The sequence below is a fragment of the Klebsiella sp. genome, assembly GCF_027492335.1.
Lineage (GTDB): Bacteria > Pseudomonadota > Gammaproteobacteria > Enterobacterales > Enterobacteriaceae > Klebsiella > Klebsiella huaxiensis.
This window is the reverse complement of record NZ_JAPUEW010000041.1, coordinates 164,302-221,972: the sequence shown is the minus strand read 5'-3', so window position 1 is coordinate 221,972 and position 57,671 is coordinate 164,302. Positions and strand designations below refer to the sequence as shown.

Here is a 57,671-nt window from a genome sequence, read left to right as displayed (position 1 = left end):
TTTGCAACTTCAGTTGCACCGTCTCCCCCGGCTGAAGATCCCATGGTGGCGTCGCAAGATACACTGACAAGGTTTTGCGCTGACGATATTCAACCACCGGTAGATTATCGCGTTCCGGGCTATCGTAACGGCTGCCGCGCAGCGAACGGCTTACCGCCACTTCATCGGCCGCCAGTTGCTGTTTTAACGGCACGCCAAAGCGATAATTGAGCTTCAATCCCACATCGTTTTGGCTGACGCCGCTCTCGCCTTGTTTATGTTTTGCCGTCACCGTCACCAGCGGAACGGGGGTGTAATTCAGCCCCACCGACACCGCCACCGGATTGTGATAACCGGTACCCGAGTGGAACAAGTCGACGTTATCGCCAAAATACTGCTCCACGCTGACGCTGGTATTAATATGCTGATAAAACGGCAGCCGCGCCTGGGCGGTCACATCGTAGCCGCTGGCCATTCGTTGCTGCTGGGTCACGCTACTTCTTTGCTGCCAGCCGCTGAGCGGTTGATAGTAGTTCGCCGACAGGCGCATCGATTCCCCCCAGGCCTCAGCTCCAACGCTGCCGCGCGCCAGGCGATCATCCAGAACTTTGTCATAGAACGAGTTATAGCCCAGCAGCCAGGAGCCCATCCGCCAGCGCTGGCCGAGGCCAATATTGCCCACCAGCCCGTTATCCCGCTGCGTGACAGAGTACTGGTTCCAGGTGAGATAGTCGCCGTTATCCTGTAACGGGACAAACCAGCTTCCTTTACTACCGGTAAAATTGCCTTCTTTGTCGACCAGCAGATCGACATTGGCGTTGCCCCACGGCGAAAGCCAGTTTTCTAACTGATGGCTTACCTCATTCCCCAACTTACCGATGGCAAATACCCGCGCCTGCTCGCTGGTTGTCAGCCCGTTATCGCTCATACTGGCTTCACCAAACTTTTTCGCCATTTCGGCAAAATGTTTTGCATCATCATCAACCTGCGGCGCCAGACCAAGATCGGGTAATGCTGCTGGTTCCCTCAAGAGGGCCCGATTATCCTGCAACGCGCGGGCGGGGATCCCTGCCAATAGCAGGAGAAGCGGTAAATACGGGGTTACACGGAACGGCAAAGAACTCAAAATCGGTTACGTCTACTCACGAAGGATGGCAGTAAAACGTAAGTTTATCGTTTTTTGCCATCCCTCGCAGCCTTCAGAATAATTCCAGGAATATACTGAATCTCAGGCTTGCGTTAGGTTTTCCGCCAGCAGCGCCTTAAGCTCCGGGATACAAGAACCGCAGTTGGTGCCGCATTTCAATTTGGCTCCCAGCGCGGCAGGCGTATGGCAGCCGTTGATGATTGCCTCGCTTATTGCCCTTTCGCCTACGCTAAAGCAACTACAGATAGTGCGCCCGCGCGGTATCGTTTCGCCGCCTTTTCTGCCGCTCAATAATACATGACGCTGGGCGGCATTCACCGGCGGGGCGCGGAACGCGGCGCTAATCCATTCGGCGTCAATGACCGGTTCTTGCGCATCGCTCCACCAGCCAAGCATCAGTTCTCCGTCCTGCCATGCCAGCAGGTTCCAGACCCCGCCGCCGCCGGCTGTCTGCATCTGCCATCCCTGCAACTGGCACCAGTCGGTCAGCCATCGGCGAGGACTGATATCCCCGGCGAGAGAAAGATGGCTTATACCCTGCGCGGCCCGCCGCCGCCAGTGCAACGAAGCAGGTATTGGAACCGACTGGCGGGAAAAGAGTTCGCCTTTCCAGGCTGGAAGCCAGGCGGCAATTGCTACTGCCACCTGCTTACTCTCTGGCTGCCCGGAGTGGGGGTCGGTGACCGCCATCAGCAGGTTATTCACCCGTCCCTGGCGAGCAAATTGATTATTCCAGTGCATTGGCACGAACAGCGAGCCGGGGCGCTGCCCATCGCTGATAATCACTTTTGCTACCATCACCCCATTCGGTGAGCGGATTCGCGCTAATTCACCTTCCAGCAGGTGATAGCGCTGCGCATCTTCTGCTGCCACCTCCACCACCGGTTCGGCGATATGCTGCATCAGCCTGGGCACCGCGCCGGTGCGGGTCATGGTGTGCCACTGATCGCGGATCCGTCCGCTGTTGAGGATCAGCGGATAAAACGCATCGGTCGTCGCCCGGGTCGGTTGCGGGGCGACGGGCACCATACGCAACTTGCCATCCCGGTGCCAGCCCTTGTGCAAACTCCATGTTGCTGGGCTGCGACTCACCGGCCAGCGCACAGGTTCCAGCGCATCCCAGGCTTCACGGCTGAGGTTCGCCAGCCCGCCGATATCAAACGCTCGCTGGCCTTTATTTTCAAAACCCGACAGCGCGGCGTGCTCGTTGAATACGTCATGAGAATGCTGCCAGGCAAAGGCGGAGCCAAAGCCCAGCTCTTGCGCCACGCGAGCAACGATCCACCAGTCGGCTTTCGCCTCTCCAGGCGACGGCAGAAACGCGCGCTGGCGAGAGATCCGCCGCTCAGAGTTGGTCACGGTGCCGTTCTTCTCTCCCCACGCCAGCGCCGGAAAACGAATATGGGCGAAGCGTCCGGTATCGGTATCGGCAACCACATCCGAGACAATCACCAGCGGGCACCTCGCCAGGGCGTCACTCACCGCATGACTGTCCGGCAGCGACACTACCGGATTGGTGCCCATAATCCACACCGCTTTTACCTCGCCGCGACCAATAGCGGCGAACAGATCCACTGCCGTCAGCCCTGGCGTTTGCGCCAGCCGCTCGGTACCCCAGAATCGCGCCAGGCGCTGTAAATCGTCGGCTTCAAAGTTCATATGCGCAGCCAGCATGGTCGCCAGCCCACCCACCTCACGCCCGCCCATGGCGTTGGGTTGACCGGTCAGCGAAAACGGACCGCAGCCCGGACGTCCATATTTTCCGCTCGCCAGGTGAACGTTAATGATGGCGTTGCATTTATCGCTACCGCTGGCAGATTGGTTAATGCCCATGGTATAGAGCGTGATAGCGCGCGGGGCGGCGATAAATTCGCCATAGAAAACGGCGACCTGCTGCTGCGGCAAACCGCAGAACTGCGCCACTTTTTCGATGCTCCACTCCTGCGCGAGCGTCAGCGCCTGCTGCGCGTCGCTGAAATCGTCCGTGATGCCGCCGCTGGCGGCAATGGCGTTTAGCAGACCGACAAACAGCCCGCCGTCGCTACCGGGGGCCAGCGCCAGATGCACATCGGCTATATCGCAGGTGGCGGTGCGTCGCGGGTCAATCACCACCACCCGCATCTGTGGATTATCGCGCTTCGCCTGCACCAGCCGCTGGTAGAGCACTGGATGCGCCCAGGCGGCGTTCGATCCGACTAACACTACCAGATCGCTGTTTTCCACATCCTCATAACTGCACGGCACCACGTCCGCCCCCAGCGCACGTTTATAACCAGTGACCGCCGAAGACATACACAGCCGTGAGTTAGTATCGATATTCGCCGCGCCAATAAACCCCTTCATCAGCTTATTCGCGGCGTAGTAATCCTCGGTCAGCAGCTGTCCGGAGGCATAGAACGCTACCGCCTGCGGCCCATGCTGGTCGATGATTTCCCGCAGACGCGAACCGGTCGCCGCCAGCGCCTGCGGCCACGACGCGCGTTCGCCATCGACTTCAGGGAATAGCATTCTTCCCTCCAGGCCGACGGTTTCACCCAGCGCCGCGCCCTTAACGCACAGGCGACCAAAGTTCGCCGGATGCCGCTCATCGCCGCGCACGGTCACCTGACCCTGCGCATTCAGGCTGGCAATAACGCCACAGCCCACGCCACAATAGGGACACGTCGTCCGGGTTTCGGTCATCAGGAGGCCTCCGCGCGAATGAGCAGTTGCTGGTTGCCGACCCACACCTTGCCATTCTCAATTTTCACCGGCCAGGCGCGTACCGACCGTTCACTACCGTCACACTGACGACCGTCACGCAGGCGGATCCGCTGCTTGTACAACGGCGAAATCACAATCGGTTCGCCGCCCGCATCGCCAAGCAGTCCGCGCGACAGCACGTTGGCCTCGCTGCCGGGCTCAAGGTTATCGAGGGCATAGACCTGGTCATCAAAGCGGAACAGCGCTATCTGCCGCTCTCCGAGCCGCGCGCCAATGCCCGCCTGCGGCGGAATGGCATCAAGATCGCAAATAGCCTGCCACGGGCGAGACGGCAGCGTCGGTTCAGCCAGCGCAGCGGTCGGGGCCAGTTGCGGTTGACCGCGCAAGGTTTGCCGCTGTACCGCCTCGTCCGGCTCATCGCTATTGACGTAAGAGCGGAACAGCGCCAGCCGCTGCGGATCGTTAAGGGTGGTTTGCCATTCGCACTGGTAGCTGTCCACCACCCGCGCCATCTCCTGCTCCAGCTCTTCACCAATCCCGAGACTGTCTTCAAGGATAACTTCACGCAGATAGTCGACTCCGCCCTCAAGGTTATCCATCCAGGTACTGGTGCGCTGCAGTCGATCGGCGGTGCGAATATAGAACATCAGCAGTCGGTCAATACTGCGGATAAGCGTTGCTTCATCAAGGTCGCTGGCGAACAGGTCGGCATGACGCGGCTTCATGCCGCCGTTGCCGCAAACGTACAGATTCCAACCCTTTTCGGTCGCGATAACGCCGATATCCTTCCCCTGAGCTTCCGCACATTCGCGGGTACAACCGGAGACCGCCATTTTAATTTTGTGCGGTGCGCGCAGCCCTTTGTAGCGGTGTTCGAGGGTGACCGCCAGGCCGGTGGAATCCTGCACGCCGTAACGGCACCAGGTCGACCCGACGCAGGATTTCACCGTGCGCAGGGATTTGCCGTAGGCGTGGCCGGTTTCAAAGCCCGCCTCCGCCAGTTCGCGCCAGATCGCCGGAAGCTGCTCCAGGCGCGCGCCGAACAGGTCGATACGCTGGCCGCCGGTCACTTTGCTATACAGCTGATAGCGTTTGGCAATCTGTCCGATCGCAATCAGCCCATCCGGTGTCACTTCCCCAGCCGCCATGCGCGGCACCACCGAATAGGTACCGTCTTTCTGGATATTGGCGAAATAGCGATCGTTAGTGTCCTGAAGCGGCAGATGCGCTGGTTTCAACAGATATTCGTTCCAGCAGGAAGCCAGCACCGACGCCACCAGCGGTTTACAGATTTCGCAACCGTGACCCTGGCCGTAGCGACTAATCAGCTGTTCGAAGGTGCGAATATGGTTGACGCGCACCAGGTGGAAGATCTCCTGACGCGACCACGGAAAGTGCTCACAGACATCTTTTTTGACTTCAACACCCTGCTCGCCAAGCTGGTACTCCATCACCTGTTTCACCAGCGCGCTACAGCCACCGCAGCCGGTTGCCGCTTTGGTGCAGCTCTTGATCGCCGCCATATCGCCCGCACCGCCGCTCACCGCAAGGCAGATATCGACCTTACTGACGTTGTGACAGGAGCAAATCTGGGCGCTGTCCGGCAATGCCGCTACGCCGAGCGCTTTCGGCGCGCTGCCCTCCAGCGCCGGAAGAATCAAACTTTCCGGGCGCGCGGGCAATGCCATGCCATTGAGCATCATCTGCAGCAGCGTGGAATAATCGCCAGCATCACCGACCAGTACACCGCCGAGCAGGGTTTTACCATCCTGACTGACCACGATTTTTTTGTAGATTTGCTCCGGCCCGTGGGTCCACTGGTAGCTCTGGCAGCCCGGCGTGCGTCCCTGAGCGTCGCCGAAAGAGGCCACATCGACGCCCAGCAACTTCAGCTTGGTACTCATATCGGCCCCGGTGAAGCTGGCCTCTTCGCCCGCCAGGGTTGCGGCGGCGGCGCGTGCCATCTGATAACCGGGAGCCACCAGACCATAAATTTTGTTCTCCCACAGCGCGCACTCGCCTATTGCCAACACATCCGGATCCGAGGTGCAGCACTGGTTGTCGATACAAATCCCGCCGCGTTCGCCAATTTCCAGCTCGCTGCTGCGGGCCAGCGCGTCCTGCGGGCGGATACCCGCCGAAAACACCACCATATCGGTTTTCAGAGAGCCACCATCGGCGAAGTTCAGCATCAACCCCTGCTCATGCTCGACAATTTCCGTCGTCGCCTTGCTGGTGTGCACCCCTACGCCCAGTTCGCTGATTTTCTCCCGCAGCATCGCCGCGCCGCCGTTGTCCAGCTGTACCGCCATCAGGTTTGGCGCAAACTCCACAACGTGCGTTTCCAGTCCCAGTTGCTTGAGCGCATTAGCCGCTTCCAGTCCGAGCAGGCCGCCGCCGATCACCACTCCACGGCTGGCGTTAGCGGCGCGGGCGGCAATCTGGTCCAGATCGTCAAGCGTACGGTAGACAAAGCAGCCTTCGAGATCATTGCCAGGGACCGGCGGAACAAACGGATAAGAGCCCGTTGCCAGCACCAGCTTATCCCAATGAGTTTCGTGGCCCTGGGCATCGCGCACCACTCGCGCTTCACGGTCAATGCTGGCGACCGATTCCCGCAAACGCAGCTCAATGCCGTTCTTAGCGAAGAAGTCCCCTTCCACCAACGACAGTGATTCGGCGCTGCGTCCGGCGAAATATTCCGACAGATGTACCCGATCGTAGGCGGCATAGCGCTCTTCGCAGAACACCACAATCCGGTATTGCTGATGAAGGTTACGGCTGACACATTGCTCAAGAAAATGGTGGCCGACCATACCGTGTCCGACCAGCACTAAAACAGGTTTTGTCATGGTAGTTTGTCCCGCAGCGCGCGGCTGCATCGTTGAAGAAGGATCAAAGAGCCAGTCTGCCGGTGCGGGCGCATGCGCCCCCAGCAGGGCGGTGAGCGGCGCGGCGCTGGCGCAATCGCCCAGCAACACGACGCCGCGCAGCTTGCCATCGCGCAGCAGCAGGCGACGGTAGTGGCGGTCCAGCGGATCCCAGCTGGTACAAATTTCATCCTGTTCATCAGCGCGCAGTTCACCGGCGCTGAATAACTCGATACCGGTCACCTTCAGGCGCGTGCCGCTATCCTGCCAGTGAAAATCTTCTCCGGCATGACCGCACAGACGGTCGGCAAGCACCTCGGCCTGGCGCAGGCACGGCGCCACCAGCCCCCAGGTCTGACCATCGATTTCGCAACATTCACCAATGGCGCTGACGCCCGGCTGTGCAGTAGCCATTTGGCGGTCAACAATAATTCCGCGGCCACACGCCAGCCCGCTGCGCTCGGCCAGCAGGTTGTTAGGCTGCACGCCGGTCGCCAGTACCACCCGCGAGGCGGCAAAGGCGCGGCCATCCTCCAGCAGCACTTCCCGTTCATTAATGGCGGCGATGCGGCTCTCCATCACGCAGCGGATCCCACGCTCGGCAAGCTGTATTTGCAGCTGTTCACCAGCAAAGGCATCGGTCTGCTGCTCCATCAGCCAGCGCCCGCGATGTAACAAAGTGACGTTGTCACCGTAGCGTCGTAGCGCCGCAGCGGCTTCAACGCCAAGCACGCCGCCGCCGATGACCACCGCCGGACCGTTGATTGCCAGAATGCCCTCAACGTCCGCAATAGTGCGAAACGCAAAAACATGCGGCAGCTCAATACCCGACAACGGCGGCATAAACGGCAGCGATCCGGTGGCGAAGACCAGCTCATCCCAGCAGAGTTTTCCGTCGGTGGTTTGTAGAGTGCGGGCCTGAATATCCACCGCGATGACCGACTCTCCGGCGCGTAATGTGACGTCATGCTGCTGATACCACGCTTCTGGCAGCAGTTGCATCTCGGATGCCGTTTTCTCTCCGCCAAGCACCGGCGACAGCTGAATGCGGTTATAGGCCTGGCACGGTTCATCACCAATAATCGTGATGCTAAACCGCTGCGCATCGCGCTCCACCAGCACCTGCGCCAGGCGAGTCGCCGCCATGCCGTTGCCGATAATCACCAGTTGCCGCTTCATCGCCGCCTCCCTATGCCGCTTTCGGCTGTTTTTCATAGAGGAAATGCAGGATCTGCTGGCGCAGATGGTGATAGCGGCCGTCGTCCGCCAACTGCACGCGGTTACGCGGGCGCGGCAGATTGACATCGAGGATCTCCCCGACCGTCGCCGCCGGGCCGTTGGTCATCATCAGTACCCTGTCGGAAAGCAGCACCGCTTCGTCAACATCGTGGGTAATCATCACGATAGTGGTATTCAGCGACTGCTGGATCTGCATTACCGCGTCCTGTAAATGCGCCCGGGTCAGGGCATCGAGTGCGCCAAAGGGTTCATCCAGCAGCAGCACTTTCGGCTTCATTGCCAGCGCCCGGGCGATACCGACGCGCTGCTTCATCCCGCCGGAAATTTCCCCCGGACGCTTATGCAAAGCGTGCCCCATCTGCACGCGCTCAAGGTTGTGCTCAATCCACTCTTTGCGTTCGGCTTTGCTCATGCTGCGACGAAAGACCTGATCCACCGCCAGCGCCACGTTGTCAAAGCAGGTCAGCCACGGCAGCAGGGAGTGGTTCTGGAACACCACCGCGCGCTCCGGCCCCGGCCCGGCGATTTCACGGTTGTCGCACAGCAGGCCGCCTTCCGTCGGCAGGGTTATCCCCGCAATCAGGTTCAGCAAGGTTGATTTGCCGCAGCCGGAATGGCCAATCAGGCTAATGGTTTCCCCTTCATAGATATCGAAAGAGACGTTCTGCAATGCGAGAAATTCGCCGCTGGCGGTGTTGAAGCGCTGGCTGACGCCCTGGACCTGAATTAATGGTTTCATTTGCGACTCCTTATTTTTCCTGCCAGCTAAAACGACGGGCGAGCAGCATCAGCCCCTGTTCCAGCAGTAGCCCAACCACGCCGATAATGACGATGGCGATAATGATGTTTTCCACGTTGAGGTTGTTCCATTCGTTCCAGATCCAGAAACCAATCCCTAAGCCGCCGGTGAGCATTTCAGCGGCGACAATCACCAGCCAGGCGATGCCGATAGAGAGACGCACCCCGGTCAGCACGGCGGGCAATACCGCCGGAAAGAGGATCTTGCGCATCACCGTCCATTCGGAAAGCTGCAGCACGCGTGCCACATTGAGGTAATCCTGCGGAATGCGCCGTACGCCCTCGGCGGTGTTAATCACCATCGGCCAGATAGAGCAGATAAAAATGGTCCAGCTGGAAGCGGGTTCCGCTTTCTGGAACAGCAACAGGCCTATGGGCAACCAGGCCAGCGGACTAACCGGGCGCAACAGGGCAATCAGCGGGTTAAACATCCGGGCGAAGAATACTGAGCGGCCAATCAGGAAGCCCAACGGAATACCCGCCAGCGCGGCGAGGCCAAACCCTATAGCCACGCGCTGCAACGATGCCAGCACGTTCCAGCCGATCCCCATATCATTCGGTCCGTCCTGATAAAACGGGTCAGCAAAGATCGTCAGCGCAGAATCCAGGGTACTGAGCGGGGTCGGGAAACCTTTGCTGTTCATCGCCGCCAGCTGCCAGCCCAGCAGTAATAACCCCAGCCCGAGCAGCGGCGGCAGCAGGCGCTGGGTCGTATCACGCAGCCAGCGCCTGACGGGAGGCGTGGTTTTGCGCACCTGCACCGGCGGCAAAGTAATCACTTCGCCGGGCGTTTTCTCTGCGTTGTCCTGCGGTTGCGTTTTATATGCGTGTTTCATCTCATGCCCCCTTACGTTGAATCGCGAAACTGCGGGCGTAGCCTTCCGGGTCAACCCCATTCCAGACCTTGCCGTCCAGCAATGTGCTACTGCGCAGCAGTTGCGTTGGCGTGCTGATACCGCCCACCGCCTGCGCGGCCTCTTTCCAGACGTCAATACGGTTAATACGCTGGGCCACCGCCTGATAATCCGGCGCCGATTTCAGTAATCCCCAGCGGCGGAATTGGGTCAAAAACCACATCCCGTCCGAGAGCCACGGGAAGCTCACTTCGCCCTGCGCGTAGAAACGCATCGGGTGCGCATCCTGCCAGTGGCGACCGATACCGTTGTCGTACTCACCGAGCATGCGTCCGGTGAGGTACTGCTCTTTGGTGTTCAGCCAGGCGCGCCTGGCGAGGATCCGCGCCGTTTCACGGGTGTTATCCGCCGAGGCTTCAATCCAGCGCTGAGCCTCCATCACCGCCGCCACCAGCGCGCGCGCGGTGTTGGGATTGCGCTCAACCCATTCGCTGCGGGTACCGAGAATTTTTTCCGGATGTTCCGGCCAGATATCCTGAGAGGTGGCGGCGGTAAAGCCGATGCGATCGTTAATGGCGCGCGCGTTCCACGGCTCGCCGACGCAGAAACCGCTCATATTGCCGATGCGCATGTTCATCACCATTTGCGGTGGCGGCACGACAACCGTGCGGATATCTTCGAATGGGTTAATTCCGCCGCTTGCCAGCCAGTAGTAGAGCCACATCGCGTGGGTACCGGTAGGGAAGGTGTGGGCGAAGGTGTAGCTGCCCGGCGCGCTCTGGCCGATCATTTTTTTCAGCCCGCTAAGGTCGGTGACGCCCTTCTCTTGTAGCTCGCTGGAAAGGGTAATGGCCTGACCATTGCGGTTAAGGGTCATCAGATTGGCCATCGCCTGCGGTTTACTGGCGATGCCCAGTTCGAGGCCGTAGAGCATGCCGTACAGAATGTGCGCAGCATCCAGCTCTCCGGCGACCAGCTTGTCACGCACCGCCGCCCAACTGGCCTCTTTGCTCGGCACGAGGGTAATGCCGTGCTTTTTATCAAACCCCTTCAGGGAGGCAATGGCTAAGGGCGCGCAGTCGGTCAGTGGAATAAAACCCACCCGCACGGTGGTCTGTTCCGGCTTATCCGAACCTGCCGCCCACGCCGCCTGCATCATGCCGGGCAGCAGCATTGCGCCGCCCAGCGCGGCCCCTGCCTGTAATAAACGCCGCCGTGAAATCGAAAACTTATCGCCCATAACCGCTCCAGAAACACGCAAAAAAAAAGCGCCCGGCAGTGCTTACGCACTGCAGGACGCCTTTATCCATGGACACACGCACCGCCATTGGCCCGTTGCCCAAAACTTTTATTCACTCATTTTATCTAATGCAAAGCCGATGCCAGAATTGCACATGCCCATTTTCCGTACTTTTCACGGCCAATGCTGGCGATTTCACGGTAAAAATGCACCGTCGTCTGGCAGCAAATGCCCACTGATTGTGCATCTACTCCTTTGGAGTTACCTGCCATAACGACTTCACCGTCAGCAGCGCGCGGGCTATCTCTACCATACGCTGATTCTTATCCATCGCCATTTTGCGTAGCGCCTGCCAGGCCTGCTCTTCCTGCATTCCCTGGTGAGCCATCAGCACGCTTTTGGCTTTTTCAATCAGTTTGCGCTCTTCCAGCGCATCCTTTAACGATGCCAGTTGTCCGGAGAGCTGTTGCAGCTCATGGGCCTGCTGGCGAACCAGCGGCAACAGCTGTTTATCCAGCTTATGGGTGACGCTGTCGCTGACATCCGCCTCCTGCCAGTCAGTTGGTGGGGCTTGTTCTTCTTCCAGCAGAGCATCGGTCGCGTTAAGCAAGTCAACAATCAGCAACTCTTCCACTCCGCGCAGCTGCTCCAGGCGCTGAGTCTGGGCGCAAAACCAGCGCAATGCCGTTTCGCCATCATCCGCAGGAGGTTGGCGAGTGCAGGCAATACGCCGCAGCTGTTCGATTTCCAGGCTGGCCTGACACTGTTCAGCAAACAGGGTCGTTTGCGGGGGATGAGCCAAGGCCTGGAAGCTGTCAAAGCAAGGCTGCTGACCGTCAATACGGTCCACCAGCTGCTGGCGCAGCTCACCGCTAAACTGCCCGCGAGCAAAGCCCAACGCCCCCAGCGCACGCTCCTGCCCGGCCAGCTCTTTCCCTTGCATAAAGCTGTAGAGCGCCACCATGCGCCCGGCGATTTGCGGATCGTCGATGCTGTCATTGAGCTGCGGGACAATATTCAACAGATGGCGGATGATAAGGCTAAATTGCCCCGTCGCCTCCTCGGCGGCAATTTTCTGACCGCGCACGCGCTCGCGTAGGACCGTTAGCTGCGTCAAGTACCAGACCGCGCTGGCGATACGCCAGCACAGCGCGCTGCTGGCTGAGCTGCGGGCTGGGTCAAGCGCCGCATAGAATAGCGTTAATTGCTCATCCACCAGCGCCGCACCCGCCCGGCACTCCGCGGCGTAAAGTCGGCCTCCCGAGCACAACCAGATGTTTGACGCACCTCGCTCACACTGAAGCATATGCACCAGAGCACTTATTTGACTTGCCAGTTCCCCCTGCTGCGCCAGCTGATGCAACTGCTGTCTCTGCAATCGACGCGCTCGTGCAAACCAGTCGCCCGCCTCGGGCGCATTGCCAGCCATATTATTCATACCCCTCTCCCGGGTTAACGCTTTATACTTCAACCAAGCAATAACCGTGCCTTATAGAAGGAGTCCTTATGCAACGTGTTGTGATTATCGCTAACGGTGCCGCCTACGGCAGTGAATCTCTTTTCAATAGCCTGCGTCTGGCTATCGCTCTGCGCGAGCAGCAATCTGACCTCGAACTCAAGCTGTTTTTAATGTCCGATGCGGTCACTGCCGGTCTGCGCGGCCAGAAACCGACAGAAGGCTACAACATTCAGCAGATGCTGGAGATCCTCACCGCGCAAAACGTGCCGGTGAAGCTGTGTAAGACCTGCGCCGATGGCCGAGGAATCAGCACGTTACCGCTGATTGACGGCGTGGAGATTGGTACGCTTGTTGAACTGGCGCAGTGGACGCTGGCGGCGGATAAAGTCCTGACCTTCTGAATAATCTCTTTTAAACGGGATTAAATATCAGGCTGGCGGCGTTTATTGATGGAAAAACAATGCCAGCTGAATGCTTTCAGGAACAACGTCATTTTTGTTTAATCTTTACTCCTTTTGTTGATCAAAATCAGCATCTGCATCCCTCCCCTTTGGTGTTATGCATAGACCAAAGTGTGAACCATATCACGCGTGGAAATGGGCAGGCAGGACGCTGTAGACAGAAACGGGGTTGAGATTAAATGGCAATGGTAAAAGCAAGTTTAACGTTGTTTGGTGGTGATACGTTGGTGGTGCGTTGTTCCGAACGCTGCCACATTCACCTGATGAGCGCCAAAGTTCCTGGCGATAGTCATGCGGATATTCTGAGTGTGCAGGACAGAGATAGCGCGTATCTGACCGTACCTTACAATGGTACCTGGAACGTTCTCATCGATAGCCACAGCCAGTCGCTGGAGCACTCAATCAGCTACGTTCCCGCCTGATAGCAAACGCCCGGTTTTCCCCCGGGCGCTTCATTCTTAAGCCAGCCCAGGCTGGCTATTATCCCCAAGCAGATTACGCACCTTGCTGACCAGGTCATCAAGGCAGTCATCGTGCATGCCGAGCTTGCACAGCTCCTGCTCAAGAGAGAACAGATACTGGGCATTGGTGCCAAGCGGCCCGCTGGCGCGTGCTATCAGCGGCGCAATCACCTGGGCGCTAGTGTCCGCTTCATAGAGCGGGTGGCGCGGGTCCATAATGAAGACTAATGCGTTGACCGTGCGGCCGTCATCCAGCTCCAGCTTGCACCAGGTCGGCAGATAGCAGCCGGTGATCATCTCCCGCTTCCATAGAAGCGTCAGCTCTTCATCCAGGGTTTCATCGGGCAGGCGGTAGGCCACGCCAGTGGTGCGCCCGCCCTCTTTCAGCGCCAGCATGCGGCCCGGCTGGTTTGCGCTACCGCGCCCGGCGGTGAGCCGCAGGCAAAACGCGCGGTGCCAGCCCGGCAGCGTGCCGGTACAGGATTCACGGTATTCAAGCGCCGGGTTCCACATCAGGGAACCATAGCCAAAGATCCATACCGAGCCATCGTCCGGACGGCAGGCCAGGGTCGCCGCCAAAGAGGCTGCCCGTTGCTCTGCCGACCAGAGAAGCGATTCCTCAATAGCGCCAAACGCTGTTTTACAATCCGCATTCAGTAAGAAATCACGAGTTAACACTTTCTACTACCTCCACCACTGCCCGCTTCCCGGCGATTATCTGATGCCATCCATGAAATATTGCCGAATTATTATCCAGCTTTATTTGACAATAAGCAATGAACGCCCGCTGGGCAAGGGCTCAGGCAGCAGATGTCACAGTAAAAGCGATTATTTCTTCTTATGCCACTTATCGTCATCGCCTTTTTCATAATCATTTTTTACCGCCGCCCAGGCGACCTTATGCGCCGTTTCTTCACGGCTGGCGTCATCTCGTCGGTCTTCTTTGTGTTTGTACTGATCCCACGCGCTGTTAAACGCTTCTTTATAGATCTCCTGGGCATGTGCGGGCAGGACGTGCTGAACGCTCTCGGGTAATTCACTTTTGCTGCGATAAGGCATGATGACCTCCAGATTGCGTATGAATATTAAGTCTGGAAGGTGATTTTCTGGTTGGCAAGGCGATAGATAAATGAGAAAGATATTTTAGTAATTATCTGAATAATAAATACAAAACAATAGTAACCGCAGTTTATGGCAATCTATCAGTTTTATAAGGCAAGAGTGGTAAATTTAAGTAAAAAAACAAATTACTTTCATCAATGTCTGTTATTTTATTAACTTACGGTATCTATAATTATAACACCTGCACACCTGGAGATGGTTCATGACCGAAACACATGAGGCGGTAAAAACCCGCCACAAGGAGACCACCCTCGCCTTTCCGGTTCTGGCGCTGGCGGTGCTGTTTTTTTTGGGAAGCAGCCAGTCACTGCCAGTGGTCATTGCAATAAATATTCTGGCGTTGGTCGGGATCCTGAGCAGCGCATTTAGCGTAGTACGCCACGCCGATGTTCTGGCGCATCGCCTCGGCGAACCCTATGGCTCGTTAATTTTGAGCCTCTCGGTGGTTATTCTTGAAGTTAGCCTGATTTCTGCATTAATGGCCACCGGCGACGCCGCGCCAACGCTGATGCGCGACACGCTTTATTCGATCATTATGATCGTCACCGGCGGTCTGGTGGGCTTTTCACTACTTCTTGGTGGGCGTAAATTTGCCACCCAATATATGAATCTGTTCGGCATTAAACAGTACTTAATCGCCCTGTTCCCACTGGCGATTATCGTGCTGGTTTTCCCGATGGCGCTACCGGGGGCCAACTTCACCACCGGACAGGCTTTGCTGGTGGCGCTGATATCTGCTGGAATGTATGGTGTATTTCTGCTGATTCAGACCAAAACCCACCAGAGCCTGTTTATTTACGAGCACGAAGATGACAGCGACGACGACGACCCGCATCATGGCAAACCGTCAGCGCATAGCAGCAAGTGGCATACCGCCTGGCTGCTGGTCCACCTGGTTGCGGTTATCGCCGTCACCAAGATGAACGCCAATCCACTGGAGACTTTGCTGACCAGCATGAACGCGCCGGTGGCCTTTACCGGCTTCCTGGTCGCCCTGCTGATCCTCTCACCGGAAGGCCTCGGTGCGCTAAAAGCGGTACTGAACAACCAGGTTCAGCGGGCGATGAACCTGTTCTTCGGTTCGGTGCTGGCAACGATTTCCCTGACGGTACCGGTGGTAACGCTAATCGCTATCCTCACCGGCAACGAACTACTCTTTGGCCTTGGCGCGCCGGAGATGGTGGTGATGGTCGCCTCGTTGGTGCTATGCCATATTTCCTTCTCTACCGGGCGCACCAATGTACTCAACGGCGCGGCGCACCTGGCGCTATTTGCCGCCTACCTGATGACTATTTTTGCCTGACTTTTCCCCGGCAGCGTAAGCTTGCCGGGATCATTAAAAAAGCCTGCCGGTTTTGCAACGGGCAGGCTTTTGTCATATCAGGGGCGGCAATTACTTGCTGGTATCCAGCTCATCAAAGCCTTTGACCAGATCGTCGATGGCTTTCATTTGCTTGAGGAACGGTTCCAGTTTATCCAGCGGCAGCGCGGACGGACCGTCGCATTTCGCGTGTTCAGGATCCGGGTGTGCTTCGATGAACAGACCGGCGATACCCACCGCCATACCTGCACGCGCCAGTTCAGCAACCTGTGCACGACGACCGCCTGAGGCCGCGCCAAACGGGTCGCGACACTGTAGCGCGTGGGTCACATCAAAGATAACCGGTGAGTTGTTGGATGATTTTTTCATCACCCCAAAGCCCAGCATATCGACAACCAGGTTGTCGTAGCCGAAGTTAGCACCGCGATCGCACAGAATAATCTGGTCGTTACCGCCTTCGATAAATTTATCGACGATGTTACCCATCTGGCCCGGGCTCACGAACTGCGGTTTCTTAACGTTAATGACCGCACCGGTTTTCGCCATCGCTTCGACCAGGTCAGTCTGGCGCGCCAGGAACGCTGGCAACTGGATAACGTCAACCACATCAGCAACCGGCTGCGCCTGGCTGGCTTCGTGGACATCGGTGATGATTTTCACACCAAAAGTCTGTTTCAGCTCCTGGAAAATCTTCATCCCTTCTTCCAGACCCGGCCCACGATAGGAGTGGATGGAAGAACGGTTAGCTTTATCAAAAGAGGCTTTGAATACGTATGGGATACCCAGCTTCTGCGTGACGGTCACGTAGTGCTCGCAGATGCGCATCGCGAGATCGCGGGATTCCAGCACGTTCATCCCACCAAACAGAACGAATGGCAGGTCGTTTGCTACGTTGATATCACCAATGCTAACCACTTTTTGTTTCATAAGTTCGCCTTATCAGGGTGTAACCGGAATGGTTTCAGACTAATGCAATGTAATTTGTTTATGCGAAATGGTGTTGATCTGCGCACGGATCATTTCGCTGATCGGGTCTTCCGGGCACTGCTCCACGAAGTAGTTGAGATCCTGCAATGCCACATGATCGCACTCAAGCTGGGCGTAAATCAGTCCACGATCGCGAATTTCATACGGGTCTTCTGGATTGAACTGCAAGAGCGCCTCGCTGGTACCTAACGCCAGTTCCATCTGCCGCTCTTCCATCAGGGCTGATTTCAGAGTATCAAGCAGTTTGTGGATCACTTCTGCGTTATCAGCCTCATCAAGATCCTCATTAAACAATTCGGCAAGCGGACTAATATTGCCCTTCAGCCAGACCTCCAGAGTGTGCTCGTTCAGGGTTTCGCCATTGAACGGGTTGATAAGCCACATCTCTTCACTCTCTTCGGGATCGGCGCGAAGCAGCATCTGCGTTGGGAAAATCACCGGTACAACCGGCAGAGACAGACGCTGAGCAATCCACAACAGGACAGCACCTAACGACACCGCACTGCCCTGTCGGTTGTTCAGAACCTTATCAATCCACAGGGCATCGGACAGGCGGTAGACGCCATGGGATGCGCTGAATCCCCAGTCCTTGTAAAAAAGTTCCAGCAAACGCTCGATCTGGCGTTCCTGATCCCAGGAAGAAGCAATCTCCTCCTGCGCCAGACCTAGCAACCGCTCCAGTTCATCCTGCACATAGTGCGTCGGAAAATCGTCGCGGATTAATTCAGAAATGAGGACCATGCCATCACATAATGGCGCTTTATTAAATTCGAAATCAGCTAACGACCTCATGCCTTACCCCAGTAACGGTATTCTTGTGATGGCGAGTTGAATAATGATAAACAACACCACCAGGGCCAGCAGAAAGGCAACAAACCGGCTCTGCTGACTGCGCGGGCGACGACGGCCCAGCGCGATAAATCCCAATGCGATATAAATGATAACGCCAAACAGCTTTTCAGTCAGCCATGTACCGTCCTCGGTGAACGGCAGATAGTGCGTTATTGCCATTAACCCGGCACCGCTGAGAAACAGCAGCGTATCGCTACAGTGCGGCACAATGCGCACCCAGCGCTGATCGAGCAGGCGGTTACCGCTCCAGCTCCACCAGTAACGTAAAACGAACAGACTGACTGAGACCACCACGCAGGCAATATGCAGATACAGCACCGCGCTAAACAGATTCATGCGTCCCTCCCGGTATCAGCCCCAACGTTAGACGTTCGTTATCTCCGTAATCGCGGCAGGTGGAAACATTGTGGTACCCGGCCTCGCGAAATAACTCGCGCACCGCTTTACCCTGCGTCCAGCCATGTTCCAGCAACATAACGCCGCCGGGGACGAGGAAACGACGGCCTTCACGAATAATATGCGCCAAATCGGCAAGCCCACTGTCGGCAGCAACCAGCGCCGTTTTTGGCTCAAAGCGCACATCGCCCTGTTCAAGATGCGGGTCGGTTTCGTCGATATAGGGGGGATTACTGACTATCATGTCGAATTGCTGCCCGGCGAGCGCACTGAACCAGTTGCTTTGCCGCACGGTGACGTTATCGATAGCGAGATGAGCGACGTTGCGCTCGGCCAGCGCAACCGCATCAGGCATAAAGTCGACGGCTGTCAGCAGGCAGTCCGGGCGTTCGCTGGCTAACGCCAGTGCGATAGCGCCGGTGCCGGTACCGAGATCAAGGATCCGGCACGGTGCCCCAGGCAATCGCTCCAGAGCCTGCTCAACCAGACATTCGGTGTCCGGGCGCGGAATAAGCGTCGCCGGGGAGACAAACAACGGCAGCGACCAGAACTCGCGCTGACCGACCAGGTGAGCCACCGGCTCACCCTGCGTGCGACGGCTGAGCAGCGTTTCCAGCTCGGATGACTGTTGCTCTGTCAACGTCGTTTCGTCAAACGCGAGAATAAAAGTCCGCGCTTTGCCGGTCACGTGACCGAGCAAGATTTCGGCATCCCGGCGCGGGCTTTCGCTTTGACTCAGGCGGGTTATGGCCTGGGTCAACCACTGCTGAAAAGTCATCATTCCTGCTCGGAAAGCGCTGCCAGCTGATCGGCCTGATATTCCTGGACGATCGGCTCAATCAACATATCCAGCTTACCTTCCATCGCCTCATCCAGACGGTAAAGCGTCAGGTTAATGCGGTGATCGGTAACACGCCCCTGCGGATAGTTATAGGTGCGGTTACGATCGCTGCGATCGCCGCTTCCCAACAGGTTACGGCGCTCGGAGGCTTCCGCCTGCTGGCGTTTAGCCACTTCCGCAGCGCGAATACGCGCGCCCAGCACCGACAGCGCTTTGGCTTTGTTTTTGTGCTGGGAACGTTCGTCCTGGCACTCAACGACGATACCAGTCGGCAAGTGGGTAATACGGATAGCCGAATCGGTGGTGTTAACGTGCTGACCACCCGCCCCGGAAGAGCGGAAGGTATCAATACGCAGATCGCCCGCGTTAATTTCCGGCATTTCGGCTTCCGGCAGCTCCGGCATCACCGCCACGGTACAGGCAGAAGTATGGATACGGCCCTGAGACTCGGTTGCCGGTACGCGTTGAACGCGATGGCCGCCAGATTCGAACTTCAGGCGACCATAGACGCCATCGCCGCTGATCTTAGCAATCACTTCTTTAAAACCACCATGTTCGCCTTCGTTAGCGCTCATGATTTCCACACGCCAGCGGCGGGCTTCGGCATAACGAGTGTACATACGGAACAGATCGCCGGCAAACAACGCAGCTTCATCACCGCCGGTACCGGCGCGCACTTCGACAAAAGCGTTACGTTCGTCATCCGGATCTTTTGGCAGCAGCAGAACCTGCAGCTGCTGTTCCATCTGCTCGCCTTTTTCTTTCGCTTCACGCAGCTCTTCCTGCGCCATTTCGCGCATTTCCGGGTCGTCGAGCATCATCTGCGCAGTTTCAATATCATCCTGCAACTGACGCCAGTCGGTATAGCAACGAGCCACGTCGCTCAGCTGTGCGTACTCTCGCGATAATGCGCGAAATTTATCTTGATCGGCGATAGTCGCAGCGTCGCCGAGCAGCGCCTGAACTTCCTCGTGGCGCTCGTAAAGAGCTTCCAGTTTGGCAACAATAGAAGGCTTCATAGGCGTGAAATCACCCTGTTCTAAAAAAGAGAGAAAGGTGCGCTATTCCAGCCCGAGGCTGTTGCGCAGAATATGCAGGCGTTCATCATCCCCGTCACGGGCAGCCTGCTGAAGAGATTTGGTTGGCGAGTGGATCAGGCGGTTAGTCAACTTACGCGCCAGGTCCTGCATGATTTCCTGCGCATCGCCGCCCTGGCTCAGCGCAGCAAGCGCCTTCGCCGTCAGCTCGTCGCGGACCAGCTCAGCCTGAGAACGATATTCGCGGATAGTCTCGCTGGCGCTCTGGGCACGCAGCCAGGCCATAAATTCGCTGGTTTCCTGCTCGACAATGGTTTCAGCCTGCACCGCCGCGGCTTTTCGCTGCGCCAGATTATGCTGAATGATGTTTTGTAGATCGTCCACACTATAGAGATAGGCGTTCGCCAGCTTGCCAACTTCGGGTTCAACATCACGCGGTACCGCGATATCTACCAGCAGCATCGGCTGATTGCGGCGCGCCTTCAGCGCGCGCTCCACCATCCCTTTGCCGATAATGGGCAGCGGGCTGGCGGTAGAGCTAATAATAATGTCGGCTTCTTTCAAACGTTCGTCGATATCACTCAGGGAGATGACCTCTGCGCCGACTTCATCGGCCAGCGCCTGAGCACGCTCGCGGGTACGGTTGGCAATCACCATCTTGCGCACCTTGTGCTCACGCAAATGGCGGGCCACCAGTTCGATGGTTTCCCCGGCGCCGACCAGCAGCACCGTGACGCTTGACAGTGATTCAAAGATTTGACGCGCCAGAGTACAGGCAGCAAACGCGACCGAGACCGCGCTGGCACCAATATCGGTTTCGGTACGCACGCGTTTGGCCACCGAGAACGACTTCTGGAACATGCGCTCCAGTTCGCTGACGTTCAGATGCCCGCGGCTGGAATCGGCAAAGGCTTTTTTCACCTGACCGAGGATCTGTGGTTCGCCAAGCACCAGCGAGTCCAGCCCGCTGGCAACGCGCATCAAATGGCTGACCGCATCGTTATCCTGGTGCCAATAGAGGCTTTTACGCAGTTCGTCTTCATTCAGGCCGTGATAGTCACACAGCCAGCGGATCAGGACTTCCTGGAGGTTATCCTGCTCCTCAACGCTGAGGTAAAGTTCCGTACGGTTGCAGGTCGACAGCACCACCCCGCCCTGCACCATTGGCTGAGCCAGCAAGCTCTCCAGCGCCTGGTCGAGCGTATCCGGCGAAAACGTTACGCGTTCTCGCAGCGCTACCGGGGCTGTTTTGTGATTAATGCCAAGAGCTAAAAGGGTCATTGTGAGGGAGTAGTACCAGCGTTGCTAAGGTTAGTCTGGGGGCATCATACAGGATGCGCGTAATCAATAAAAGAGAGCCTCCCCTTTTGGAGTAATAGCTAATCAGTAATAGCCATTAACGGTAATTTTTTGATTTCAGACAACTTGAACGTAGACGCTACCGCCCGGCGACGCTAGCATTAAAGGTTATTATTGTAACCCGCTACACAAATCGGCCGCGACTTTATCCCATTCGCCGTATTTCACTGTAGACATCAAGGATTTGTCATCATTATGAATCGACTGTTCCGCCTGTTGCCGCTGGCCAGCCTCGTTCTGACCGCCTGTACGATTAACGCTCCGCAAGGACCAGGTAAAAGCCCTGACGCTCCGCAGTGGCGTCAGCACCAGCAAGATGTCCGCAATCTCAATCAGTTCCAGACACGCGGCGCTTTTGCTTACCTCTCAGATGAACAAAAAGTGTATGCCCGTTTCTTCTGGCAGCAGACCGGCCAGGACCGCTATCGTCTGCTGCTGACTAACCCGCTCGGCAGCACAGAACTGTCGTTGACCGCGCAGCCGGGCAGCGTGCAGATGATTGACAATAAAGGACAGACCTACACCGCGACCGATGCAGAAGAGATGATTGGCCGCCTGACCGGCATGCCGATTCCGCTCAACAGCCTGCGTCAGTGGATTATTGGCCTGCCTGGCGAAGCTACCGACTACTCGCTTGATGATCAGTACCGCCTGCGCGAGTTGAACTACACGCAAAACGGCAAGACCTGGCATGTCACCTATAGCGGCTACACCACTGATACGAAACCCTCACTTCCGGCCAATATGGAACTCAACAACGGCAGTCAGCGCATCAAGCTGAAAATGGATAACTGGATTGTGAAATGATGACCCGCTGGCCCTCTCCTGCGAAGCTGAATCTGTTTTTGTACATTACCGGACAGCGTGCCGATGGTTATCACACGCTGCAGACGCTGTTTCAGTTCCTTGATTATGGCGACACGTTGACCATCGAACCGCGTGATGATGGTCAACTGCGCCTGCTGACGCCGGTGGACGGCGTGCCGGATGATGAGAACCTGATTATCCGCGCGGCAAGGTTATTAATGCAGGCAGCCTCTGAGCGCGGGACCCTGCCCGCAGGCAGTGGCGCCGACATCAGCATCGATAAGATTCTCCCCATGGGCGGCGGTCTCGGCGGCGGTTCGTCCAACGCGGCCACCGTACTGGTAGCGCTTAATCATCTATGGGGCTGCCATCTTTCAGAAGATGAACTGGCCGCTTTAGGTTTGCAGCTAGGTGCTGACGTACCGGTGTTCGTTCGCGGTCATGCGGCTTTTGCCGAAGGCGTGGGTGAAATCCTGACGCCGGTAGAGCCAGAAGAAAAGTGGTATCTGGTAGCGCATCCGGGGGTCAGCATCCCCACACCGATCATTTTTCGCGATCCGGAACTTCCTCGTGATACCCCGAGCAGGTCAATTAATACGTTATTAAAATGTAAATTCGGCAATGATTGCGAGGTTATCGCAAGAAAACGTTTTCGCGAGGTTGATGCGGCGCTTTCCTGGCTGCTAGAATATGCGCCGTCGCGCCTGACTGGTACCGGTGCATGTGTGTTTGCTGAATTTGACACTGAATCCGCCGCTCGTCAGGTGCTTAAAAAAGCCCCGGCATGGCTGCATGGCTTTGTAGCGCGAGGTGTTAACATCTCTCCGCTCAAGCAATCGCTGCTCTAAGTCCTGCTGAATTTAGCAAAAAACGGCGAGTACGCCGGGGATACTGAGTTACGGTGACAACGTCACCCTGTTCCAGACGTTGCATCGAGCTCTTTAAATACACCGCCTGGATGGAATCGTGCCGACCCGCACAGTTTTTGGCCCGTTTCATCCACCACTGGACGCATGCCTGAGGTTCTTCTCGTGCCTGATATGAAGCTTTTTGCTGGTAACGCTACCCCGGAACTAGCACAACGTATTGCCAACCGCCTGTACACTTCTCTTGGCGACGCCGCTGTAGGTCGTTTTAGCGACGGCGAAGTCAGCGTACAAATCAATGAAAACGTACGCGGTGGTGATATTTTCATCATCCAGTCCACTTGTGCTCCCACCAATGACAACCTGATGGAATTGGTTGTTATGGTTGATGCTCTGCGTCGTGCTTCGGCAGGTCGTATCACCGCTGTTATCCCCTACTTCGGTTATGCTCGCCAGGACCGTCGTGTTCGTTCTGCTCGCGTACCTATCACCGCAAAAGTGGTTGCCGACTTCCTGTCCAGCGTTGGCGTCGACCGTGTCCTGACCGTTGATCTGCATGCAGAACAAATTCAGGGCTTCTTTGATGTTCCGGTTGATAACGTATTCGGCAGCCCAATCCTGCTGGAAGACATGCTGCAGCTGAATCTGGATAACCCAATTGTGGTTTCTCCGGACATCGGCGGCGTCGTTCGTGCTCGTGCTATTGCCAAGCTGCTGCACGATACCGACATGGCTATTATCGACAAACGTCGCCCGCGCGCTAACGTCTCTCAGGTGATGCACATCATCGGTGACGTCGCTGGTCGTGACTGCGTGATGGTTGACGATATGATTGATACTGGCGGTACCCTGTGTAAAGCAGCAGAAGCACTGAAAGAACGTGGCGCTAAACGCGTATTCGCTTACGCAACGCACCCGATCTTCTCAGGTAATGCTATCCAGAATATCCAAAACTCTGTGATTGACGAATTCGTCGTCTGCGATACCATTCCACTGGCACCAGAAATCAAAGCGCTGGCAAAAGTTCGTACTCTGACGCTGTCTGGCATGCTGGCCGAAGCGATTCGTCGTATCAGCAACGAAGAATCCATCTCTGCCATGTTCGAACACTAATCGAGCCCGGCATAAAAACCCGCTGCGGCGGGTTTTTTTGTCTCTAAACCTAATTTGTATGATTAATGCCTCCTTCACCTGCCATTCAGTTGACAGATGATGCGCTCATGGATGAAACATTATTGTGAATAGATTATTTTCCTCACATGTGATGCCTTTCCGCGCCCTCATCGACGCTTGCTGGAAAGAAAAATATACCGCATCGCGATTTACCCGTGATGTCATTGCCGGGATTACCGTCGGGATCATCGCCATTCCTCTGGCGATGGCGCTGGCAATAGGCAGCGGCGTAGCACCGCAGTACGGTCTCTATACCTCGGCGGTGGCGGGGATCGTGATTGCATTAACCGGCGGCTCACGCTTCAGCGTTTCCGGGCCAACTGCCGCTTTCGTGGTCATCCTGTACCCGGTTTCGCAGCAGTTTGGCCTTGCGGGGCTGCTGGTGGCGACGTTAATGTCGGGGGTGTTTTTAATTCTTTTCGGCCTGGCACGCTTTGGTCGCCTGATTGAGTACATCCCGCTGTCGGTCACGCTCGGTTTTACCTCCGGGATTGGTATCACCATTGGTACCATGCAGATTAAAGATTTCCTCGGCCTACAGATGGCCCACGTGCCTGAACATTATTTGCAGAAAGTCGGTGCTCTGTTTATGGCCCTGCCGACGATTAACCTCGGTGATGCGGCTATTGGCGTGGTCACGCTAGGGATCTTAATTTTCTGGCCGCGCCTGGGGATCCGTCTTCCAGGCCACCTTCCAGCTCTATTGGCAGGCTGTGCGGTGATGGGCGTAGTTAACCTGGTTGGCGGCCACGTCGCCACTATCGGCTCTCAGTTCCACTATATTCTCGCCGACGGCAGCCAGGGCAACGGTATTCCGCAACTGCTGCCGCAGTTGGTTCTGCCGTGGGATATGCCCGGTTCGGACTTTACGCTCAGTTGGGCCTCGCTGCAGGCACTGCTCCCGGCGGCGTTTTCGATGGCTATGCTAGGGGCGATTGAATCGCTGCTCTGCGCCGTGGTATTGGATGGCATGACCGGCACCAAGCATAAAGCCAATAGTGAACTGATTGGCCAGGGCCTTGGCAACATCGTTGCACCGTTCTTCGGCGGTATTACGGCCACTGCCGCCATTGCCCGTTCAGCAGCAAACGTTCGTGCTGGCGCAACCTCACCTGTTTCCGCCGTGATCCACGCCCTGCTGGTGATCATGGCACTACTGGTCCTCGCGCCGCTGCTTTCCTGGCTGCCGCTTTCCGCGATGGCGGCGCTGCTGCTGATGGTGGCATGGAATATGAGCGAGGCGCATAAGGTTGTGAACTTACTGCGTCACGGCCCGAAAGACGACATTATCGTACTGCTGATGTGTATGTCGCTGACCGTGCTGTTTGATATGGTTATCGCCATCAGCGTTGGTATCGTGCTGGCCTCACTGCTGTTTATGCGCCGGATTGCGCGCATGACTCGTCTCGCGCCGGTCAACGTTGAAGTGCCTGACGATGTGTTGGTGCTGCGCGTGATAGGGCCACTGTTCTTCGCTGCCGCTGAGGGGTTGTTTACCGATCTGGAAACGCGGGTTGAAGGTAAACGTATCGTTGTGCTGAAGTGGGATGCGGTGCCGGTGCTGGATGCAGGTGGGCTTGATGCCTTCCAGCGCTTTGTCAATAAGCTGCCGGAAGGCTGTGAGCTGCGCGTCTCTAACCTCGAGTTTCAACCGCTGCGTACTTTGGCGCGCGCAGGCGTTAAACCGATTGCGGGTCGCCTGAGCTTTTACCCGGATCGTAACGCCGCGCTGGCGGACATTTAATTACCTGGCGGCAGGCCCCTGTGCCTGCCGCATCATCACCCCTATAGCCTGCTGAAGCCAGGCAAGCACCTCCGGAGTCATCCACGTTCCCTTCATCAAATGCGGCTCCTGCTCCATCGCGTTGCGAAATTTCTGTTGAGTTTGCGGGTTATCTCCGGCGTAAGATTGAAACAACGCCAGCCAGCGTTGTGCAAGATGCTGTCCTTGCGATGAAGCTGGTTTCAGCTGTTCGCGACACGCATAATGCAGATCGGCCACCAGCGCCGGCCATTCCATCAGCCGATCGAAATAGTGCTGCCGGGTAAACGCCAGCTCCTCGGCGTTCAGATAGCGCGCCCAGATCTCCAGCTTACTTTCCGCAAAAGCGTGAGTGATAAAATCAATGATCTGCGGGGTAACGCCGGTTTGTTCGCACATCTGTGGTTCGGCGGCATGCATTTCATTCAGCCGGGTCAAAAATTCAGGTCGTCCGGCGGTATCCTGCTCTAACTGTTCCATCCAGCGTGTCGCCAGACTCATCGCCTGAGGGGCATCTGCCGGGCATTGCTTGCGCATTAATCCCTGAACTTCATTAACCAGCGCCCGCCAGGCTTGATTACGTTGCTCATCCTGCTCCGCGAACGGCAGCACCTGTAGTTCCTGTTGACTAAACCAGCGATCGTACATTTTCATTAGCTCCAGCATCTGTAGCCAGGACTCCAGATCGGGGTCGCTTCCCCTGTCTAACTCATCGCGCAGCAGCGCCAGCCGTTCGCGTAGCGTTGAGATGGTTTGTAGCTGCCGATCAAGAGTGGTTATCTGCTTGACCAGCAGGTCAGACAGCGAGAAAGCATCCCTGGCGAGATAGTCCTTAATAGTGGCGAGTTCCAGCCCGGCCTGAGCCAACACCTTGATCATATGCAGCCGCTGAACGGCCGCCAGATTGTATAGCCGGTAACCCGCCGCGCTTCTGGCTGAAGGGGTCAGCAATCCTGTTTGTTCATAGTGATGTAGCGTGCGAACGGTTATTCCGGCACGCTTCGCCAGTTCTCCCACCTGAATTAACATGACTGCTCCTTTCGTTTACCAGTGACGCCACTCTGCTGTCTGACGTTACGTCAGGGTCAAGTGCTAAGTATACGAATTTGGATCGCGCCGTAGTATTCGAAAAGGGTAACGGAAAGGGAATTTAGACAACAATAGAGGAATAGCCTGCCCAGGCTATGATAGAACGCACCAGCCGTCATGAACGGCTGGCGGAATGGAATTCACTCAGCTGTGGCGATGCTGATCGCGGCGGCAGCGTTTGTCGTAGTGACGAACCCACCAATATCTGTCGCTGACCTGTTCATGGCCGCCGATACGCGCACCTGCCAGCCACAGAACCGCGCCGACAAAAATGCTTAAGATTGCGCCATGCGCAAAAAACTGCGGCAGGTCAAGCTGCGGAAGCTGGTTTAGAATAGAGTAACCAACGCCGACAACCATGACGACCAACCCCAACCCCATCAGCACATTACCGAGTAACGAAGCGTTTCTGCGTTTCATATGTCACCTCCGGAACCTTGGGTTGCATGGGAATATCCCCAAATCTTGTAGGTATAGTATAGACAATGACCAATAAGGCGATTGCGTGGACGATCACATAAGCGAACATCAAACCAACAAAAGTTTACAAATAACCTACTGAACTACATCAAATTCTAATTGTTCAAACCCGAAACCATCATGACACGCAGCGTTTCGCTGGCAGAATTTTGTCAACTGCGCGCGCAGACAGTACACTACGCGCCAGAGAACGACCCATTCAGGACAGAAAAGTGACCATAAAATTGATTGTCGGCCTGGCGAATCCCGGCGCTGAATACGCAGCGACCCGACATAACGCCGGTGCCTGGTATGTAGATTTATTAGCTGAGCGCAACCGCGCACCGCTGCGCGAAGAGAGCAAATTCTTCGGCTACACCTCACGGATTAACCTTGCTGGTGAAGATGTTCGTCTGCTGGTACCCACCACCTTTATGAATCTTAGCGGTAAAGCCGTATCGGCAATGGCAACCTTCTTTCGCATCAATCCAGATGAAATTCTGGTGGCCCATGATGAGCTCGACCTGCCGCCCGGCGTAGCTAAATTCAAACTTGGCGGCGGCCATGGCGGCCATAATGGCCTGAAAGACATCATCAACAAACTGGGTAATAACCCGAACTTTCACCGCTTACGTGTGGGAATCGGTCATCCGGGCGATAAAAATAAAGTTGTCGGTTTTGTTTTGGGGAAACCGCCCGTTAGCGAACAGAAACTCATTGATGAAGCTGTTGACGAAGCGGTGCGTTGTACCGAAGTTTGGCTGAAAGAGGGTCTCACCAAAGCAACCAACCGATTGCACGCTTTTAAAGCGCAATAACCGGTCGACGTGCGGAATTTTTGCCGCGCACGGTGTATAATAGGCAAAGCTATTTACTTTTCTACAATCTGCTCACTGTAACAGGTTGATTATCCAAAGATTAAGGTGATTTAAATCATGGGATTCAAATGCGGTATCGTCGGTTTGCCCAACGTCGGCAAATCCACCCTGTTCAATGCGCTCACCAAAGCGGGTATTGAAGCGGCCAACTTCCCCTTCTGTACCATCGAGCCGAACACCGGTGTCGTTCCGATGCCCGATCCGCGTCTGGACAAACTGGCTGAAATCGTCAAACCACAGCGTATCCTGCCAACCACCATGGAATTCGTCGATATCGCAGGTCTGGTAAAAGGCGCGTCTAAAGGCGAAGGTCTGGGTAACCAGTTTCTGACCAACATTCGTGAAACTGAAGCTATCGGTCACGTGGTGCGCTGCTTTGAAAACGACAACATTATCCACGTTAACAATAAAGTGGATCCGGCTGACGATATCGAAGTTATCAACACCGAACTGGCGCTGTCCGATCTGGACACCTGTGAGCGCGCCCTGCACCGCGTGCAGAAAAAGGCCAAAGGCGGCGATAAAGACGCTAAAGCTGAGCAGGCTGCTCTGGAAAAATGCCTGCCGCAGCTGGAAAACGCCGGTATGCTGCGTGCGCTGAAAAACCTGACCGAAGAAGACAAAGCAGCGATTAAATACCTGAGCTTCCTGACCCTGAAGCCAACCATGTATATCGCTAACGTCAACGAAGACGGTTTTGAGAATAACCCGTACCTCGATAAAGTGCGCGAAATCGCAGCTGCGGAAGGTTCTGTCGTGGTTGCCGTTTGCGCCGCTGTTGAATCCGATATCGCTGAACTCGACGATGCCGATCGCGAGGAGTTCATGGCTGAACTGGGAATTGAAGAACCGGGTCTGAACCGAGTTATCCGCGCTGGTTACGAACTGTTGAACCTGCAAACCTACTTCACCGCTGGCGTGAAAGAAGTTCGTGCGTGGACCATCCCAGTCGGTGCAACTGCACCGCAGGCGGCAGGTAAAATCCACACCGACTTCGAAAAAGGCTTTATCCGCGCCCAAACCATCGCCTTTGATGACTTTATTACCTATAAAGGTGAGCAAGGTGCTAAAGAAGCCGGGAAAATGCGTGCTGAAGGTAAAGATTATATTGTTAAAGATGGCGATATCATGAACTTCCTGTTCAACGTCTAATCTCTTTTTATCACTAAAAAATCCACGCAGATGCGTGGATTTTTTTATGCCCCGACTCATACAAGATACATTTGAATTAGCGGTCACAAGTCAAACAGTAAAGATCCGCGCCCCTACCCTTTACCACTTCTCTTGCCAACTCAGACTTGCCATCCAGGTTCTGCCGGGAGTGGTTTTCAGTCCATCAAATTTCGAATAAAATATAAAATAAATACAAAAATAGAATTTTAATTTCATTAATGAGTTTTAATAACAAATGTGATATATATCATAAATTTAACATTAAATCCCAAGAAATCATAATCCACAATCTTTTAAATGTTAAAAAATAACATTCAATATCAATATGTTATAAAAACATCATTGTATCTGATGCCATGAGTACTCATTCGGACCCACCGCAATCGAAATGAAATTTCCAAAATGTGATCTATTTGCATTTTCATTTCAAAATTAAATGCCATAATCTCACCTCACTAAACGCACTTTGATTACGTTAAGGTGCAGCAGAAATCCTAACCCCCCCGGAGGATTCCATGAGAGAAGTGAAATCAGAACTTATTGGTACCGTCTATGTTGGCGATTGCCATACCACCACCAGTTCACACGAAAATGCTACCGGGGACATTCTGTACGCCAACGACCCCGGAGGAAAACCCCCTACATATACTGATGATTCATCATTAATCAAAAGAAGCCTCTTTGACCGGATTTATTTAGCGAATAACTAAAAGAGCTAAGTAGCACAAAGAACAAAAATCATTTCATGCCCGTCATATGCTAGCGAACTAAAAGATCGGCCATGGTTGGGGATGATTTATTTTTATCTTGTGCCGTTAATCAAAACAAAAGGTATAAAAATGTCTCTTATAATGAATCTGAACCTACAACAGAGAAAACGACTACACCAAATCACTTTAGTAGCAACATTTGGCGGCCTGCTATTCGGTTACGACACAGGAGTTATTAATGGTGCATTTTCCTCACTGAAACAATATATGGCTCTGACACCAACCACAGAAGGTCTGGTAATGAGCGTGTTGCTGATCGGTGCCGCCTTAGGTAGCGTTTTCGGAGGGAAGTTCGCCGATTTCTTTGGCAGAAGAAAGTACCTGCTCTTTTTATCATTTGTTTTTTTCATCGGCGCACTAATGTCCGCACTTGCTCCAGATATCACGGTTCTTCTTATTTCTCGTTTTATTCTGGGTTATGCTGTCGGTGGCGCCTCAGTAACCGCACCAACATTTATTTCTGAAGTCGCACCAACGGAAATGCGCGGTAAACTGACTGGCTTAAACGAAGTAGCGATTGTTATCGGACAGTTGGCCGCATTTGCCATCAACGCCATTATAGGCATTGTCTGGGGCCACCTCCCCGAAGTCTGGCGATATATGCTAATGGTACAAACCATACCCGCCATCTGCTTGTTTGTCGGTATGTTGCGCTCGCCTGAAAGCCCCCGCTGGTTGATCAGTAAAAACCGCCATGAAGAAGCCCTGGAAATATTAAAACAAATTCGTCCGCTCGAACGTGCGATGAAAGAATTCAATGACATCACAACGTTAATTAAAATCGAAGCGGATAAAAAACTGGCTAATAAAAACTCTTTCGTAACGATTCTTCAGACACCGTGGATTCTCAAATTACTCATCGTTGGCATCGTTTGGGCCGCCTTGCAACAAACCACCGGCGTCAACGTCATTATGTACTATGGCACGGAAATCCTGAGTACTGCAGGGTTCTCGGAAAGAACTTCACTGATATGCAACGTGCTCAATGGCGTATTTTCAGTAGGTGGCATGATATTCGGCGTGATGTACCTCGTTGACCGTTTTAAACGCAAGACCATCATCATCTACGGCTTTGCTCTCATGGCAACCCTCCACCTAATCATCGCTGGCGTAGACTACACCCTCGTCGGCGATATTAAAGCCACCGCAATCTGGCTGCTTGGCGCGATGTTCGTTGGGGTCATGCAGGGGACGATGGGCTTTATTACATGGGTGGTATTAGCCGAACTCTTCCCACTGAAATTCCGCGGATTATCGATGGGTATCTCGGTATTTTTCATGTGGGTAATGAATGCGATAGTCAGCTATCTGTTCCCTTTATTACAGGCCAAACTCGGGTTGGGCCCGGTGTTCCTTATCTTCGCTGCCATTAACTATTTAGCTATCATATTTGTCATAACAGCGTTGCCAGAAACATCGAACAAATCGCTGGAACAGTTAGAAGAAGAACTTTCCTCGAATAAATATGATGCACAACTCAACACAGCGACAAAGGAAAGCGGATTATGATCGATAATATTACGCTGGATAACTTGCACTTATCATGTCAGGCCAAAAATAAAGCCGAAGTTCTTTCCATGATTGGTGCTGACTTCAGAAAAAAGGGATATGTCAGCGAGGATTGCGTTGTTTTCCTCAACGAGAGAGAACGTCAGGTCTCTACTTTTTTAGGTAACGGCATTACGCTGCCGCATCTTCCTAAGTCAGCAACTAATATTATTGTTAAAAGCGGAGTGGAAATCTTTCAGTTTCCTGATGGCGTAATCTGGGATAGAAGCAATGTCATGTTCATTGCTATCGGCGTTATTGCTAAAGAGAGCGAGCATATCGATGTCCTGAGAGAAATCGCCTCTATTTTTAGCGATGAAATTATTGCCAGGGCGTTGTCACTCATCTCCAACAAGCAAGACTTCCTGAAAATACTGCAGCAGCATCAATAGTCCTCGAATGACCAGGCCTGCAAATAAGCAGGCCTGGTCCTCATCGCCTGTTGAGCATCCCTTCTTTTCGGCCATAGTATTCTTCTCATCATAACTCCATATACCTTCCATGACACGGGACGATGAGCAAGAAAAGATTTTTCCTAATATACAGCGATTATTACCACAGCGAATGAAACGCCTAAAGCCTGGGCTACACTTAGTTTTCACCGAGTTGATAAAAGGACTTCCGATGAAAATATGGCCCGTTCTGACCGGCGTCGCTATTGCACTGACGTTGGTTGCTTGTAAATCCCCAACCCCTCCGAAAGGGGTCCAGCCCATCATAGGGTTTAACGCCGGTCGCTACCTTGGCAAATGGTACGAAATCGCACGCCTGGAGAATCGTTTTGAACGCGGTCTTGAACAAGTAACCGCAACTTACGGTAAACGCGATGATGGCGGGATCAGCGTTCTCAACCGGGGTTTTGATCTGCAGAAACAAAAATGGAATGAGAGCCAAGGCAAAGCCTTTTTTACCGGCGCACCGACCACTGCAGCGCTTAAAGTTTCATTCTTTGGGCCGTTTTATGGCGGCTACAATGTGATCGCGCTGGATGATAAATATCAATACGCGTTAGTCAGCGGCCCAAATCGAGATTACCTGTGGATCCTGGCGCGCACGCCGACGATCCCCGATGCCGTCAAGCAAGAGTATCTCGGCATTGCTCGCGAACTGGGTTTCCCGGTAGATAAATTACTCTGGGTTAAGCACGGATAAAAAGTCACCAGCAGATTATCAGCATTGATGCGATAATTTTGTGAGGATTCACGCCTTCAGCAAGACAGGTGATACGGCCCCGTCTGCTCAATTTTTGTAAAGCGCAAATCCTTGCTTATCACTAACCCACACCTGATTCCTCCCGGCTCCTTTGGCTTGATACATTGCCAGATCCGCCTGCCGCAGGAGTTGGCTGATATCATCACAGTCAGCGAGTGCTGCCACTCCGGCCGAAAGAGTCACTTTGGCGCCGTTTGGAAACTGCGTCTCGGATACCGCAACCCGTATGCGTTCCACGGCGGAAGCCGCAGTCTCAAGAGTGCAATCCGGTAGGAAGAGGATAAATTCTTCCCCACCGAACCGGCAGACAATATCATTTTGCCGCGCCAGCGATCGAAGCAGTTTGCCAAAGCTAACCAGAACCGCATCCCCCCCATCATGGCCCAGGCGATCGTTGATGTCCTTGAAGTGGTCAATATCAATAGCAATAACGCAGTGTTCACCGACCAAAAAACGCTCTTCAACCAAAGAGCTGAACCCTTTACGGTTATAAAGACCCGTGAGCGGATCCGTCATTGCCTCATCGCTAAGTAAATTAACCTGTCGCGACATTGTTTCCAGATGATGGCTGACGGCTTCCCTCAAACGCTCCGCCTCCTGATAGCCAGGATTGAGCTGAGCCAATTGCTTAAGCGCTTTATCGCTATCTTCAGTGCGGGTAAATTTGGCCAGTTTTTCCAGAGGCATAGAGATTCGCCCGGCAAAAAATATCACTATAGCGATAGTCAGAATAATAATGCCCAGAGTGAACCAGAAAGCATTAATGATGGTCTTCATCAAAATACGAGAGACGTTTTCAGAAGTGCCTGAAATGAAAACTTTCCAGTCGGCCTGCTGCAGGCTTGCGTAGCCGATAAGGCTGGCACCACTTTTTTGTTTATCCACGAAGTGACCGCTACCCGCGTGCGCCAGCCTGGCTTTGATGGCCGAATCAGTACTCACATCGGTACCAATCAACACGGGATCGTCGCTAAAAAGAATCCGCCCTTCTGCCGTGACGATACTGACATCCGCCTGGTTTGCATAAAAATGCTGACCCAGAATTTCACTCAGCATGCTGTGTTTTTTTAGATAGATAGTACCGCCGATAAAACCAATGTAGTGGCCTTCACGTGAGAATAACGGTTGCGAAATAAAGACAACGTAGTTACCCGTCGCGGAGGTGAATGGCGGTGATATATAAGCTTTTTGGCTGCGGATGGCATGCTTACTGGCTTCAGAATGCAACGTTAATCCAACCAGATTGAGGCTCTCCGGGGAGGTTGCAGCGATCACCGCATCAGCCGTCACTATCACCACTGAATTGAAAAAACCGGACTGCATCCGCAACCTGTCAGCCTCTTCTCTCAACTGCTTACGATCGTGAAGCCCGATGATCAGGTGGGCACTGTACGCCAGTTCTTGCTGCGCAACGCCCAGATAGCGATCGGTGGTATCAGCAAGCTTGCGTGCGTAGGCAATATTGCCTTGCAACAGGCTATTCTCAATATTTCCTTTCTGAAACACCGTCAATGCACTCAGCAGAAGCACAGAGGTCAACACTATCCCGCCAACTGACAGAAATAGCATAAGGGTGCGTAACCGGTAACGTTTTTTGTTCATGAATAAAATAGGGCAGCAAATGCGTGAGGCTAGTGTAGCGAGTCTGCTCAATTTTGCGCACAACTATCAACACGACATAATCTTTTTTAACAGATGCACTGAACGGACGTGGTCAGGAATTCCCTGTCATGAGCACGCCAACCGGTAAATCGCGCCCCCAACGATTGCGGTGGCGACCATATTCTGTCAACGCGTCCAGACCTGCTTTTGGTCTTTAGTTTGCGCCGTATTTTGCGTCATAACCCCCGAAAGAGTATGCGGTTGATAACACGCTTCCAGGTAACGAATCTCATCGTTATTAAGCTGTAAATTGACCGCATTTACCGCTCCGTCAATATGGTGTTTTTTTGTTGCCCCCACCACTGGCGCACTTACTTTCGTTAATAGCCAGGCAAGCGAAATCTCCGTCATGGAAACCTGACGACGGGAGGCAAGCTCAGCCACCCGTTCAATGATGACCCGGTCCTGCTGCGCAGTTTTATCATACTTCCCCTTGGCATAAGTATCTTCGCTGGCGCGCCGGGTTTGATTATCACCCAGGCGAGCAAGCCGACCGCTGGCCAGCGCACTATAGGGGGTCATCGCGATATTATCCTCGGCGCACAGCCCGGCCAACTCGCGTTCGTCCTCGCGCATAATCAGATTGTAGTGGCTTTGCACGCAAACAAAGGGCGTCAGGCCTTCACGTTCGGCCAGCACATTGGCTTTGGCCAATTGCCACGCATAGCAATTTGAAATACCAATGGCGCGTACTTTCCCCACTTTAACCGCATGATGCAGCGCCTCAAGAACGTCAAGAATCGGCGTGTTATAGTCCCAGATATGGTAGATGTAGAGATCGACGTAATCCATTCTCAGATTGCGCAGACTCTGGTCGAGAGATTGTGCGATAGCCTGCTGGCCGCTTACGCCATCTGCGATCTGCTGCGCCGTCCGCGGCAGAAATTTCGTCGCGACCACTACGTCATCGCGCTTTGCCATGTCGCGCAGCGCCCGTCCGACATAGCGTTCGCTGGAACCATTTTGGTAGGCAATCGCGGTATCGTAAAAATTAATCCCCTGCTCCAGCCCATAGCGGATAATTTCGCGGCTGGATGATTCGTCAAGCGTCCAGCTGTGCTGGCCTGCGGTGGCGTCGCCAAATCCCATACATCCCATGCAGATACGCGATACCGTTAACTCACTGTTGCCCAACTGTCTGTATTGCATTTGGTCACTCCCGGTTTATCTGCTCAGGATAACGCGTTTAAGGCGGCGATCAGGCGACCAGCATGATCCTGAGCCATCGCTTTCTGCTGCGCTATCTTAGCCTCATCACGCTCGGCATAGCTGATCCCGCAGGTATAAATCGGCGCTTGCCACTCCAGATTGCACAGAGCAGCGGTGGTCGCAAACTGAACCAGATAATCCTCAACGGCATGACCGAAAAAACCATCAGCGGCATAAAGTACTGAAGGAGCACCGGTGGTAAACGAGAGGAGGAGTTTTTTACCGCCGAGCTTAGCCTTTGAGCCGTGGGCAAAGCCGTGAACGAAGACCTGGTCGAGCCATAATTTCATCAACCCCGGCAGCGAATACCAGGAGAACGGAAATTGCCATACGATAACATCAGCTTTTAGCAGCGCCTCCTGCTCGGCGAAGACATCAATATTGAAATCAGGATAGAGCCTATCCAGACGACGGATTTCAACATCAGGCAGCGCTCGCGCCACCTCGTTAAGAATAGCGGCATTACCGACGGACTCACTCAGATTGGGATGCCCTGAAACGATCAGTATATTTTGCATTTTTCTTTCTATTACAAGGTATTGTTGAACATGCAAACAGTTTAAACAGCCGCTATTCTTTTTTTTAGAGTATTAATAGTTCAAAGACTTTTAGATAATGGCTAACAATACACGTCCAGGATGAATCAGGATGAAGTGATGAATAACGTGATTTACAATCAAATCCGTATCTTTCAAAGCATTGCCCGAGAGGGAAGCATCTCGGCGGCGGCACGCAAACTGGAAATCACCCCGCCGTCGGTCAGTAAAGCGCTAAAACTCCTTGAGCAGCACCTTGGTCATCCGCTGTTTATCCGCACTACCCGGCGTATTGAACTGACCGATGCCGGGCAACAGCTTTTGCAGCAAACCTCTGCGGCGGTCGATTCACTGGAAAAGGCCCTCGACAGTATTAAGGAGAGCAGCCAGCAGCCTTCCGGCCTGATCCGAATCACCCTCTCCCGCTTTGCTTACCTGCTGATACTTAAACCTTTTATGGCCGAGTTCTGCCAGCGTTACCCTGGCGTGCAACTGGAGATTTCGGTTTATGATGGAACCATCAATATCATTGAGGAGAGATTCGACCTGGGTATCCGCTTTGGCGATATTCTTGAGGGTGGCGTCGTCGCCCGTCAGCTCCTGAAGCCTTTGCGCGAAGGGCTTTACGCTTCGGTGGCCTATCTTGAAGAATTTGGTACACCCGTCTTGCCAGCTGACCTCCATCAGCACAGGCTGATCGGCTACCGGTTTATCACCAACAACCGTATCCTGCCCCTGATGCTGGAAGATAAAGGAGAACAGCTCACCGTAGAAATGCCGGTACAGCTCATCAGCAACGATATTGACGTTATGGCCGACGGGATCCGCAGCGGATTGGGCATTGGGCGATTGTTTGAGCCCATCCACTGGCTACAGCCGGATCGGGAAACGTTTATTCCGGTCATGGAGCCTTACTGGAAAACCTATCCGCCGGTTTATCTTTACTATCCGAAAAGCGCGGGGAAAACGAAGCGGGTGAAAGCCTTGATCGATTTTTTGCTGACCAAAACGGCACCATAAAAAACCCGAGCGGGTGCCCGGGTTGGACTCTGATGCTGAAATGCATTATACCGTGACAGCTGATTTTTTAACGACCGGACCAGCTAACGCCAGCCGTGCTCCCGCCTCGGTATCGCTATACTGTTTAAAGTTATCCATAAACAGCTGCGCCAGGCTTTCCGCTTTCTCCTGCCACTTATCGGCAGAAGACCAGCCGCTGCGTGGGTCGAGCAGCGCGCTCTCTACGCCAGGGACGCTTTCAGGGATCGACAGACCAAAGATCGGAACCACCTCTTCACGCAGCTCGCCAGTGGTACCGTTTAAAATGGCGTTGATGATATTACGCGTATCGCGCAGCGACAGGCGTTTGCCTTCCCCGTTCCAGCCAGTATTCACCAGCCAGGCTTCGGCACCAGACTCCGCCATTTTAGCAGCCAGAACGCTGGCATACTGCGTCGGGTGCAGCAGCAGGAACGCCGCGCCATAGCAGGCGGAGAACGTCGGCGTGGGTTGAGTAATACCGCGCTCGGTCCCCGCCAGCTTCGAGGTAAAGCCAGACAGGAAGTGATATTGCATCTGTTCGGTCGTTAAACGAGAAACCGGCGGCAGTACGCCAAAAGCATCGGCGGCAAGGAAAATCACCTTCGACGGATGGCCCGCACGGGATACCGGCTTAACGATATTTTCGATATGTGCTAAAGGATACGAGACCCGGGTGTTCTCGGTCTTACTGCCATCGGCGTAATCGACGCTACCGTCAGCTCTGACCACCACGTTCTCCAGCAGCGCATTGCGGCGAATCGCACGATAAATTTCCGGCTCAGCCAGCGGGTCAAGATTGATAGTCTTGGCGTAACAGCCGCCTTCAAAGTTGAACACGCCATCGTCATCCCAGCCGTGCTCATCATCGCCGATGAGCTGGCGCAACGGGTCGGTGGAAAGCGTCGTTTTACCGGTACCAGAAAGGCCGAAGAACAGCGCGACGTCGCCCGCTTCTCCGCGGTTGGCCGAGCAGTGCATTGAGGCAATCCCCTGCTGAGGCAGCAGATAGTTCATTACCGAGAAGAGTCCTTTCTTCATCTCGCCGCCGTACCAGGTACCGCCGATCAGCTGAATGTTCTCGCTGAGATTAAAGGCGACAAAGTTCTCTGAGTTAAGCCCTTGCTCCTGCCATTTTTCGTTGGTGCATCCCGCACCGTTGAGCACCACGAAGTCCGGCGTAAATTCAGCCAGCTCTTCGGCGCTGGGAGCAATAAACATGTTTTTGACGAAATGCGCCTGCCACGCCACCTCGGTGACAAAGCGTACACCCAGGCGTGTCGCCGGACTGGCACCGCACCAGGCATCAACGACATACAGTTTTTTGCCGCTAAGCTGTCCGGCGACCAGCGCCTTCAGGTCAGCCCAGATTTCCGTTGTTAACGGTTTATTATCGTTACGACCGAGACCGGAGTCGGCCCACCAGACGGTATCGCGCGTTAGGGAGTCTCTGACAATATATTTGTCGCGCGGCGAGCGTCCGGTAAAAATCCCGGTATCTACGGCAACCGCGCCGGACTCGGTCATGACGCCACGCGCCGCGCCGGTTAATTCCGCGCTGGTTTCATGCGCAATCAGCAGATCGTAATCGGGGTTGTAAAACAGCTCGCTGCTTTCCTGAATACCAAGCTCAAGAAGAGCGTCTTTTACTGATTCAATACGTGACATGGAACTCCTGACAAACTATTGGCTGGATAAGATGCATCGGTTATTTCAGCCTGTTTAATCTGGCGGATTATTTTTAGCAGATAAATCCTGGCAGAAAATAAATAAACAGGATGAGCAGACCGGAGCTTGCGATTTAAAATCGTGCTCGTGTAGGGTGTCGCCTGTACTTTTGAAAATGCCGCTTTTACCGCTAAGTAATAAGCTGAACTGCAGAAAATGTTAGCATTTGTGGTTGATTGTGTTAATTGCATAGTTTCTATGCGTTATGCTAAAATTGCATAGCTATTAATGCAGTGTTGAGGATCGGGTCTGTGCTGGCGAATCTTGAAGTAAAATGGCTTTACGATGTGATTGCTCTGGAAGAGTCCAGAAGCTTTACGCTCGCGGCCAAAAGTAGAAATATTTCGCAGTCTTCCTTTAGCCGCCGCATCCAGGCACTTGAGGCCTCGCTGGGTTTCAGCATCTTTGACCGCGCGGCAAACCCGCTACAGTTGACCAACCGTGGAAAAATTTTCATCGGCTACGCGCGAAATATGCTCGACGATATGGATTTTCAAATCAGTCGAATAAAAGGACTGAATAACACCACCCAGAAAATAAGAATTGACGCCGCGCCTTCGCTTTCCGTTTTATTACTCCCCGAAATTATCGCCGGTTATACCGACCGCAAGAATAAGACTTTCCATGTTGAATCGATTAACGTCAACGACGCGGTATTCAATCTTAAAGAGGGAAAAAGCGATTTTATTCTGTCGTTTTATAATGAAGAGCTGATGAACTATCCGTTTATCAATCACAAAATTTTCGACTCGGCGCTGCATCTCGTCTCACCTTGCGATAAACACGGTAGACCGCTTTTTAATTTACATCGCGGCGTGCTGCCGCTGATGAAATACGCCAACGACAGCTATATGGGTCGCCAGGTGAATCAGGTTATCGACCGCAAACCGGAGATTACCTTTTCGCTGACCTTTGTTTCATCGATGAGCGAACTGCTCAAACGCATGATCCTCAACGGCGACGGCGTAGGCTGGCTGCCGCAGTATTCTATCAAGCGCGAGCTTGAGGAAGGCCGGCTGGCGATAATGGATGAGAGCCTGTCGTTGCCGATCGGCGCTTATATCTACCGCTCCGGCGCGCGGCTCAATCAATCCGCCGAGCGTTTCTGGCAGCACATTAAGGCCAGCAACACCGTCAGCGCGTAATTCGCCTGGCGTCAGAAAATTCGCTATTATCCGCATCCACCCTCTACTCGTGCAGCCTGATGTCTACGATTATCGATACCTTTATCGCTCCGCCGTGCCACGCTGAAATCAACATTCTCTACCAGGATGAGCATCTGCTGCTGATTGATAAACCCTCGGGGCTGCTTAGCCTGTCAGGCAAAAATCCGCTTAATCTCGACTCGGTGCATCATCGCCTGGTGCAGCAATTTCCCGGCTGCACGCTGGTGCATCGTCTTGATTTCGGCACTTCAGGGCTGATGGTCATTGCCCGCAATAAGGCTATCAATGCCGCGCTCTGCCAGCAGTTTAGCCAGCGCGCGGTAACCAAGGTTTACAGTGCGCTACTTTGCGGGCACCTGGCGGATGATGAAGGGACGATAGACGCGCCGATTGCTAAAGACCCGGCGCTGTTTCCCCTGATGACGATTTGCGCGCTCAGCGGTAAACCTGCCCGCTCACGCTATCGGGTTATTGAGCGCTTCTACTCTGAAAGTGAATTACCGCTGACCCGGGTACAGCTGACTCCGGAAACCGGGCGCACCCATCAACTGCGTATCCACTGCCAGCGGCTAGGTCACCCGATTTTAGGCTGCGATCTGTACGGCGGTCTGGGCAGTGAAGGTGCTACGCGCCTGATGCTGCATGCCAGCGAGCTGCATTTTGCGCATCCCATCAGCGGTGAGAGGATCGACGCGCGTAATCCCAGCCCTTTTTAAAGTGAGGCCGCCGCGAAGAGACCCGGCGTAGTGCCAAAGTGCATGCGGAAAGATTTAATCAGATGGCTTTGATCGTAGAACCCGACGTCTGTCGCCACCTGCGCCGCCTCAGCGCCTTTAGCCAGTAGTCCTTTTGCCCTGACAAGTCTTAGCTGGGTGAGATACTGGTGAACAGATAAACCGGTCTGCGCCTGAAAAGTACGCATAAAATAGAACTCGCTCAGCCCGGCGACCGCCGCAATATCCTTGACCGACAGCGGCTGCTGATAAGCGCAGTGCAGAAACTCTATTGCCCGGCGAATATCGGCCCTGATGACTGGCCGTCGACCTCCGCGAACGCTGCGCTCGGCATAACGCCCCACCAGCAGATTAAGCACCTGATACATCAGACACTCTTTTTCCAGCGGATCGCGGCTGGCGCCAAGCACTGTGGAAACCTGAAGCACGTGGCGGGCCATTGCCGGGTCGTGCCGCATCCCTTCACCGCCAAAATTCACTTCACCCTTACCGCCAATCACCGTTTGCGCAACCTCGTCAATCAGGTCCGCCGAGGGGTAAAAAGCGCAGTAATCCCAGCCTTCATCGCGCTGCACCGCTTCGCCGGTATGCACCTCACCGGGCATGATCACCATTACCGTGCCTGCCGCCGCCACGCCCCGCTCGCGGCAAATACGCGTGCGCTGGGCACCACGGGCAAAAGCGGCTATCACATATTCGTCATGAAAATGCGGCGGATAGCTATGCTCGTAGCAAGATGCACGCAGGATCTCCATTCCACCGTGCAATTCACTATCCCGCCAGAGCTTGATGTCGTCGCGAACCTCTTTTCCCACTTTGATGCCCTTTAATCCCGGAAGCGGGATGTTTGCGTAAATGCGCAGGATTTTACTATAACGTTTCCAGCAATTTTTTAAGATTACCATTCAGCAACGCACTCTATGGGACTATTTGATGTTGATAAATAACGAGACCTCATCAAGAGATGAGGCTATGGCGGAATTTCGCGCCGGGGTCATCGCCTGTTTGCCCACTATTCCCGGCTACTGGAGCATTGGTTTCGCCGCCGGTGCTATCGGAACCTTATCCGGGTTTACCACGCTGCAAACGGCGCTACTGGCAGGCGCGCTGTACGCAGGCTCGGCGCAGTTTTTGTTTTATTCTCTGTGGGCAACCGGCGCGGAAATGGCCTCGGTGGTGCTCAGCGTGCTGCTGGTTAACCTGCGCTATCTGTTGATGAGTTCGGCCATGAGCGTGTTCTTTCGCCAATATAGCCCATTGCAAAAGATTGTTAGCGGGCTGCTGCTGACGGACGAAACCTTTGGCGTGGCGGTACAGCGCGGCAGCGTGCACAACGGTGTTCCTTACTCGTGGATGCTCGGGCTAAACCTTGCCGCCTGGCTGAACTGGATCCTCGCCTGTATCGTGGGCGCAGGGCTGGCCTCCGCGCTTCCGCCTTCGCTGATGGAGGGGTTAAGTTTTAGCCTGGTATCAATGTTTATCGGGTTGGTTCTGGCGTTGTGGTTTGCCAGCCAGCGTAAGATGCTGGAAACCTTCAGCATTGCCGTGGCGGTGCTGATTACGCTGTTCACCGCCGGGCACACTGATATGAGCCTCGTGGTCATCGTCGCGGCCTCAGTTGCGGCGACGTTGGCAACAACAGGATTACGTCTGTTCGGCAAGGAGGCTAAATAAGATGGAACGCAATATCATTCTGGCCATTCTTGCCTCAGCGCTGGTGACCGCGCTCATGCGCACGGTACCGATTTTACTGCTTTCACGATTTCGCCTGGCTTCGGCCCTGCAGCAATGGCTCAGCTTTATTCCTTCCGCCATTATGGCGGCTATTATTGTCGCGGAGCTGATGGGTAAACCGGCATTAACCAGTTCGGGTATCAGTATTTCTCTACTGGCCGCTCTTGCCGCCACCATTGCCGGTGTTGTGACGCGCAGTCTGTTCGCCACGGTGATTGTCGGCATGGTTGCATTTTCCGCCCTTAGCTATTTCCTGATATAACCGTCACAATAAAACGAGGTTTGCCCGATGCTGAAGATCGATTTGCCAACCGTAGATTTCACCGCCATTTCCGTTGACGCTGGGGCTTCCCGGGATACGGGTTCATCACCGTCTGCAATTTGGTAGCCCGGACAGGCGCGTCAAGCGCCGCCTCCGGGAAAGCACCGCAACGCAACGTCAGACTGTCTTCCCGGTGGCGCTATTTTGCACCAGCCCCAGCCTTTAAAGCTCGCCGCCCGGCGTAAACGGCGGCAGCGTCAAAAAAGTGTTTTGCAACCCTTCGGACCACGCTTTACGAATGGTGTTGAAGTAAGGATCGCTTTCGGTAATGCGATGCTGCCCGGCGCTGCTCAGGCTACCGCTGCGGTAAAGCAGCGTATCCAGCGGCAGGCCTACCGAAAGATTGCTGCGCAGGGTTGAATCGATCGAAATCAGCGCGCAGCACATTGCCTGCTCCAGCGGCGTCTCCATTGACAGTACCCGGTCAATAATCGGCTTGCCGTATTTGCTCTCGCCAATCTGAAAATAAGGCGTATCGCGCGTCGCTTCGATAAAGTTGCCTTCCGGATAGATATGAAACAGGCGGTGGGTTTCCCCGGCAATTTGTCCACCAAGCAGCAGGTTGCAGTTGAAGTTGGTATTACCACAGTTCTGCTGGTTGCTGCTGTCACGCTGAATCACCTCCTGTAGCGTTTTGCCGATCAGCATCGCCGCATCGTAGAGCGAGGTGACCTGCATCAAATTAGGCTCCTGCTGGGTACGAATGCGGGCGCTAAGCAGGCTAATGACGCTCTGAGTGGTGGCCAGGTTGCCCGCAGACTGCAGCACCATGACGCGTTCGCCATCCTGATGGAAAACGTGCAGTTTTTTAAACGTTGCGATATGGTCCACTCCCGCATTGGTACGGGAGTCTGAGGCAAATACCAGTCCATCTGACAAACACATGGCCACACAGTAGGTCATCGTTTTTTGTTCCTGCCGTTATTGCTGCTGCGCCTGTTGCGAATGCTCGCGCACTTCAGCGTTAGTTAACATGATTTCTCCGCCGCCGCCGAGGCGAGTGCCGCGTACCGGGCAAGCATCAAGATAGTCCAGCCCGGTCGCCAGCCGCAAATGCTGATTCAGGCTACGGGTATTATTCGTAATATCAAACGACTGCCAGCGTTCGTTCAACCACACTTCAGCCCACGCGTGCATGGCGACGTGCTGAGCGTTATCGCTGTAGACGTAGCCGCTGACGTAGCGCGCCGGGATCTCCAGCGCCCGGCAGCAGGCAAGGAACACATGGGTATGATCCTGGCAAACCCCTTTCGACCGCGCAAAAGCATCGGCGGCGGAATCCTGCACCTGCGTCGCACCCGGCGAATAGGGCATTCTCAGCAACAGCTCCGCCATTAACCGATTCAGGCTCTCCTCCTGAGCCTCCGGTTGATACCAGCGCTGGGCAAATTCGCGGATCGGGCCGTCAGCGCGGGTGAGCGGCGTGCAGCGCAAGAACACCAGCGGCGACAGTAGCTCCTGTGGTTCCGCACCGATCTCATCTCCCTCTTCCGCGATATCCACGATCCCGCTGGCGCGAATGGTGATCTCTTTATGCGGATTGTCCAGCGTCAGCACATGCAAAACGTTGCCCCACGCGTCGGTGGTGGCGACGGCGGAGCCGTCCGGCAAGGTTAACGTCCAGGCGGTAATCTTCTGTCGCCCGGTGCTGCGCGGCGTCAGACGCAGATACTGGGTCGAAAATTTTACTTCCTCATCGTAGCCATAGCGGGTCAGGTGATCGATAACCAGTTTCATAACGCCTCCAGATAGGTTTGTCTGATACTGTCAGAAAGCGCGTTAATCCGCGCCAGCAGTTCATTGAGGGTGACCTGTAAATCGGCCTGCGCTAAATCATCGCGAGTGCTAAAACGTAAATCGACATTAAGCTGGTGTGCGAGGCGTAGCGGCAGATGTGAACGATCGTTGGCGATCTGTTCCAGTTGCCCGACCAGATCGGAAATACTGGCGCGCAGCGATCTGGGTACATCGTTGCGTAGAATCAGCAATTCCATCACCGTTTCGCGGCTTACCGGCTGGCGGTAGATGCTGTTGTAGGCTTCGCGAGCGCTGACCGCGTTGAGCAGCGTATCCAGCCGGTAGTACTCGCGCACCGGGTCAGGATCGCTGTTCAATTGTTGATCCTTAATAAGCAGCAACTGCGCGGTGGAAGATGCCCGTTCAATCAACGTACCGATACCGATAAAACTCAAGGCATCATTGCGCAGCAGCGTACCGAGTATGGCTCCGCGAAACAGATGCACCCGCTCTTTGACCCATTCAAAGAAAGCGTCGTTACCCAGTTCACTGATGCCCTGTTGACGCAGTTTTCGCAGCTCAATACGTGTGGCGTTGATGCTTTCCCATACTTCCGCCGACAGGCTGCCGCGCACCGCGTGAGCGTTGTTCCACGCCATCTCGACGCAGCTAAAAATGCTGTACGGGTTATTACCATCGAGGGCGAAAAAATTGAGCAGGTTGCTCATGGTGAAACGCGCGTGCCGCGCCTGAAACAGATCATGGGTCAGCGACAGATTTAGCGGTAAGGCTAAATCCCGAGACTGCTGGCTGTGACGAGGGATCATCGACAGTTTCCAGGTCACATCCAGCACCCTGGCATAGCTTTCCGCGCGCTCAAGGTAGCGCGCCATCCAGAAGAGTTCACTCGCTGTGCGGCTTAACATGATTCATCATCCTCCATCACCCAGGTATCCTTGGTGCCGCCGCCCTGGGACGAGTTCACCACCAACGAGCCTTCGGTTAGCGCCACCCGCGTGAGCCCGCCGGGCACCAGGCGGATCTCTTGCCCCGAAAGCACATAGGGCCGCAGATCGATATGGCGCGGTGCCAGCCCCTCGTCGATAAAGGTCGGGCAAGTCGACAGCGCCAGGGTGTCCTGAGCGATATAATTCGCCGGGTTTGCCAGCAGGCGCTGACGAAATGCCTCGCGCTCCTCTTTGGTCGAACGCGGACCGACCAGCATGCCGTAGCCGCCTGCGCCGTGAACCTCCTTCACCACCATCAGCTCAAGATTGCTCAGCACGTAGCTGAGGTCTTCCGCCTTGCGGCATTGCCAGGTGGGAATATTGCTCAGAATCGGCTGCTCGCCCAGATAGAAACGGATCATCTCCGGCACGTAGGGATAAATCGATTTGTCGTCGGCAACGCCGGTACCAATAGCGTTTGCCAGAACGACTCCCCCTGCGCGATACACGGACAGAAGCCCCGGAACGCCTAGCATGGAGTCGGCACGGAAGGCCAGCGGATCGAGATACGCATCGTCAATACGCCGGTAAATCACATCGACGCGTCGTGGACCCTCAGTGGTGCGCATATACACCGCTCCGGTCTTAATAAACAAGTCGGCGCTCTCCACCAGCTCAACGCCCATCTGCTGGGCGAGAAAGCTGTGCTCAAAATAAGCGCTGTTGAACCGCCCCGGCGTCATCACCACCACGCACGGGTCGTCCACCGGCGAGCTTTCGCGCAGCGTTTGCAGCAGGTAGCTGGGGTAGCGTTCAACCGGCGCAATGTGGTGCTGTTCAAACATTTCAGGGTACAGCCGCATCATCATCTTGCGATTTTCCAGCATATAGGAGACGCCAGAAGGCGTACGCAGATTATCCTCCAGCACGTAATACTGGCCGTCATTGTTGCGCACCATATCGACCCCGGTGATATGGGCATAGGTATTGTTGGGCAAATTTATCCCCTGCATACAGGGCTGATACTGGTCATTCGCCAGCACCTGTTCTGCCGGAATCAGCCCCGCGCGCAGGATATTTTGCTCGTGATAGATATCGTAAAGGAAGGCATTGAGCGCTTTTACCCGCTGGCGAATACCGCGGTCAAGCCGCTGCCACTCTCCGGCGGGAATAATGCGCGGCACGCTGTCAAAAGGGATCAGTCGTTCGGTACCCTCATCCTCACCGTAGACGTTAAAGGTGATGCCAATTCGGTGAAAGAGCAGCTCCGCCTGCTCCTTTTTCTGCCGGATAGAGAATTGATCGGTACTGCGAAACCATTGCCACCAGGCGTTATAGTGCTGACGCTGCTCTCCCTGTGCGGTAAGCATCTCATCATAATAATGCCCGTCAGGAAGCGTTATTTTTATCATGGCCGTCTCCTCCGGTTGTACTCACTTTGAGGTAATCCCGGTAAGAGATAAGCATTAATTATGCCAGGTAATGCAGCACGATGGCGTAGCGTAACATTGTTATGTCGCCGTGCCTTATTGAATAAAAAACAACCAGACGCTTTGCTTATTTATGCTTATTTTTAACCTGCAACGCACCAATATGGGGCAATCCGGTTCATGTACGGCTAATGCTTTGCTAACCACTCTGCGTAGCGTTCAGGCCACTCGACGCTGCGCGTGCCGGGGCGGCCCATAGCAAAACCGTGGCCGCCGCTGGCGTAACGGTACATGCTGACGGCAACCTGATGCTGACGACAGGCGGCGGCCATAATCAGCGTATTGTGCGGATCGGACACCTTATCGTCTTCCGCCTGGGCGAGAAAACAGGGCGGCGTCTGCGCGTTAACGTAAGTTTGTACCGACCAGGCGCGATCGACCTCTTCGCTAGCATGAGGTCCGGCGAGAATTCGATGCGTAGCGGTATGGGTATACGGCGGTTCGAGGGAAATAATCGGGTAGATCAGCGCCGCGCCATCGGCTCGGGCTGGCGTGTGGTCCACAGCATCGATTGGCGAGTAAGCGGCAAAATCGGACCGACAGGCCGCCATGCCCAGCAGATGCCCGCCAGCGGAAAAGCCCAACAAACTGACGTTTTCCTCGCGCTGGCGAATCAGGCGTAGCGCTCGCTGGGCATCCTGCAATGGTGCGAGGCCGCCTGCTTTCCATCCTTCACCGGGAAGGCGGTAGGTCAGCACATAGGCCGTATAGCCGCGCGCGGTTAGCCAGCGCACAGCAGGATGAGCTTCTTTCGCCATTTCAATACGCTGGTATCCGCCACCTGCGGCGATTAACACTCCGTGGCCACGAGGCACTGGGGGATGCCATACTGTCAGTTCTGGCTGAGCGATATGGCTTAGCGCACCGCGCGCGGATAAGCGGCTGGCCCCGTCCGGCCCGCCACCGTCGGGAGGCTCGCCCGGCCACAGGCGTAGCGTTGTCTGCACTTCCATTGCCCATGCGCGGCTCGCCGCAAGCAGCGCGGCGGCGCTAAAGAATAAAAAATGACGTCGGTTCACTGGCGGCTCCTGATACGGGTATGACGGCAATAACACCATAGTCGTTTTACCGATATGTGTACTCGTCATACTTCAAGTTGCATGTGTGTTGGCCGACAAAACATAATCCACCGATATCACCTAATAATGTAGGCCGGGCAAGGCGCTAGCCGCCGCCCGGCAGAAGTGCGAATACACTATCTCGACGTCAGCGATGGTTAATCGCTAACGTGCTTCAGTTCCAGCCAGTCCACCACCAGGCCCGGTTTAATAAAATCAAAACCCACGCGATATTTCCCCGGCTGTAGCTCAATCCGACACAGCTTCTGCACAATCTCGCGACCGAGCGTCCCGTTGGTCTGGATCGTCGCCACAAACTGTTCATTGAGCAGCAGGTTGCAGGCGGTTTGTGCCAGCGCCGCGCCGTTAGCGTACACGCTCACCAGTACGTCATAAATCGCCGTCTGTTCAACGCTCAATACCAGATCTTCGTCATAGCGCAGCCGCGACTGCTCGGCAATTTTAATTGCCCCCTGACCGGCTCCAGCGCGCCCGGGCTCTGCCGCCAGGCGAATGATATCCGCCCGCGGTTTATCCCCGCGTTTAAAGACCTGGGTCTGCATGATAAAGTCGAGAATATTGATTGCACAGCGCTGAAGCTCGCCCAGGGTCAGCTCGCCTTTTGCCAGCGCCTCCAGTGTGTTATCTCCGCCCGAATTAACCTCTGCGCCGTTATTATTCACTACCATATAAAGGTCGTTCTGCGCGCGGATCATTGCCGCAGTATTGTGCGTACTTGCTGCGCCGCCATCGACAGGATCGTTCATCGTCGCCCACCAGTCGGTCATCACGATCCCGCGAAAGCCCCACTCTTCACGCAGCACGGTAGTGGTGAGATCATAGTTGGATGCGGCATGGTAGCCGTTGATCGGGTTATAAGCGGTCATCACCGCGCTAGCGCCGCCGAATTTCACCGCGTACTCAAAGCCTTTGAGGTAGATTTCGCGCAGTGCGCGCTCCGACACCACCGAGTCCGCTTTGGCTCTGGCGAACTCCTGGTTATTGCAGGCAAAGTGCTTAAGCGTCGCAATTCCGCCGCCACTGCGAATGCCGCGAACCACCGCCGCCGCCATCATCCCGGTCAGCAGCGGATCTTCGGAAAAGTACTCAAAATTACGCCCGTTAAGCGGATAACGCTGGATATTCATCCCCGGCCCCAGCAGCAGGTCGATACCGTTGCGCAACAGCTCTTTGCCTTCCATAACGTATAAACGTTCAACGAGGATCGGGTCCCAGCTCGAGGCCAGCAATGTGCCGCTGGGCAGCAGCGTGGCCTTCGCGCCGTTATCCATGCGGATCCCGGATGGGCCGTCGGCGGTCGATGCCAGAGGGATGCCTTTTTCCAGCAGGCTGTCGGCTACCCCGCCAAAAGCCGATGCGACGCCGGGAGTCACTTTATGGCTGCACATCCCTTCCCCACGCACCAGGCAGGCCAGCTCTTCAACCGACAGCTGGGCAATAAAAGCGTTCATCGTGTCGCGTCCTTCGGCGACGTCGCTAAGAGTCAGCCCCTGATTACCGGTGAGCGTGATGGTCTGTGGAAGACGCTTTTCGATGCGCGCACGCAGATTAATCTCCCGACGCGGAACATCCTCCCACTCAATCAGGTAGCGGCCATCATCGCCATCGGCAACCGGCTTAATGCGTACAAACGGCACCGTCGGCGCCAGTACCTGCTGATGGCGAGAGAGGACCCGCAGCGTCTTCTGTGTGTACCCGGCTTCTCCATCAACCGTCAGCAATTGCAAATCGCGAACGCTATTGCCCATCAGCAGGCGGTAAACCCCCGGCTCCATCACATAACAATGGGGATGCCCGGTGGCTCCGCTATCGTCCAGCGAGGCAAAGCGCTCCAGCGGGATACGCAGGGTTAAGGTTTCGCTTTCTCCCGGCGGTAACAGACGCGTTTTAGCGAAGGCCACCAGCACGCGCGTAGGTTTCCCCAGCGCGCCCTGCGGTGCCTGAAGATAAATCTGTACCACCTCTTTCCCCGAAAAAGCGTCGCCACTATTGGTGACCGTCACCGACGCCTGAATATGGTTGCCGAAAGCTTCTGCCCGCGCTGATTGCAGGGTAAAACGGGTATAAGAGAGGCCGAAACCAAAAGGGAATTGCAGGCGTTGAGGGCAAAAGGTTTCAAAATAGCGATAGCCGACGTAAATATCTTCCTGATAGAGATTTTGCGCTTGTGCTCCCCAGCAGGGTGATGCCGGATGATCATCCAGCGACATAACGATGCTGCTGACCAGCTTGCCGGAAGGCGTCACATCGCCATACAGTAGCGAGGCTGCGGCCTGCGCGCCATCGGAGCCGCCGTGCCAGACGTACAGCAGCGCGCGAATGCGTTTGCGCAGCAACGGATCGTCAGCCCACGACAAATCAATCAGTCCGGCGGTATTCAGCACCACGACGATTTCATCAAACTCACGGCACACCTGGTGCAGCAGGCGCATCTCATCAGCGGTTAACCGATAGCCCCCTTCGACATCAGCATTGTCCTGATCTTCACCTGCGGTACGCCCCAGCACAATCACCGCCTGCGTTGAAACGGCTCGCGCCTGGCGAATCTGCTCATCGCTCAGCGGCATTTCCTGCTGAAACCAGGGCTCAGCCGCCCATACGCCGCCGCCGTTATCAAACGGGTGATCATTGACCCACTGCTCGTAAAGCGCGGCCAGTGACTCATTGAGCGTTCCACTGCTTCGCGCCCGTAAAGCCTGTAATAAGGTGGTATGACTCACCACGTTGACCGCCCCACCCGAACCGGTGCCGCTGCGATAGTAGTTAATCTGCGTGCGGCCAAACACTGACACGGGCTGCTGAGCGCTAAGCGGCAACATGCCGCGATCGTTTCTCAGCAACACCGCGCCTTCGGCGGCGGCGGCGGTAGCAAATTCAGCAAACCCTTCCAGCGGGGTTCCCGCTTTACTGTCAAACATGGTGTCGTCCTGTTAACTCGCGCCTCCGTGGGAGGCTAAATGGCATAATGAGCAGAGCCCGCACAATGCGGGCTCTGCTTTAATCAGAAGAAGTATTTGAAGCGTAGACGGCCGCCGTAACGGGAGTCTTCGTGTTTGTCGCCATCCGTCGGCTTCGCTTCAATCCACGAGGCGTAGGCACCAAGGTAGATGTTGAAGTTCTTCATATCCATGACGTTGGGGAACAGGTACGACGCGTGAATCGTGTGGATGTCATAGTCACCCACGTTAGAGATCCAGCAGCCATCATCGCAGGTAGAGACGTAATTAGCGGAGTTGAACTTGTCGATTTTGTTGTGGGCATAGATATAACCCAGTTCAAAACGATGCCACAGGGAGTTAATACCCGCGGTGAAATCTTTCTCATCGGAGGCATCCATATAAGCGATGTTCAGGTTAGTGGTGATCCCATCTTCAGGATCGGTTTTTTGCCCATTCCACGCCATCGTCAAACCATAACCAGTGCGATCGGACTGGTCGACCCAACCGCCACGGTTATCGTAATAACCGTAAGCGTTTTTCACGATGTTTTTCTCCATCGCCACGGCAGTCGAGAAACGACCGCTATTCCACGCAATAACCGGGCGCAGGTAAGCAACGTTTTTCTCATTCTCCAGCGTATTACCGTGGTAGCTGGAATCCTGGAATAACGTACTGCCGTTTTCTACCAGGTTATTCAGTTCAAAATACCAGTTATCTATCGTTTTGCTGACCAGGAAGTTACCGCCGCTGCTGCTACGACCACGGCCCTCTTTCATCATGTAAATATAGCCGTAGCCATCGCTATACAAGTCGTTTGCGGTATTGCCAGAATATTCGACAAACGTATCCTGATTCAGCGGGAACATATCGTAAGCTTCGAAACGACCCACTTTGACCTTCCAGTCATCTTCACGACCAAAGAAGAATACCGCGTCATCAAGGTTCATTTTGCCGGTCATATCGGCCAGCGGCTGGGCGGAAAAACCGGCAAAATTGCCGTTATCCATTTTGCGCATGCCATCGAAGCCCAGCAGAATACGGCCATTAATATCCCAGCGCTCTTTAGTACCGGGCGCCCAGTTTTTACTGGAAGAGGTTTTTACCGACGTCAGGCTGCCGCTGCCGCTGGCGCCATCCATATTGAATTCCACATCACCATAAAGCTTCAGGTCGCCGTAGCCAGAGAGCGTAAGCTTTGTGGGAGTCGCGCCGGGAGCGACGGGCTCAGCGGCGTCGACTTTCACTGCCGGAGCGGTTTTCGCTGCCGTCGTTTGCTGTTGTTTAAGGGTTTGTATCTGTGCTTCTGCGTCCGCGGCGCGCTGTTCAGCATGAATTAATCTTTGCTCCAGCTGCGCAAGGCGCTGGTCAATATCGACAGAGGTGCTATTTTTTGCTGCTATCACATTAGAGGACATAATGGCGCTAATCGCCAATGCCATATACTTTATCTTCATTTTGATATCCCTAAATTATTTATTGTTTGTTTTACTCAGGAAATACCTGTGGCTATGAGATAAATAACTCACATTGCCACAGATATTATTCTGCTGTTATTATGACTCGGCGAAAGTTCCGTTTTTCAAATCATCAACAATGCCATTCATTTTATTTTCGGTTAAGCCATAGAATTTAATAGAGACTGCGGTAAGAACATAGAAAATGGAGGGTACCAGCGTGAACAAGAGCACGACGCCCTGTACCGCTGAGGCCGGTTGCACCGTGGTGTTAGCCGCGTAATGATAGTAAGCCAGCACCCAGCCAAGAATCGCACCGCCAACGGCTACGCCAAGCTTGATGACAAAGATATTCGCCGCAACGTTCATCCCGGTAATACGACGCTGGGTTTTCCATTCACCATAATTATTAACGTCGGTAATCATTGACCACTGCAGCGCACCATTACCGCCCTGAATAATGGAAATCAGAATATGCACACCGAGTACCAACACCCAATATTGCACTGGCACCATAAAGCATACAATGCCCAGCGCAGCGGTGATCAGGTTAATCCAGAAAGAGAGTCTGACCTTACAGAAACGCGTACCAAACGGTTTTGCCAGCACCGAACCCAACATTGAGGCAAACATCCCACCGAGCATGAATATGGTAATAACGTCCGCACCTTTATTCAGGACGCTATTAACGTAATACACCACCGCCCCACCACGAATCACCACGGCGACCAGCATCATAAAGTTGTAAACGGAAAGAATACGCCACTGATCGTTACGGAAAAGAATTTTGACATCACGTGCAATATTCAGATTCTCTTCTTTAATCGGCTGAACGCGTTCTTTGGTGGTCGCGAAACAGACAATAAACATCAGACAGCCGATAACGCCGAATAATGCCATGGAGACCTGAATACCTGTCGCCCGGTCACCAGGATAAAGAAAATCCGCCAGCGGTAAAATAAACGCGGTACCCAGCGCGCCGCCAATCGGCGTGATGGCAAAACGCCAGGATTGCAGAGAGAGGCTTTCACGCGGATCGGAAGTCAACGCGGCGCCCAGCGAGCAGTAAGGAATATTAATGGCCGTATACATCAACGTCATAAATATATATGCCGCTACCGCATAAACCACTTTTCCTGAATCGGAGAAAGATGGAATGGAGTAAACCAGTACGCAGCTCACCGCAAATGGGACGCAAATAGCCAGCAGCCACGGACGGAAACGCCCCCAGCGGGTTGAGGTGGCATCTGCAATGGCCCCCATAATCGGATCGGTAATCGCATCCAGCAGACGGACCAGCAAAAACATCGTCCCCATCACGGCGGGCGGTAGACCATAAATATCGGTATAAAAGTAAGCCAGGATGGCCACGGATGAGTCAAACACGATATGACTTGCCGCGTCCCCCAGGCTATAACCTACTTTTTCTCTGACTGAAATTTTGTCGCCAGCAGACATACACCACTCCTTTATGCAAAAAAATGAAACCGGTTTCTTTAATGCCTGCATTTTTCACTTATCTGGAGTACTGATGCCATTATGTTTTTTTATAAATTATTTATGTTTTTTTATTTATGTGATCATGTCAGGCGTCAACGGTATTAATGCGCGGATTTTTGTTTGTCAGATCACATGTTTTACTTTGTGACAGCTTATTTTTGAGTAAAAGGGCTGAGGTCATAAAAAACCCATATAAGAATGCCATAGTACTTGTCTATTTATTTTTCTTACTAGTGGATTACGTTTTTTATCAATTTACTCTATTCACCAAAATAATGTCCCCATCATTGATGGCAGGTCTGCGGTAAATAGTCTGTTTTGGCGCAAAATGTTACCTCCGACACGCGCAGCGGCGGATATTCGTCTAAGGTTTTCTGATAACCGAACGCAGTGGCGCAAAGAGCCTATCCCAGTAGGCGTTATTGGCGCAGACAGTTTGAACACGGCCAGCGCGGAAGAACCGGAGCGTACACGTAGTACGTGAGGATTCTGAGCACTGCCCAGGTTCAAAATGACAAGCAAAATAGCCCTAATGGGACAGGCTCAAAGTCTGCAAATGATAAGGAGAACCATCAATGAAGTGTTCTGTTTCCCATCGCCCCGCAACCCTGCCTTATGTTCTACGTCTGGCACTCGGCGGCGCGCTCTTCACCCTGGCGACGTTGTCGGTACAGGCTGAAGAGCCTCGCCCAACCCCACAATCACCGGACGTTCTGCTGGGTCCGCTGTTTAACGATGTGCAAAGCGCTAAACTCTTCTCCGACCAGAAAACCTTCGCTGACGCCATCCCAAACAGCGATCCGCTGATGATCCTTGCCGATTACCGTATGCAGAAGAACCAGACCAGCTTCGATTTGCGTCACTTCGTCGAACTTAACTTTACCCTGCCTCTTGAAAACGACCAGTACATCCCGCCAAAAGGGCAAACGTTACGCCAGCATATTGACGGATTATGGCCGGTATTGACCCGCAGTACCGTCGAAGTGGAAAAATGGGATTCGCTGCTGCCGCTGCCAAAACCCTATGTGGTTCCCGGCGGACGCTTTCGCGAAGTCTATTACTGGGACAGCTATTTCACCATGCTCGGCCTGGCGGAGAGCGGACACTGGGATAAAATCGAAGACATGGTGACCAACTTCGCTGCTGAAATCGACGCCTGGGGCCATATCCCCAACGGTAACCGAACCTACTATCTGAGCCGCTCGCAGCCGCCGTTCTTCTCGTTTATGGTTGAACTGCTGGCGACTCACGATGGTGACGAGGCGCTTAAAAAATGGCAGCCCCAAATGGAGAAAGAGTACCAGTACTGGATGGATGGCGCGCAGGCGCTTGAGCCCGGCGGTGCGCACAAACGCGTGGTGCGCATGGCCGATGGCGCGCTACTAAACCGCTACTGGGATGATAACGACACCCCGCGCCCGGAATCCTGGCTGGACGATGTCACCACCGCCAAAAATAACCCCAACCGCCCGGTCACTGAAATCTACCGCGATCTGCGCTCAGCCGCGGCATCCGGTTGGGATTTCAGCTCCCGCTGGATGGATAATCCTCAGCAGCTTGGCACCATTCGTACCACTTCCATTGTTCCGGTCGATTTGAACTCATTGATGTTCCATATGGAAAAAACCATCGCCCGTGCCAGTAAAGCGGCGGGAGACAACGCAAAAGCCGCGCAGTTTGACGCCTTAGCCAACGCCCGTCAGAAAGCGCTGGAACAATACCTGTGGAATGATAAAGAGGGCTGGTACGCTGATTACGATCTGAAAAGCCATAAAGTACGCAATCAGCTGACCGCTGCGGCGCTGTTCCCGCTGTACGTCAACGCTGCCTCCAGCGAACGCGCGGCAAAAGTCGCTGCCGCGGCCGAAGCCAGACTGCTCAAACCTGGCGGCCTGACCACCACCACCGTGAATAGTGGTCAGCAGTGGGATGCGCCAAACGGCTGGGCGCCGCTGCAGTGGGTCGCCGCTGAAGGCCTGCAAAAGTATGGCCAGGAAAAAATCGCGATGGAGGTGAGCTGGCGTTTTCTGAGCAACGTCCAGCATACTTACGACAGTAAACAGAAACTGGTTGAGAAATATGATGTCAGCTCAACGGGAACCGGCGGAGGAGGCGGCGAATATCCGCTACAGGATGGCTTTGGCTGGACCAACGGCGTCACGCTGAAGATGCTGGACCTGGTCTGCCCGAAAGAGAAGCCGTGTGATTCCGTTCCAACCACGCGCCCGGCGGCAAATGACGACGTCGGTCAGGCGGCAAACAGTACAACTCAGTCCGCAGCGAATGAACCGGCTATGCCAGAGGATAAAAAAGCCACACAATAAACCTTCGCGCGGCGGGCTTCCGTCGCGCATCTTCCTTTAGAGTATTTCTGCTGTTATCTTTTTACGGGTATCTTGAGCACCATATCACTCTGGCTACCGGGAAGGATCTCCCGAAAAATCATGTCATGACTGGCACAAGGAATAAAAAGTGAAAACAGCCGTCAGTTTTATCTCCGATTTACACCCATTATCCTTTATGGGTTATCATGTTTTATTCACCACAGTGATATATATCCTGGTGAATATTATTATCACGATGACCCGCCCTTCTGAGAAAGGCACTCTGGTACCGCCCCCCTATTCCATACCTCCCTCTTTTTTAGCCTGGCTGCATGATAACGCTACCGGCATTATTCAGTTGGCTATGTTCAGACTGCTAAGAAAAAATTACGTCACCGTTATTCACTCCCCCGACGGCATCAAATTATGCGCAAATCAGCAGTATGCTGAGAACACAATGACCTGTGTAGAAAAAATACTCTTTGACCATTTTTCTACGCCAAAATCCAGCAGCCAGGATTTACCGATTACGCTCCATGTCGCCGAGAAAAATTACTGGTCTGCCGATACCCGCTGCGCAGGCCTGATGCTAAGTAACACGCAACAAACATGGAACGTGCTGCTGATCGCCGTTCCATCGTTTTTTTTACTCGCCACCTTAGCCTGGAAAACGTTGTTCGATAATAACGCTCCTCTTAATGCCAGCGTATTCAGCTGGCTTGTAATGTTTGTGGTTTCCGGCCTGTGGTGGCTATTGATGTTATTCATCACCTTAAATACGACCAGCTTCGACAGGGAAGGAATCTCAATTAATATTCTTCGTAGTTATGTCGACAAGTTAAAAGATAAGCTCATTGCTGACGCAGAGGAAATAACGGATGAAAATGCTGATTATTGCATTGCAATAGGCAAAACCAACCTGCTCCCCAAGAGATATCGTGAATACCAGGAAATCATCAAGCCGGTAAACTATCCCTTTTCTGCGCAAAGGCTTGATTAACAAAAGGGGGAATAATTGGGCCGGTAAGTTATACCCGTCATACTTCAAGGTTCAGGTGTGTTGGCTGCACTCACTCCAGTCAATTACTTATGTAAGCTCCTGGAGATTCACTCCCTTGCCGCCTTCCTGCAACTCGAATTATTCAGGGTATATATCGCTTCGCACAGAGGATTAGGTTGCCTGAAGCGTTTACCCCGCAGGACGCAATA

50 protein-coding genes (1 of these 50 running past the window's edge) are annotated in these 57,671 nt (G+C 54.3%); 20 read left to right on the top strand and 30 right to left on the bottom strand.

The genetic code is table 11. From position 1 onward, the window contains the following. From QVF11_RS11850 to nasR, 7 genes are all read right to left on the bottom strand, one after another. A protein-coding gene (locus QVF11_RS11850; protein WP_112213383.1) for a YchO/YchP family invasin crosses the window boundary here: on the bottom strand, positions 1 to 1,105 show its 5' portion. The gene continues 275 nt to the left of window position 1, outside the view; 1,105 of the gene's 1,380 nt are visible here — the first part of the coding sequence; the start codon lies at positions 1,103 to 1,105; its stop codon lies off the left edge, out of view. Positions 1,106 to 1,207: 102 nt separating this feature from the next. Further along, positions 1,208 to 3,808 carry a nitrate reductase gene (locus tag QVF11_RS11845; protein WP_287857059.1) on the bottom strand — a complete coding sequence of 867 codons (2,601 nt, stop codon included), beginning with the start codon at positions 3,806 to 3,808 and terminating at the stop codon, positions 1,208 to 1,210. After that, entirely contained in the window at positions 3,808 to 7,878 is a 4,071-nt protein-coding gene (gene nirB / locus QVF11_RS11840; protein WP_287857057.1) for a nitrite reductase large subunit NirB, read from the bottom strand. The genes QVF11_RS11845 and nirB overlap by 1 nt, the downstream gene beginning before the upstream one ends. Positions 7,879 to 7,888: 10 nt before the next feature. Beyond that, positions 7,889 to 8,677, bottom strand: coding sequence for an ABC transporter ATP-binding protein (locus QVF11_RS11835; protein WP_112213380.1), 789 nt, complete (start codon positions 8,675 to 8,677; stop codon positions 7,889 to 7,891). Between the two features lie 10 nt (positions 8,678 to 8,687). Continuing rightward, positions 8,688 to 9,572: a nitrate ABC transporter permease gene (ntrB, locus tag QVF11_RS11830; protein WP_112213379.1), complete on the bottom strand. Its 885-nt coding sequence runs from the start codon at positions 9,570 to 9,572 to the stop codon at positions 8,688 to 8,690. Between the two features lies 1 nt (position 9,573). After that, positions 9,574 to 10,830 carry a CmpA/NrtA family ABC transporter substrate-binding protein gene (locus QVF11_RS11825; protein ID WP_142514059.1) on the bottom strand — a complete coding sequence of 419 codons (1,257 nt, stop codon included), beginning with the start codon at positions 10,828 to 10,830 and terminating at the stop codon, positions 9,574 to 9,576. Between the two features lie 247 nt (positions 10,831 to 11,077). Further along, entirely contained in the window at positions 11,078 to 12,268 is a 1,191-nt protein-coding gene (gene nasR / locus QVF11_RS11820; protein WP_287857053.1) for a nitrate regulatory protein NasR, read from the bottom strand. A 68-nt stretch (positions 12,269 to 12,336) separates the two neighbouring features. On the opposite strand from nasR, the gene QVF11_RS11815 reads away from it, so the two are divergent. Together QVF11_RS11815 and QVF11_RS11810 are read left to right on the top strand one after the other, a co-directional pair. Next, complete coding sequence (locus QVF11_RS11815; protein WP_112213377.1) at positions 12,337 to 12,690, top strand: DsrE/DsrF/TusD sulfur relay family protein; 354 nt, start codon at positions 12,337 to 12,339, stop codon at positions 12,688 to 12,690. 239 nt (positions 12,691 to 12,929) lie between these two features. Next, complete coding sequence (locus QVF11_RS11810; protein ID WP_110274189.1) at positions 12,930 to 13,172, top strand: DUF1883 domain-containing protein; 243 nt, start codon at positions 12,930 to 12,932, stop codon at positions 13,170 to 13,172. 36 nt (positions 13,173 to 13,208) lie between these two features. Here QVF11_RS11810 and QVF11_RS11805 read toward each other — a convergent pair whose 3' ends face one another. Together QVF11_RS11805 and chaB are read right to left on the bottom strand one after the other, a co-directional pair. Continuing rightward, positions 13,209 to 13,889, bottom strand: a complete 681-nt coding sequence (locus QVF11_RS11805) for a gamma-glutamylcyclotransferase (RefSeq protein WP_112213376.1) — start codon at positions 13,887 to 13,889, stop codon at positions 13,209 to 13,211. Between the two features lie 150 nt (positions 13,890 to 14,039). Beyond that, on the bottom strand, positions 14,040 to 14,270 hold the full coding sequence (chaB, locus tag QVF11_RS11800; RefSeq protein WP_112213375.1) for a putative cation transport regulator ChaB: 231 nt from the start codon (positions 14,268 to 14,270) through the stop codon (positions 14,040 to 14,042). Positions 14,271 to 14,535: 265 nt separating this feature from the next. Here chaB and chaA point away from each other — a divergent pair, with 265 nt between their 5' ends. Further along, positions 14,536 to 15,636, top strand: a complete 1,101-nt coding sequence (chaA, locus tag QVF11_RS11795) for a sodium-potassium/proton antiporter ChaA (RefSeq protein ID WP_142514060.1) — start codon at positions 14,536 to 14,538, stop codon at positions 15,634 to 15,636. Positions 15,637 to 15,726: 90 nt separating this feature from the next. On the opposite strand, the gene kdsA is transcribed toward chaA, so the two are convergent. The 6 genes from kdsA to hemA are packed head-to-tail and all read right to left on the bottom strand — an operon-like array spanning position 15,727 to position 21,048. Next, entirely contained in the window at positions 15,727 to 16,581 is an 855-nt protein-coding gene (kdsA, locus tag QVF11_RS11790) for a 3-deoxy-8-phosphooctulonate synthase (protein ID WP_110274193.1), read from the bottom strand. Between the two features lie 39 nt (positions 16,582 to 16,620). Beyond that, positions 16,621 to 17,433, bottom strand: coding sequence for an invasion regulator SirB1 (gene sirB1 / locus QVF11_RS11785; protein ID WP_112213372.1), 813 nt, complete (start codon positions 17,431 to 17,433; stop codon positions 16,621 to 16,623). A 3-nt stretch (positions 17,434 to 17,436) separates the two neighbouring features. Beyond that, complete coding sequence (gene sirB2 / locus QVF11_RS11780; protein WP_112213371.1) at positions 17,437 to 17,829, bottom strand: invasion regulator SirB2; 393 nt, start codon at positions 17,827 to 17,829, stop codon at positions 17,437 to 17,439. Further along, positions 17,816 to 18,667, bottom strand: a complete 852-nt coding sequence (gene prmC / locus QVF11_RS11775) for a peptide chain release factor N(5)-glutamine methyltransferase (RefSeq protein WP_287857090.1) — start codon at positions 18,665 to 18,667, stop codon at positions 17,816 to 17,818. The genes sirB2 and prmC overlap by 14 nt, the downstream gene beginning before the upstream one ends. Continuing rightward, positions 18,667 to 19,749, bottom strand: a complete 1,083-nt coding sequence (prfA, locus tag QVF11_RS11770) for a peptide chain release factor 1 (RefSeq protein WP_112213369.1) — start codon at positions 19,747 to 19,749, stop codon at positions 18,667 to 18,669. The genes prmC and prfA overlap by 1 nt, the downstream gene beginning before the upstream one ends. Positions 19,750 to 19,791: 42 nt before the next feature. After that, a complete protein-coding gene (gene hemA / locus QVF11_RS11765) occupies positions 19,792 to 21,048 on the bottom strand; it encodes a glutamyl-tRNA reductase (RefSeq protein ID WP_112213368.1) in 1,257 nt (418 codons plus the stop codon). A gap of 273 nt (positions 21,049 to 21,321) precedes the next feature. Between hemA and lolB the strand changes: the two genes are divergently transcribed. The 4 genes from lolB (at position 21,322) to dauA (ending at position 25,716) form a co-directional block, all read left to right on the top strand. Next, complete coding sequence (lolB, locus tag QVF11_RS11760) at positions 21,322 to 21,933, top strand: lipoprotein insertase outer membrane protein LolB (protein WP_142514062.1); 612 nt, start codon at positions 21,322 to 21,324, stop codon at positions 21,931 to 21,933. Beyond that, the gene (gene ispE / locus QVF11_RS11755; RefSeq protein WP_185930844.1) at positions 21,933 to 22,781 is read left to right on the top strand and encodes a 4-(cytidine 5'-diphospho)-2-C-methyl-D-erythritol kinase; all 849 of its coding nucleotides are present in this window, start codon (positions 21,933 to 21,935) and stop codon (positions 22,779 to 22,781) included. Before lolB ends, ispE begins: the two co-directional genes overlap by 1 nt. A 183-nt stretch (positions 22,782 to 22,964) precedes the next feature. Then, entirely contained in the window at positions 22,965 to 23,912 is a 948-nt protein-coding gene (prs, locus tag QVF11_RS11750; RefSeq protein ID WP_110274385.1) for a ribose-phosphate diphosphokinase, read from the top strand. Between the two features lie 124 nt (positions 23,913 to 24,036). Further along, entirely contained in the window at positions 24,037 to 25,716 is a 1,680-nt protein-coding gene (dauA, locus tag QVF11_RS11745; protein WP_112213365.1) for a C4-dicarboxylic acid transporter DauA, read from the top strand. Here the strand turns inward: dauA and QVF11_RS11740 are convergent, their stop codons facing one another. Both QVF11_RS11740 and ychH read right to left on the bottom strand, forming a co-directional pair. After that, complete coding sequence (locus tag QVF11_RS11740) at positions 25,717 to 26,763, bottom strand: MerR family transcriptional regulator (RefSeq protein WP_112213364.1); 1,047 nt, start codon at positions 26,761 to 26,763, stop codon at positions 25,717 to 25,719. A 204-nt stretch (positions 26,764 to 26,967) separates the two neighbouring features. Further along, on the bottom strand, positions 26,968 to 27,243 hold the full coding sequence (gene ychH, locus QVF11_RS11735) for a stress-induced protein YchH (protein WP_004103160.1): 276 nt from the start codon (positions 27,241 to 27,243) through the stop codon (positions 26,968 to 26,970). A gap of 272 nt (positions 27,244 to 27,515) precedes the next feature. On the opposite strand from ychH, the gene pth reads away from it, so the two are divergent. The 6 genes from pth to QVF11_RS11705 all read left to right on the top strand — a co-directional run bounded on the left by pth (position 27,516) and on the right by QVF11_RS11705 (position 32,803). Further along, complete coding sequence (pth, locus tag QVF11_RS11730) at positions 27,516 to 28,100, top strand: aminoacyl-tRNA hydrolase (RefSeq protein WP_110274203.1); 585 nt, start codon at positions 27,516 to 27,518, stop codon at positions 28,098 to 28,100. Positions 28,101 to 28,217: 117 nt separating this feature from the next. After that, complete coding sequence (ychF, locus tag QVF11_RS11725; RefSeq protein WP_287857046.1) at positions 28,218 to 29,312, top strand: redox-regulated ATPase YchF; 1,095 nt, start codon at positions 28,218 to 28,220, stop codon at positions 29,310 to 29,312. Positions 29,313 to 29,848: 536 nt separating this feature from the next. Continuing rightward, positions 29,849 to 30,043 carry a hypothetical protein gene (locus QVF11_RS11720; protein WP_287857044.1) on the top strand — a complete coding sequence of 65 codons (195 nt, stop codon included), beginning with the start codon at positions 29,849 to 29,851 and terminating at the stop codon, positions 30,041 to 30,043. Positions 30,044 to 30,172: 129 nt separating this feature from the next. Continuing rightward, complete coding sequence (locus QVF11_RS11715) at positions 30,173 to 31,612, top strand: sugar porter family MFS transporter (RefSeq protein ID WP_112213363.1); 1,440 nt, start codon at positions 30,173 to 30,175, stop codon at positions 31,610 to 31,612. Continuing rightward, positions 31,609 to 32,043: a PTS sugar transporter subunit IIA gene (locus tag QVF11_RS11710; RefSeq protein WP_112213362.1), complete on the top strand. Its 435-nt coding sequence runs from the start codon at positions 31,609 to 31,611 to the stop codon at positions 32,041 to 32,043. Before QVF11_RS11715 ends, QVF11_RS11710 begins: the two co-directional genes overlap by 4 nt. A 232-nt stretch (positions 32,044 to 32,275) precedes the next feature. Beyond that, a complete protein-coding gene (locus QVF11_RS11705; RefSeq protein WP_287857041.1) occupies positions 32,276 to 32,803 on the top strand; it encodes a lipocalin family protein in 528 nt (175 codons plus the stop codon). Positions 32,804 to 32,890: 87 nt separating this feature from the next. Here the strand turns inward: QVF11_RS11705 and QVF11_RS11700 are convergent, their stop codons facing one another. The 3 genes from QVF11_RS11700 to QVF11_RS11690 all read right to left on the bottom strand — a co-directional run bounded on the left by QVF11_RS11700 (position 32,891) and on the right by QVF11_RS11690 (position 36,252). Further along, on the bottom strand, positions 32,891 to 34,465 hold the full coding sequence (locus tag QVF11_RS11700; protein WP_112213360.1) for a sensor domain-containing diguanylate cyclase: 1,575 nt from the start codon (positions 34,463 to 34,465) through the stop codon (positions 32,891 to 32,893). 186 nt (positions 34,466 to 34,651) lie between these two features. Further along, positions 34,652 to 35,674: an aldo/keto reductase gene (locus QVF11_RS11695; RefSeq protein WP_287857038.1), complete on the bottom strand. Its 1,023-nt coding sequence runs from the start codon at positions 35,672 to 35,674 to the stop codon at positions 34,652 to 34,654. A 23-nt stretch (positions 35,675 to 35,697) separates the two neighbouring features. Then, on the bottom strand, positions 35,698 to 36,252 hold the full coding sequence (locus QVF11_RS11690) for an NAD(P)H-dependent oxidoreductase (RefSeq protein ID WP_112213358.1): 555 nt from the start codon (positions 36,250 to 36,252) through the stop codon (positions 35,698 to 35,700). Positions 36,253 to 36,390: 138 nt separating this feature from the next. On the opposite strand from QVF11_RS11690, the gene QVF11_RS11685 reads away from it, so the two are divergent. Then, positions 36,391 to 37,290, top strand: coding sequence for a LysR family transcriptional regulator (locus QVF11_RS11685; RefSeq protein WP_287857036.1), 900 nt, complete (start codon positions 36,391 to 36,393; stop codon positions 37,288 to 37,290). A 45-nt stretch (positions 37,291 to 37,335) separates the two neighbouring features. Here the strand turns inward: QVF11_RS11685 and pckA are convergent, their stop codons facing one another. Beyond that, a complete protein-coding gene (gene pckA, locus QVF11_RS11680; protein WP_287857034.1) occupies positions 37,336 to 38,976 on the bottom strand; it encodes a phosphoenolpyruvate carboxykinase (ATP) in 1,641 nt (546 codons plus the stop codon). A gap of 311 nt (positions 38,977 to 39,287) precedes the next feature. On the opposite strand from pckA, the gene QVF11_RS11675 reads away from it, so the two are divergent. Both QVF11_RS11675 and QVF11_RS11670 read left to right on the top strand, forming a co-directional pair. Further along, on the top strand, positions 39,288 to 40,181 hold the full coding sequence (locus QVF11_RS11675) for a LysR substrate-binding domain-containing protein (RefSeq protein ID WP_110274211.1): 894 nt from the start codon (positions 39,288 to 39,290) through the stop codon (positions 40,179 to 40,181). Positions 40,182 to 40,240: 59 nt separating this feature from the next. Beyond that, the gene (locus QVF11_RS11670; protein WP_287857032.1) at positions 40,241 to 40,918 is read left to right on the top strand and encodes an RluA family pseudouridine synthase; all 678 of its coding nucleotides are present in this window, start codon (positions 40,241 to 40,243) and stop codon (positions 40,916 to 40,918) included. On the opposite strand, the gene QVF11_RS11665 is transcribed toward QVF11_RS11670, so the two are convergent. Continuing rightward, a complete protein-coding gene (locus QVF11_RS11665; protein WP_342703196.1) occupies positions 40,915 to 41,691 on the bottom strand; it encodes a helix-turn-helix transcriptional regulator in 777 nt (258 codons plus the stop codon). The genes QVF11_RS11670 and QVF11_RS11665 overlap by 4 nt on opposite strands. A 178-nt stretch (positions 41,692 to 41,869) precedes the next feature. Here QVF11_RS11665 and QVF11_RS11660 point away from each other — a divergent pair, with 178 nt between their 5' ends. Together QVF11_RS11660 and QVF11_RS11655 are read left to right on the top strand one after the other, a co-directional pair. Further along, positions 41,870 to 42,610, top strand: coding sequence for an AzlC family ABC transporter permease (locus tag QVF11_RS11660; protein WP_112213354.1), 741 nt, complete (start codon positions 41,870 to 41,872; stop codon positions 42,608 to 42,610). A 1-nt stretch (position 42,611) separates the two neighbouring features. Further along, positions 42,612 to 42,932: an AzlD domain-containing protein gene (locus QVF11_RS11655; RefSeq protein ID WP_142515197.1), complete on the top strand. Its 321-nt coding sequence runs from the start codon at positions 42,612 to 42,614 to the stop codon at positions 42,930 to 42,932. Positions 42,933 to 43,154: 222 nt separating this feature from the next. On the opposite strand, the gene QVF11_RS11650 is transcribed toward QVF11_RS11655, so the two are convergent. From QVF11_RS11650 to QVF11_RS11615, 8 genes are all read right to left on the bottom strand, one after another. Next, complete coding sequence (locus QVF11_RS11650; protein WP_112213352.1) at positions 43,155 to 43,895, bottom strand: proteasome-type protease; 741 nt, start codon at positions 43,893 to 43,895, stop codon at positions 43,155 to 43,157. Between the two features lie 18 nt (positions 43,896 to 43,913). Next, on the bottom strand, positions 43,914 to 44,729 hold the full coding sequence (locus QVF11_RS11645) for a transglutaminase family protein (RefSeq protein WP_112213351.1): 816 nt from the start codon (positions 44,727 to 44,729) through the stop codon (positions 43,914 to 43,916). After that, positions 44,726 to 45,655 (bottom strand): alpha-E domain-containing protein, encoded by a 930-nt coding sequence (locus QVF11_RS11640; protein ID WP_112213350.1) that lies wholly within the window; start codon positions 45,653 to 45,655, stop codon positions 44,726 to 44,728. The genes QVF11_RS11645 and QVF11_RS11640 overlap by 4 nt, the downstream gene beginning before the upstream one ends. After that, a complete protein-coding gene (locus QVF11_RS11635; RefSeq protein WP_112213349.1) occupies positions 45,649 to 47,088 on the bottom strand; it encodes a circularly permuted type 2 ATP-grasp protein in 1,440 nt (479 codons plus the stop codon). The genes QVF11_RS11640 and QVF11_RS11635 overlap by 7 nt, the downstream gene beginning before the upstream one ends. A 206-nt stretch (positions 47,089 to 47,294) precedes the next feature. Beyond that, positions 47,295 to 48,185 (bottom strand): alpha/beta hydrolase, encoded by an 891-nt coding sequence (locus tag QVF11_RS11630; RefSeq protein WP_287857027.1) that lies wholly within the window; start codon positions 48,183 to 48,185, stop codon positions 47,295 to 47,297. Between the two features lie 197 nt (positions 48,186 to 48,382). Next, positions 48,383 to 51,163: a glycoside hydrolase family 3 protein gene (locus QVF11_RS11625; RefSeq protein ID WP_287857026.1), complete on the bottom strand. Its 2,781-nt coding sequence runs from the start codon at positions 51,161 to 51,163 to the stop codon at positions 48,383 to 48,385. Between the two features lie 83 nt (positions 51,164 to 51,246). After that, entirely contained in the window at positions 51,247 to 52,638 is a 1,392-nt protein-coding gene (locus QVF11_RS11620) for a carbohydrate porin (RefSeq protein ID WP_287857025.1), read from the bottom strand. Between the two features lie 99 nt (positions 52,639 to 52,737). After that, positions 52,738 to 54,096: a glycoside-pentoside-hexuronide (GPH):cation symporter gene (locus QVF11_RS11615; protein ID WP_112213345.1), complete on the bottom strand. Its 1,359-nt coding sequence runs from the start codon at positions 54,094 to 54,096 to the stop codon at positions 52,738 to 52,740. Between the two features lie 617 nt (positions 54,097 to 54,713). On the opposite strand from QVF11_RS11615, the gene QVF11_RS11610 reads away from it, so the two are divergent. Both QVF11_RS11610 and QVF11_RS11605 read left to right on the top strand, forming a co-directional pair. After that, positions 54,714 to 56,462, top strand: coding sequence for an alpha,alpha-trehalase (locus tag QVF11_RS11610; RefSeq protein WP_287857024.1), 1,749 nt, complete (start codon positions 54,714 to 54,716; stop codon positions 56,460 to 56,462). Between the two features lie 148 nt (positions 56,463 to 56,610). After that, the gene (locus QVF11_RS11605) at positions 56,611 to 57,462 is read left to right on the top strand and encodes a hypothetical protein (RefSeq protein WP_287857023.1); all 852 of its coding nucleotides are present in this window, start codon (positions 56,611 to 56,613) and stop codon (positions 57,460 to 57,462) included. Positions 57,463 to 57,671: the final 209 nt, after the last annotated feature.

What these genes read in the sequence shown, in the direction of transcription:
- QVF11_RS11665 (WP_342703196.1), bottom strand. Translation starts at nt 41,691, where the DNA reads ATGGAGATCCTGCGTGCATCTTGCTACGAGCATAGCTATCCGCCGCAT.
- sirB2 (WP_112213371.1), bottom strand. Translation starts at nt 17,829, where the DNA reads ATGAATCTGTTTAGCGCGGTGCTGTATCTGCATATTGCCTGCGTGGTG.
- QVF11_RS11670 (WP_287857032.1), top strand. Translation starts at nt 40,241, where the DNA reads ATGTCTACGATTATCGATACCTTTATCGCTCCGCCGTGCCACGCTGAA.
- QVF11_RS11635 (WP_112213349.1), bottom strand. Translation starts at nt 47,088, where the DNA reads ATGATAAAAATAACGCTTCCTGACGGGCATTATTATGATGAGATGCTT.
- QVF11_RS11655 (WP_142515197.1), top strand. Translation starts at nt 42,612, where the DNA reads ATGGAACGCAATATCATTCTGGCCATTCTTGCCTCAGCGCTGGTGACC.
- QVF11_RS11715 (WP_112213363.1), top strand. Translation starts at nt 30,173, where the DNA reads ATGTCTCTTATAATGAATCTGAACCTACAACAGAGAAAACGACTACAC.
- prfA (WP_112213369.1), bottom strand. Translation starts at nt 19,749, where the DNA reads ATGAAGCCTTCTATTGTTGCCAAACTGGAAGCTCTTTACGAGCGCCAC.
- lolB (WP_142514062.1), top strand. Translation starts at nt 21,322, where the DNA reads ATGAATCGACTGTTCCGCCTGTTGCCGCTGGCCAGCCTCGTTCTGACC.
- hemA (WP_112213368.1), bottom strand. Translation starts at nt 21,048, where the DNA reads ATGACCCTTTTAGCTCTTGGCATTAATCACAAAACAGCCCCGGTAGCG.
- QVF11_RS11835 (WP_112213380.1), bottom strand. Translation starts at nt 8,677, where the DNA reads ATGAAACCATTAATTCAGGTCCAGGGCGTCAGCCAGCGCTTCAACACC.
- chaB (WP_112213375.1), bottom strand. Translation starts at nt 14,270, where the DNA reads ATGCCTTATCGCAGCAAAAGTGAATTACCCGAGAGCGTTCAGCACGTC.
- ispE (WP_185930844.1), top strand. Translation starts at nt 21,933, where the DNA reads ATGACCCGCTGGCCCTCTCCTGCGAAGCTGAATCTGTTTTTGTACATT.
- QVF11_RS11720 (WP_287857044.1), top strand. Translation starts at nt 29,849, where the DNA reads ATGAGAGAAGTGAAATCAGAACTTATTGGTACCGTCTATGTTGGCGAT.
- ychH (WP_004103160.1), bottom strand. Translation starts at nt 27,243, where the DNA reads ATGAAACGCAGAAACGCTTCGTTACTCGGTAATGTGCTGATGGGGTTG.
- QVF11_RS11700 (WP_112213360.1), bottom strand. Translation starts at nt 34,465, where the DNA reads ATGAACAAAAAACGTTACCGGTTACGCACCCTTATGCTATTTCTGTCA.
- QVF11_RS11640 (WP_112213350.1), bottom strand. Translation starts at nt 45,655, where the DNA reads ATGTTAAGCCGCACAGCGAGTGAACTCTTCTGGATGGCGCGCTACCTT.
- QVF11_RS11845 (WP_287857059.1), bottom strand. Translation starts at nt 3,808, where the DNA reads ATGACCGAAACCCGGACGACGTGTCCCTATTGTGGCGTGGGCTGTGGC.
- ychF (WP_287857046.1), top strand. Translation starts at nt 28,218, where the DNA reads ATGGGATTCAAATGCGGTATCGTCGGTTTGCCCAACGTCGGCAAATCC.
- sirB1 (WP_112213372.1), bottom strand. Translation starts at nt 17,433, where the DNA reads ATGAGGTCGTTAGCTGATTTCGAATTTAATAAAGCGCCATTATGTGAT.
- ntrB (WP_112213379.1), bottom strand. Translation starts at nt 9,572, where the DNA reads ATGAAACACGCATATAAAACGCAACCGCAGGACAACGCAGAGAAAACG.
- QVF11_RS11705 (WP_287857041.1), top strand. Translation starts at nt 32,276, where the DNA reads ATGAAAATATGGCCCGTTCTGACCGGCGTCGCTATTGCACTGACGTTG.
- prmC (WP_287857090.1), bottom strand. Translation starts at nt 18,667, where the DNA reads ATGACTTTTCAGCAGTGGTTGACCCAGGCCATAACCCGCCTGAGTCAA.
- QVF11_RS11810 (WP_110274189.1), top strand. Translation starts at nt 12,930, where the DNA reads ATGGCAATGGTAAAAGCAAGTTTAACGTTGTTTGGTGGTGATACGTTG.
- QVF11_RS11610 (WP_287857024.1), top strand. Translation starts at nt 54,714, where the DNA reads ATGAAGTGTTCTGTTTCCCATCGCCCCGCAACCCTGCCTTATGTTCTA.
- QVF11_RS11625 (WP_287857026.1), bottom strand. Translation starts at nt 51,163, where the DNA reads ATGTTTGACAGTAAAGCGGGAACCCCGCTGGAAGGGTTTGCTGAATTT.
- QVF11_RS11815 (WP_112213377.1), top strand. Translation starts at nt 12,337, where the DNA reads ATGCAACGTGTTGTGATTATCGCTAACGGTGCCGCCTACGGCAGTGAA.
- QVF11_RS11645 (WP_112213351.1), bottom strand. Translation starts at nt 44,729, where the DNA reads ATGAAACTGGTTATCGATCACCTGACCCGCTATGGCTACGATGAGGAA.
- QVF11_RS11620 (WP_287857025.1), bottom strand. Translation starts at nt 52,638, where the DNA reads ATGAAGATAAAGTATATGGCATTGGCGATTAGCGCCATTATGTCCTCT.
- QVF11_RS11825 (WP_142514059.1), bottom strand. Translation starts at nt 10,830, where the DNA reads ATGGGCGATAAGTTTTCGATTTCACGGCGGCGTTTATTACAGGCAGGG.
- nirB (WP_287857057.1), bottom strand. Translation starts at nt 7,878, where the DNA reads ATGAAGCGGCAACTGGTGATTATCGGCAACGGCATGGCGGCGACTCGC.
- QVF11_RS11695 (WP_287857038.1), bottom strand. Translation starts at nt 35,674, where the DNA reads ATGCAATACAGACAGTTGGGCAACAGTGAGTTAACGGTATCGCGTATC.
- QVF11_RS11690 (WP_112213358.1), bottom strand. Translation starts at nt 36,252, where the DNA reads ATGCAAAATATACTGATCGTTTCAGGGCATCCCAATCTGAGTGAGTCC.
- chaA (WP_142514060.1), top strand. Translation starts at nt 14,536, where the DNA reads ATGACCGAAACACATGAGGCGGTAAAAACCCGCCACAAGGAGACCACC.
- pckA (WP_287857034.1), bottom strand. Translation starts at nt 38,976, where the DNA reads ATGTCACGTATTGAATCAGTAAAAGACGCTCTTCTTGAGCTTGGTATT.
- QVF11_RS11615 (WP_112213345.1), bottom strand. Translation starts at nt 54,096, where the DNA reads ATGTCTGCTGGCGACAAAATTTCAGTCAGAGAAAAAGTAGGTTATAGC.
- kdsA (WP_110274193.1), bottom strand. Translation starts at nt 16,581, where the DNA reads ATGAAACAAAAAGTGGTTAGCATTGGTGATATCAACGTAGCAAACGAC.
- nasR (WP_287857053.1), bottom strand. Translation starts at nt 12,268, where the DNA reads ATGAATAATATGGCTGGCAATGCGCCCGAGGCGGGCGACTGGTTTGCA.
- QVF11_RS11710 (WP_112213362.1), top strand. Translation starts at nt 31,609, where the DNA reads ATGATCGATAATATTACGCTGGATAACTTGCACTTATCATGTCAGGCC.
- QVF11_RS11660 (WP_112213354.1), top strand. Translation starts at nt 41,870, where the DNA reads ATGTTGATAAATAACGAGACCTCATCAAGAGATGAGGCTATGGCGGAA.
- QVF11_RS11650 (WP_112213352.1), bottom strand. Translation starts at nt 43,895, where the DNA reads ATGACCTACTGTGTGGCCATGTGTTTGTCAGATGGACTGGTATTTGCC.
- QVF11_RS11685 (WP_287857036.1), top strand. Translation starts at nt 36,391, where the DNA reads ATGAATAACGTGATTTACAATCAAATCCGTATCTTTCAAAGCATTGCC.
- QVF11_RS11740 (WP_112213364.1), bottom strand. Translation starts at nt 26,763, where the DNA reads ATGTTAATTCAGGTGGGAGAACTGGCGAAGCGTGCCGGAATAACCGTT.